Source organism: Candidatus Nitrospira salsa, from assembly GCF_965152625.1.
This window is the reverse complement of the sequence record NZ_CBCUCO010000004.1, coordinates 316,304-373,974: the sequence shown is the minus strand read 5'-3', so window position 1 is coordinate 373,974 and position 57,671 is coordinate 316,304. Positions and strand designations below refer to the sequence as shown.

Below are 57,671 nucleotides of genomic sequence, written 5' to 3'. Positions count from 1 at the left end.
TTTTTTATTTATTAATTCAACGGCTTACATACGAAATACCCTATCAGCTCAACTCGGCCAATCGTTGCTGGAGAAACCGTTGCTCCGGCTCCTGGTGGGTCAAGATAAGCGCTCGTTCATAGGAAGTACGGGCCTCCGCAGTTTGACCCAGTCGCCGGCAGAGATCCGCTCGAGCCGCATGTGCCAGGTAATAATTCAGTAGATCACCCCGGGCAAGTATGGCATCAATAAGGGTCAGTCCTGCTGAATAACCGTCCCGCATGGCCACTGCAACAGCGCGGTTCAGTTCGATCACGGGCGACTGTTCGGCCTGAAACAGCAGGTCGTAGAGTTTGATGATTTGCGTCCAATCCGTCTCAACAGAGGTGATCGCTTGAGCATGCACGGCCGCAATAGCTGCTTGGAGAGTATACGAACCGACCAATCCCTTTGACATCGCTCGCTGCACTAAAGAGAGTCCTTCTGTGATTTGTTCACGATCCCACAATGAACGATCCTGCTGTTCCAGTAGAACAAGTTCGCCTGTTGGTGAGGTCCGCGCCCTGCGCCGGGAATCGTGTAAGAGCATCAGCGCTAACAGCCCCATCGCTTCAGGTTCAGGGAGCAATTCAATCAACAACCGTCCCAAGCGGATCGCTTCACTTGAACAATCATGCCGCGTGAGCGATTCACCCGATGATGCAGAATACCCTTCATTGAACACCAAATAGATGACTCGAAGCACCGCATCAAGTCGGTCGGGCAGCTCTTTCGCTGATGGAACTTCATAGGGAATGCGCGCATTGCGAATCTTCGCCTTGGCACGAACGATTCGCTGGGCGACAGTGGAGGGTTTTGTGAGGAACGCGGACGCGATTTCTTCAGTCGTGAGGCCGCAAACTTCGCGTAGCGTCATCGCTATTTGTGCGTCTGGCGATAGGGCAGGGTGACAGCAGGTGAAGACCAATCGTAACCTATCGTCCTCCACACTCTCATCTTCACACACTTCGACATTACTCGCGTTATCTTCCAATTGCCTGGTAAGTTCAGTCAGCGAGGCATCGAACCGAGCACGCCGTCGCATGGCATCAATGGCCTTAAAACGGCCTGTCGATACGAGCCATGCTCTCGGATTGGCCGGCACACCGTCGCGAGCCCATTGATTGACAGCCACGGCAAAGGCTTCGTGAAGGGCTTCTTCGGCAGTGTCAAAATCTCCAAGTAGGCGGATCAATGTCGCAAGCACCTGGCGCGAGTCGGAGCGGTAGATCGTTTCCACCGCGTCGCTTACCTGTTTGCTTGCGCCCTCGCCCATTCTCGAAAGAGCCTCACATTGAGAGGTCTGGAGACTTCACGATGACCACGACCGTGGATCGACAACGAATATCGTCTCTGCTAGGGACTAAAAGAGGAACCAGATCCATTACTCTGCTTCAACCGTAACCTCTGTCGTCACCGAATTGGCAATAAAACATTCGCGATGTGCTCCTTCATGCAGTGCAGCAATTTGCTCCGGAGTTGGAAGGTTGGGCCCACCGAACTTGACCCGAGGACGTAAGGTGACACGTGTGATGGCGAGCTTTTTGTTTTGGTTCTTTTCCAAAAATCCAACGGCATGATCACTGTAACGATCCACGACGAATCGTTTCTTGGCGGCAAATGCCAAAAACGTCAGCATCTGACAACTCGACAAGGCTGCGACAAAAGCTTCCTCAGGATTCACGAGCGCGGGATTTCCATGATAGGCAGGAGCCGCTGAGGCATGAACTTGAACACCACCTTCGAATACCAACACATGATCGCGATTATAAGACTCGTACGAAAAGTTTTCTGATTCTCTCTTCCACTCTAGCGTGATCGTATGATCAGACATGGGTTAACCCTTTCGAGAAAGTTACAAATTACTCAAGGAAATGAACTGACTTGTGTACAGAGGAATCGAGAACGCATTCAGATACCAATTCGTGAATACTTCCATTTCAGCATCTCATTTTCAACAGAATTTTGACGTCACCCCGCTTGCACTGTCAATCGCTTTAGGATCGTGTCGAGCTCTCGTGTGTCTGGCAAAATGACACGAAACGCGTTTTCGAGCGTTTCCTGCACTTGGGCAACGCTCGTGAAAACGCGCGCCGTTCCGTGCTGGCGTTCAGGTGATGGACGGTCAATTGGTTATTGAGGAGCAAATGGACGCTGCTTGGCGGGTTATCCAATCCACGCAGCGATCATGTTCGTCGCGCTGGTGACGACAAATGACATAAATACTTCGTAATCAATCTCGGCGAACTTCAGCATTAAAATAGTATTGTCAGAAGTATACTTGTCACACCTGCCAGACTTTCACCTGCAACAAGCCCTGCAGCCAATGCCATGAGAAATCGTTCTGTCCAGGTTTTGGCAAATTTCATGAGCAATACGCCAAGCAATGCTCCCAGAAACAGTGACAGCGAATTCCAGGCAGGAATCACAAACGCCAAGCCCATGGTTGAAGCACTCGGAATCCATCGGCTCACGCGTGAGGAGACGCCTTGAGCGAGAAGTACCATCCCGATCCCCACAAACCCGGCAATCGTCATCGCCGCAACACTTCCCGGTGGAATCGCGTCAAGTCCGTCTTGAAACACTTCTGCTACAGCTTTCCAGGTTGCCACAGCTGGGGCTGGCCATTCACTCGTTAACAGCATGGTTTGAGGATCAGGAATTAATATCAGATAGACTGCGCTCCCGACTAACGACCCAGTTAGCACACCGAAGATTTGCGCAAAAGCTTGAAAACGGGGAGAGGCTCCAATCAGTAATCCTGTTTTGAGATCATGAAGTAAATCTGCACATTGTCCAGCGGCCCCTCCTGTCACATTTGCCGCCATCAAATTGCTTGTGACGTTTCCAGGATTGAGTAGCCCAAATGTGAGTTGTGTGACTTTTCCCATGGCTCCGATTGGCGTAATTCCGGTTTCTCCTGAGACTCGTCCTGCGACAATGGCCAACACAAAGGTAAGTAGGACAGCCAGAACTGCGACAAACCAGGGAATATGAAAAAACGACACCTGAGTCAAAACGGCAAACATCAATGAGACACTAAGACCGATTGTAAACCATCGACGTGGAATATCTTGCGAATCTCTTGATATTTCAAAACTTGTCGTCGTGGTTTCAGAACCTATGGCCCTGCTCCTAATCGCTCGCCAAGAACAGATAAACGAGGTCAGCGATGCTGTGACCATCATGGTCACCCCCGGCCAGAGCAACCACTCGACCATCGGACCGAACCAATGATCTGCTGAGTTAAGGTGTTCCGTTGGTATCCAGCCTTGGATCAATACCCATGGTCCAATAATTCCCCATGCGAGAATAGCACCAATCAGTAAAGAGGTACCGGCGCGGATACCGATGATGGCCCCAAAGCCAATCATCAACAATGAGGGATCAAGCACAAAGCCAAGATTGGAAAGCGACACCGTGGGGAACCCTGCATTTTTGAGCATTCCCTTGAGTGGTATGGTCAATCCAAGGGTCGACTTGGGAATGGTCACAATTACTTCGTTGATGAATTTCAACAGCCCGGCGATCCCCGCAGCCGTCAGAAGGACCTTGACGCGAGCTAACGCTTCACCGCCTTTTCCATAAATTTCTTTGACGGTTTCCGCTGTCGCGATTCCCGCAGGAAAGGGTAATCGATCACGAAGCAACATTTGCTGCCTGAACCCAACCGCAACCACGATGCCGATAAGACTGACGGAAAATACCCACACACTCAAAATGGACCAGGGCAACTGCTCTCCAGTCAATATGGCTAAGGCGGGAATGGGTGCGACCAATCCTGACGAAATAATAGAAGCGGCTGAAGATGCTGTTGTTTGATTGATATTATTTTCGAGAAGCCCCCAAGGTTTGGTCCCCGTGGTCGTTTCGAATGTTTTCCAAAAAGCGAAACTCAGGAGAGCTGCGGTAATGGACATATTAAACGTCCAGCCGATTTTCAACCCGCTATAAATATTACACGGAGTCAGAAGTGCTCCTAACAGTACTCCCGTCGCAATAGCACGAAGCGTCAACTGTGGATTGGTGGTATCAGGAATGGGAAAAACCGGAATGGGTGAAGAAGAGGGCATCAAGCCATACTAAAGAAAGAAGGGGAGAGTTCGTCGTGACCTTATTTATAGTGCATGGACATCGGAACTTCGTATTTTCAAACTGTGAACAGGAGATCTCGATGATCCAGCGAAGGTTCTCCTTTCCTATACTGCACTACACACAGGATCATGAGCGCCTTGAGGCTGCATCTTTTTCAGGAATGGAAAAAGAAGAGTCTTCGATCGGTAGCTGTTTGGGGAAATCACTGGCTGTCCCTAACGTGTCGCGATCTCTCCAAAATACCGGTTCACTCCGCATATAGATAGCGAGTAATTTGGCAATGGCATTCAGAGAACTCAGATGTGTCCGTTCATATCCATGGGAAGAATCCACCCCGAACGTGATCAGTGCCGTTCGAATATCGTTCCCCGCTTCTACTGCGGAAGCGCTGTCACTTCGGTAATCGCAAAAAATATCTCGTTGGAAGGGAATAGCATAATCCGTACAAAGCGCGATCAGACGACGAACCAAATGATAATCAAAAGGCCCGGCTGAATCGGCCATGGCAATAGTCACCCCAAATTCGCTTGACGCTTGAAACGGGGCAGGCGTCCCGTTATCAATCGTCACCATTTCTGCGACATCGCCATGCAGGACGGCCGATGCCCCTGATCCCACTTCTTCGGAAATCGTAAACAGCAAATGACAATCCACAGGCGGTGCCACCCCCGCATCAACCATGGCTTTGGCTGCAGCCAGGATTGTCGCGACTCCCGCTTTATCATCCAAATGTCGCGAGTTAATAAACCCATTGGGGCCCATTTCCGTTGACGGATCAATCGCAATAAAATCTCCAATATTGATCCCGAGTTTCTTGAGATCATGTTCGGTTGAGAGCGGCTCAACAAACTCATTGCCATTCGAAACCGCTTCATCGAGGCGAACTTCGACATTTTTCCACGACACAGGCTGCGTATCGATTTCATCACCATACGTATGTCCCGACGCCTTCAACGGCAAAATTGTCCCGCGATACATACCGGTTTCAGTAAAAAGCGTCACACGACACCCTTCAGCAAATCGGCTGGACCAGCTTCCAATCGGCACAATCGCTAACCGACCGTTACTCTTCAGCCATTTGACCATGGCGCCTAATGTATCCAAATGCGCCACGATCGCTCGATCTGGCGTACGAACCTTTCCCTCCATCGTCGCACGAATGGCTCCGCGCCGTGTAAGCTCAAAGGGAATCCCTAATTGTTTGAGTTCATCCGATACCGTGTGAACAATTTGATCGGTATACCCTGTCGGACTCGGAGTGGCTAACAAACTTTGAAGCATATGCGTGAGATAGTTCGTATCAATCTTGAGTTCGCTCATAGCATCCCTTGTGATCACTGATGGCTGTGTGACGTTTATCGATGTTTCGTTTGGGGGAACAACAAGTCGATAAATCGTTGAGCCGTCGGTTGTGGTTCATGATTAGCCAGTCCGGGCCGCTCGTTGGCTTCGATGATGACATAATCGGGTTTGGAAATATTGGGAACAATAAAATCAAATCCAACAACAGGAATAGAGAGAGCTTTGGCGCCAATGACGGCGGCCGCAGCTAAATCAGGATGAATTTTTTCCGTCACATCATGAATCGTCCCCCCGGTGTGAAGGTTTGCTGTTTTTCTCACAGCCATGGCCTTGCCTTTGGGCAAGACGTCAGCGAGCCGATAGCCGCTTTCCTTCACACAGCGTTTGGTTTCGCGGTCCAGAGGAATTCGACTTTCTCCACCCGTCAATCGTTCCCGTCGCTGACTTTGTCGCTCAATCAACTGTGCAACCGTATGCTTTCCCGTTCCGGTAATTCTTGGCGGACGTCGAATTGCTGCAGCCACGACCTGATAGTTAATTAACACAATACGCAAGTCCTCGCCTTTCACATATTGCTCTAAGATCACGTCATCGCCAAACGTTCCAGCATGGGAGATGGCTGTGTCCATTTCCTTTTTCTTACTCACATCGACACTCACACCGTTCCCTTGTTCGCCCATCAGCGGTTTCACCACAATGGATTGGTACTGTCGAAGAAACTCATGATTTTTTTTTCGTCCATCAGCCATCATTTGTGCAGGAACGGATAACCCGGCGTCTTTTAATAATCGCAACGTGAGGGTCTTGTCCGCACACCGGCTCATGGCAATCGCTGAGGTTAATTCGGATAGCGACTCCCGACAGGTGACAGAGCGACCGCCAAATGTCAATTTAAAATACCCGGCCTCGACATCAAGCACCGCCACATCAATACCTCGGCGTCTTGCCTCATTGACAATTATCACAGCATAGGGATTCAGTCGTCGATCAGGGGAAGGCCCAGAAAACAACTTTTCATTAATTCGATTTCGTGTTTTGACGGCAAAAGCAGGAATTCGATGAAATCCAAGTTTCCGATACAGGGCAATGGCTTCATGATTATCATGCATGACTGAGAGATCCAGATACTGACAGCCACGAGCTTTCATCCGTTCAGCCACCTGCCGAATCAACGCCTCTCCCACTCCTGGATGATGCGTTTGCGGATCAACTGCCAGAGCCCACGTACTACTGCCTTTTTCCGGATCATCAAAAATTGCACAATGATTGACGCCCATAATCACGCCGATGACTTCATTCGTTTTCTGGTCTTTGGCAACGAGATACCAGATCTTTCGAGAGCGACGATGTTTCATGAGAAAGTCGTACTCGACACCAACCATGTTTCGTGCCGCATAGATTCTATTTAGCGAATCAACATCTGCTTGAGAGCGGACCGGGTTGATGACGAATCCTTGCTTCTGATTTGAAAGGGATTGATAGTCGGCTAACCAGAGACGAAACGTATGGGAAGGATCGAGGAACAGTTTGTGGGGACGAAGGGCTAAGACCACATGCGGGTCTCGTAAATAAAAGGCAATGTCTCGCCGTCCAGCACGCTCTTTTAAGAGCGTGGCCGCGACCTCTTCAGGCTCGACAAAGGTATGGGCAAAAATCAACCGACCCCAGCCGCAGTCCAAGACGACTTTCGGCTTAACTCGACGGCCTTGATAGGTCGCCGGACCGACTTCCCAGCTTTTAACAGTCGGCCCAATTGGTCGTTGACGAGGACGAGGCATAACAACTCTTTAAGAATATTGACGCATTTAGATCTGATGAGTCTGCAACCACAATTCTAATAACCCGAGCTGCCAAAGTTTTGACCCACGTAATGGCGTGATATGATCATCAGGTTGTTGGAATAACTCATCAACATAGGCTTGCTGGAATAATCCACGTTGTTGACTCACGTTCGACGAGAGTGCGTCTTGCACCATCTCTAAATACGGTCCTCGTAAGTACTTTAAAGCAGGAACCGGGAAATACCCTTTCGGACGATCAATGACCTCAGACGGAACGACCCGACGAGCAACCTCCTTGAGAACACCCTTTCCCCCTTGCGCGATCTTCATTTCTCCTGGGATCCTCGCGGCCAATTCTACAACTTCATGATCTAAAAAGGGGACTCGCGCTTCCAAGCTCCACGCCATCGTCATATTGTCCACACGTTTGACTGGATCATCCACCAACATTATCGTGGTATCAAGCCGTAACGCTTGATCAATGGCTCTCTGAGCCCCTGGTTGTGAAAAATGTTGTTCCACAAACCGCTGACTATGATCCTCTTGATGGAATCGTGTATGCACCACTCGACAGAATTCCTCGTGTTCACGGTCAAAAAAGCCTTTCCGATAGTCCGCGACTGGGTTTTGACTCTTCAACATTGGCGGATACCAGTGATAGCCACCAAAAATTTCGTCGGCGCCCTGACCGCTTTGGACCACCGTCACATGTTTCGACACTTCCTTGGAAAGTAAATAAAACCCGATGGCGTCATGACTCACCATGGGTTCGGACATGGCATGGATGCAATTCAAAAGGTTAGGTAAGACTTCGCATGAATCAACAGGAAGCTTGTGATGATGAGTTGAAAATTCTTTCGCAATAATATCAGAATAGAAAAACTCATCGCCCTTTTCTTCTGCGACAGTTTCAAATCCAATAGAAAACGTATTTAACCCCGTCGCACCTTCAGCAGCCAAAAGCCCTACAATGAGGCTTGAATCTAATCCTCCCGATAACAGAACTCCAACAGAGACATCAGCAACAAGCCGGCGGCGGACCGCCGCTTGCAGACCATCGTATAAACGATCTTCCCAGTCTTTTTCGTTCAGGGTTTTTTCATCTGCTCGAGGATCGAACGAGAGTTGCCAATAGCGCTGATGTCGCCGCTCTCCCGTTGGCTCAATCATCATCATGGTGCCAGGCTCTAATTTCCTGACGCCTTTGAGTAACGTATAGGGAGCGGGCACGACCGCATGAAACATTAAATAATGATGGAGGGCAACAGGATCAATCTCTGTGGAGACGCCGCCGCCGGCTAAGAGAGCGGGCAGGGTGGACGCGAAGCGAAACTGCGTCGACGATTCGGTGTAGTAGAGGGGTTTAATTCCGAGACGATCTCTCGCCACAAGCACTCGTTCTGAATCCCTCTCCCACATGGCAAACGCGAACATGCCGTTTAACCGATGAATAAAGTCTTCACCCCACGCATGATAAGCCTTGAGAATCGTTTCGGTATCACCGTGAGAAAAAAACCTATAGCCCTTTTGCTCTAACTCTTTTCTCAATTCCTTATAGTTGTAAATCGCCCCATTAAACACAATGCCAAGGCCCAACTGAGAATCAATCATAGGCTGCTGTGACGACTGAGTGAGATCAATAACCTTCAGACGTCGATGTCCAAACCCTAATCGCCCTTGAGTATAGATTCCGGCTCCGTCAGGTCCACGATCGATCATCGTGGCACTCATGGCCTTCAACGAATCGGGATCGACAGGATTATCGGAAAAATTTATTTGCCCGAGAATGCCGCACATCGGTTATTGACTCCTTCGTTCCTGAGTATGGATTTTAGCAACTGAGGCTATATCCTTATGTTCTCAATACGAAATCTATCTATCTTGACTCATCCATAATATGAAGGAACGCTCGTATTAAGGAAAGCCATTTTTTGAAATGGCACATATTTCAATGGAATAATGAGTAGGGAAGGGAATGTTCAGACTAATAATTCAACCGTAACTTTGTCAAACAACGAAGAGCATTTTTTTAAATCGGCCCCATGTTTTTACTACCTATGTACCATATTCAAGCGCGGATGATTCCAAAGGTGAAGCACGGCGTAACTGCGCCAAGGCCGCCATGCCTGGGAAATTTCTTCTGCCTGCTTGGGAGTGACACCACCAAGACTATTCCGGATCGCGACATCTTCCTTTGGAAAGGCATCGGGCCAACGCATGGCTCGCATGACGATATACTGTGCGGTCCACGGACCGATGCCAGGCAGCGCGACAAGCTGTTTCATCACAATCTGCGGATGAACTCCAACATCTAGTTGTACCCCTCCCTCCACATACGCCCGTGCAAGGGCAATAATACTCTTGGCACGGACACTGATGATTCCCAGCTTGGCAATCTCGCCTACGCTGACATCAGCAATACATTTCGGGTCAGGCGTCAGGCGGTTCAAGGCATCAAAGGGGGTGAGCACCGGCTGACCAAAGGCATCGACAAAACGACACGCTAAAGTTGTTGCAGCTTTTACCGTCACTTGCTGTCCTAAAATGGCACGCACGGCCAACTCAAACCCATCAAAAGCACCGGGCACACGCAAGCCGGGATTGCCGGCCACAAGGTTCTCCAATAACACGTCCTGCATCAACTGGGTGTTAATAACATCGGGACGGGCATTAAGATCAAAGATGTGACGTATGCGACCAAGAAGTGCCGGAAGTACGGGAGTTAAGCTATGGGTAAACTCTAACAGCAATGTATGTTTCTGAGACGCATGACCCACCTTCACCCAACCGCGATGCCCTCTTAACTGAATAGTCCGTGCATAACAATCCTTAGATACCCACTCCACGTTCCTGAGTGCGCGCATACTCAGAAACATTAATATTCCATGCCAATCGAAAGGCGGGCGGTAGGAAAGTTGGAGTCTCGAGGTTTCTAACGCTACCAGCTCATGACGATCCGTCACGGGTTTATTCCGCAGTTGCGTGGGCGGCATTCCATAGCGGGACCTGAAAGCATGATTAAAACGCCGAAGACTGGAGAATCCACTAGCAAAAGCAATATTCGTCACCGGCATGGTTGTTTCTGTGAGCAATTGTTTGGCTAAGAGCAGGCGTCGGGTTTGGACAAGTTCAATAGGCGAGACACCGAACTCCCTTTGAACTATGCGACGAATTTGACGGGAACTGAGATCAAATTGTTTGGCAATCGCTTCCACATTTAGGTGTTCATCGGCCAAACTTTCTTCAATACGACGAACCACCAAATGTGCGATTCGACAAGCATCATCTATTGGAGCACTGCCTGGGGCAAGTTCAGGTCGGCAGCGTAAACAGGGACGAAACGATTCTTTCTCGGCAGCTTCTGCACTATCAAAAAAACGACAATTCGAGGCCTTAGGCGTTTTCGCTGGACAAATTGGACGACAATAGATGCCGGTGGATGTGACTCCCACAAAAAACAAGCCGTCAAAGCGTGAATCACGTGCCGTGTAGGCCGTGTAATACGTTGAATGATCTTCTCTCATGATTTGATTATATCGCCAGTACTATTCCACGTATCGCCATATTCGGACATGGTACTGTTGAAAAAAGCTGCCAGCGGCGTTCTCTCCCTCTCGCCGTCTGAACGCCACGTGGTTCTCTGTGAAGGAGCCTGCGTTCTGTCAGTGAGGTGATTCGGCAACGTTTGAAGAGACTGTACGAGAGTGCCGCGCTCACGTACCTCTTGCCTTTTGCTCATCATTAGCCATTTTGATCTTTCTCTTTTGATGAAAGAAGTTAAGTCATTTGAATGCTTGCTTCCACTGTATCAGGATGAAATATGTCTGTGGAGGCTGCGAGAGTAGGCTCCGCGCGTCACTTTCGTTATTGCAGGAAGGAGTACCTCTGCAACAAAAAATGAGTGCCATGTGGTACTACCCCCAAAGATAATCGTGCCGAGGGCTGCGGCCATGCTGGCTTGGCTCGCATTTCCTGTCGTGGCCTTATATGGCCCTGTCCTTCGCAGATTGAAGTGTTTGTGGGAGCACAATGGGCAAAAGATGATCCAAGACTTTTTTGACCATTCCCTCCTGTTCAGGATGCTAGTCTCAATACGAAGAAATGGGGACTATTGGAGCGAAATATTCAACAGCGCCGGACATGGGAATTTATATCGTTATCTGTCCGAAAATGGCGAGTATATGTGTCACTACGTCATGTAGACTGGATGCTGCCGCAAAGAAGCGGAGTGGAGATCATGCTGATAGTAAACTTATCGGCAACGAAAACAAGAAAAAGGACAGTTCACCATGCAAGAATTAATCACGTATACAATCAAACATTCAATGTTGGGATCTATCCTGATTGCTCAAAGCAAAAAAGGAATTTGCGCTGTTCATATGGATGATCGTCCTTCATCGTTGCTGAAAAATTTTCACGAGCGTTTTCCTGAATCTTGCCACAATGATTCAGATAAGATGCTCAACAAGAGGGCTGACAAAATTGTCAAATATATTGATAGGTCAAAAGCGGATCTAGATGTCCCTCTCGATATACGGGGAACTGACTTCCAGAAAAAAGTTTGGAATGCGTTGCATACCATTTCATCGGGAAAAACCGTCAGCTATACAGACCTCGCGAACAGATTGAATCAACCAAACGCCGTTCGGGCTGTGGCTAGAGCTTGCGCCGCGAATGAACTAGCTGTGATTATTCCTTGCCACCGAATTGTCAAAAAGAATGGAAAACTTTCTGGCTATCGTTGGGGCAGGGAACGGAAGCAGCAATTACTACAACTCGAAGAGGCCAGATTGTAAGCCTCCTCAACAAGGGGACAGGCGAAAAGAAGAGCATTCTGATAGCTACGTTCCCCCTAAATATACAGACCTATTTCATGGAAATTTTAAAAATGTTCGATAAAAGCCTCACTACTAGGCAAACGAGAGGCTCGAGCATTTTCCTAAAATTTGTGGGAGAAAAAGCTTGCCCAGAATGTTTTGGAATACTTATGAAAGGCGGATGTTGTGAATATTGACGCCAAGTCCTGGGGCTCTTGAGAGCGGCCCATCGGCAGTGAGTAGAGGAATTTCATGAATATGGGCAATCGCGACATACATCGCATCATACGCACTGATTTGATGTCTGAATCGCCAAGCTAGGGGTAGAAGGGAAATGTGCGAGACGCGTTGGATTGGCCAGGCAAGCAGATCTTCCAACGCAGCCTGGGCTCGATCTTCCTTGATTCTTTTTGTGAGGACGGATCGACGTAGAACGGAAAGCACCTCGACATCCAGCAACTCAGGAGCCGTTAACTCGGCACCTTCAAAAGTACCTGCAATCGTTAACCCCAAGTCCGTCCGTAGAAGATATTCTGCGGCAACCGAAGCATCGACCACATAAGTCGTCATTTTATCTCTTGGTTGCGTTGCAGTCTTTCTTCTTCAAGGAGAGAGGCTGCTGGTACATCCAAGACAACAGGCGAACGTTTGTTGAGTTGATCCTGAAAGGTGCTGCGGGCGACTTCTCGCTTGACCGCTTCAAGCACCACTTCGCTGAGTGTAGACTTGCGTCGTTTTGCACAACGTCGCAATTGCTGATGAAGCGATTCAGGGATGTTTTTGACCTGAAGATTTGCCATGATTAATTATGGCATGCTCTAAGCATGCTGTCAATTTCAGCTCTTAGAGAAGCTCACAGAAAAGGATTATGAAGCATGGTCTTGGTCGGATAGCAGGATTTTCCAAACTTTCACGAGCTTATTAGAACTAAGACAATTCGATGTCACCTGCTTACCCCCATTCGCAATCAACTATAAAATTTGGCAGGCAAAAACTATCCTACATTCGACTGAATAATGGCATTTTGAAGCGGAACTTTTTGGTGAGAATACGGAATTTCTAAAACTAGCTGACGGAAAAGTAAAATGGGGTTGGATACGAGAATAGAATTTGAATCTTCGGCCATTAAATATTTCCAGTTTGCCTTGTCACTAACTTGATGGCAGATAAAACAAAAACATTTGTGCTCTCTGTTACTTTGACCTTGTATGAATTTTGGTTGATTTTTGTCTATTTTTCTTTACCAATGTCCGTCGTGGTTCCTGTTTCAACCTTCGAACACAATAGGTGTTCAGACTTTCTCCTTCCTTCATGGCTTCGATCGTCAAGGCTTTGTGGAGTTCTTTTCCCACACGCACCACAAACTTTCCAGAATAGACTTTCCCTGCAGTTGACTCAGGCAACGAAACGTCATCATCCTCGTGGATTTGAATCTAATCCTCAACTGCTTCACACAGCGCTTTATACACCTGACGCTCGTTTGATCCATGGACGCCGCCAAGCATCAACCCAGGACAGGTTCCAATATAGCACTGGTCTTCTTCAGACCATTCGACCAGCTTGAGATAGCGATCACTTAGTTTCACTTTTTACCTCACGAAGAGCTTCACTGACGGCCAGCTCTTGATACTGTTTAGCATCATCACCCGGCAGACCGCTTAAGGAGATCATCAACGCAAGTCATTAATATTACAAGAAAAAATGACTTCTACTGTTTTAGAGACTTAGAGTTGGTTTTAACTTAAGAAAGGAAAACGCAGTTTCCTAAACCAGTAATCAAAAAAAAAGACTCTTTCCTTAATTAAAAGAAAAGAGCCATATATTCATGCTCGCATTGGTTGCGGGGGAGGGATTTGAACCCTCGACCTTTGGGTTATGAGCCCAACGAGCTACCAGACTGCTCCACCCCGCGGAGTGATAGTAGACGAGCCTCCTGTTACAAGTCAATGTGCTGCTCTGGATTCTCTGCTTTAGGCATTTCCTGAGTCTGTGTTATGTTCAGTGACTATGGTTTTAGCAGGTGTCTTCGGCACGATTCTGTGCATCGCCATTATTTCTGGCGATTGGTATCAATTTACCAGTCTTCGGGATTCCGCAAGTCGCTACGGGTGCCGCCTCGCACGACGACGAGATCTTCTCACACTGTCAGGGTCCACCACCCTCCACAAACATTTCACGAAGCAGGGCCTTCTTGAACTGCCTCATGGACTCGCTCGATATTTGCGGGACCAGAATCTCATCATTATTCGACCCTACTACCACCTGTTTTCCATGAGATTCCGGACCGCCTGGCCTTTGAAAGGTACCATTGAAGTTCAAGCAGATGGGAAAGACCTTCTCCTTGAACTGGTCAAACGTACGCCCTGGTCCTCAGCCGTGATCACCACGCTGTGGATGGCGATCGTCGTGATTGGCACCATAACCTTTGTCGCGATGTTTGCCATCGATGGCGGGTTCGGGACGGGGAGTGGGTTGATGTTGGGACTCGGGATCGTGGCGTTGGGAATCTTGGTGTTGCTCTTTGGGCTCATCCTCTTGTCATTAGCCTACCGACTTGAGGATCAACGGCTCATGCAAGTCTATCAAGAATTGCAGGAAACGTTGGGACAATCGAAACAACCGTCTCACTAAGTGAGACGGTTGCTGTTTTTTATTGTCCTTACTCCTTCGCAATCAAGTCTTGCTTCTTCTTGGAAAAGTTATCGACGCGAAATTTTGGCATCTCAAAGACCCACTCGTTCAACTTACCGTTAAGAGCCGCCACTTCTTTTTGAACAGCCTCTTCGGATTTCAGGACCGATTCTTTGGCTTTTGATGGTTTTTGCTCTTTCTCCCCATCAGCGTTCGAGTCACTTTTGGCATCTTTTTTTAATTCGGTCGCGTCTTCACTGCCGGAACTTTCTTTCCCAGCGTCCTTGCCCTCAGATGATTCCGTTACCGGCTCTTTATAGATAAGGGCTGAATCAAAGGCCGCAACAATCTTGCCGTAGCTGGCTTCATCCTTTTTCATTGTCTCAATCGTTAATCGCAGCCCATCAAACGTCTCAAGAACGGCCTTGACGCCAGGCTGTGTCTCAACCGAAACTTCGTCTGCTTGTTTCACATCATCCATCTGCAATTGCGCCAATGATGTCACAACATTATTCACATTAAATTGCGAACTGACCTTCGCTCCCTTGGGGAGATCTTGTATCTTAAAATCAAGCGCATCAGGTGTATCTTTATAGACCGTGAGCATCTCTCCATCTGCATGCGTTACACGCACTCGCTGAACGCGTTTAGTGGCAATCTTCAACAGCTCTTTGTCCAGCCACTGTCCCGGGACTCTTTCGATAGGAAGATTTCCAACAACCAGCCACGTTTGCGGATCTTCCGGCTTTCGTACATACATTTCCGTCAAACTTGGAGCCCCTTTAGCTGGACGTTGATCTCCCAAAAGCAACGTGGCTACCGCAGTGGCATCTTTGGTCTTTAGAGTGATCAAGGCAGAGGAAGATCCTTCAGCACCTTTATCCTGGAGCCCGAGTTTTTCATAGAGATCAGGATTCTTGGTTTTAGGTTCACGGACACGGAGTTCGGCCATTCCGATTAGGACGGGTTTGATCTTCTCAAAGGACGCGGTATATCCTCCGCTTTCCTTCACGCTCCAGGTGTCGGTTTCCCGGACAAGTGTCACTGTTTCATTGTTCGTTTCGATGGTCATTTCATGAATATCATTAATGCGGTTCATTAAATCAGGATAAAACAATTCGCCGCTTTGCTCAGGCTGATCTTGCCGTTCCTGACCAAAGAACACGGCTCCAATAATGACCACAAGGGTGATGCCTGCCAGCATCAACAACGTTTTCGGTTTCATACGACACCCTTCATCAAATCAGATGTTTCTTGGTCGGCTTCGTTCATTCATTTTCCAGATTTTCGCCGACGCATTCGATTGCCACTGATCCACACACCTGCGATACCAATAAGCAGTGGGACAAACCCAATATTGAGAAACTTTACCCACCCTTCTAATCCATCAATATTTTTCACCAATTCATGCTGCACACCGCGAAGCTCTTTTCGCACTTGCACCAATTCCTGACGAAATTTGGCAATTTCCTCCTGTTGTTCAGGACTGAGGATTAAGGCATTACCTTCTTGTTTCTGACTTTGCATGTCCTGAATTTTCTGTTCCGTGGTCTTCATTCGATTTTGAAGGGCTTGCTCTTTTTGTCGAAACTTTTGTTCAGCTTCCTGTTGAATCGCTTTCACCAGCGTAAACGGTCGAGAGAACCCCGAGCGGCTTCTGACGCTAATCAAATCATTGCTTCCACTCAGATTATCGATAGCATTGGTCACAAAACTGCCATTGCCCGCGTTCGGAATCCCAATCCGTTGTCCAAAAAAGTTTTGGACTTGCACCCAAAACCGATCCTGAAGGAGATCCGTGTCGGCAATGACAATCACGTTGATGGGTTCTTTGGATTCTGCGACATGTTCTTTTGAGGTGGTCGATTCAGATTGAACCCCGTCCTTCTCTGACTCGGAATCCTCCTTTTGAGACTTCGGCTTCCCATCAGGGAATGCGGTTTTCACATTCCCTCGCAGACGTGCTCCAATTATCAATTTCTCTCCGCCAGGTGTATAGCTGTTTAAGAGACCAGCAACATCGGGCATCATCGCCAGTCGTGAAGCCTCAATTTGCATGGCCGCCTCATCAGATTGCATGAGCGGGATCAACTCCGTTTCACGTCCCTCTTTCTTTTTCAGAATCCCGGCTGAGGCCAGGTTGAGATTCGGTATTTGCGCGGTCACAATATCATCGGTGCTCATATGTCTTTGCTCTAAGCCAATCCATACGGGATAATCGACCACCTGCATCCGTGACTGCTGCTGGATTTGCACTTTCTTTGCCAAAGGAAGATCACCAACAACCTTACCCTTCACGAGTTCTACACCCCAGGCCTCGAATAGCTTGTCTAAGTCTGAGTTCTTTGGTCCCGTGCCTCCAAAAGGATTGTTGGGAGTCGCAACACCTCGATCCGCTTCAGAATGCGGATCCACAAATACTAAGGCGCGGCCGCCATTCAAGACATATTGATCAATCGCATAGAGCGTGTCATCACGCAAATTCTTAGGATGAACTATCATCAGCACACTCACATCCTCCGGAATGTCCACGGCATTATTTTCAATAGTTTTCACTTCAACAAGCTGCCGAATGTGATCTAAGACCAACCACGGATCTCCTCCTCCTTGCTGCGGCATCATGGGATTCGGAGGTGCCCCCTCCATCGGAAGGCCACTCATCAGACCGACAACTTGTTTCTTGGGATTGTCTAACGTATACACCAATTTGGCGAGGTCGTACTCCAAAAACTCTTCACGCTCCGGTTGAAAAAACGGAATGACTTCTTGCACATCCGTCGAACTGCTTCCGACCATTCCAAAGTAAAACTGTTTCGTCCCGCCTTCCAATGGAATGCCTTGAAGTCCTTCGGCCACCGCACGATCTTCTTCTTCCGAAAATGGTTCAGGGTCAATCACCTGTAAGTGAATGCCCCCGTCTGCAACTTGCTCAAACTCTTCGAGCATTTCCTCAACTCGATTGGCATAGCTTTTTATACCAGGAAGTCCCGTGGCCAGTTTCTTTGACAGATATAAACGTAGCGTAATGGGCTCATCTAACCCCCGCATGATGTTCTTGGTCCCTTCAGAAAGGGTATAGAGCTGATGTTCGGTCAGATCAAACCGTGCTGAACTTAACGCCGCATTACTCATCATATTGGCCGCGCCAAACAATACCGCCGCAATCACTAGGCCCGTCCCGGTCAGCAGTGTTTTATTCATATGGTTCTACCTTTGTTTTTTGTTATTAGGGCTTTTGAACACGTCAAGAGTCATTACATCTTCTTTGGACGTTTCACGCTTCACGAAGGACGCTTCACAATTCCCTCATTCAGCTTTTTTCATATCGATAATCGTCGCAGTCGCAAACAGCCAAAACGCAATTAACGAGATAAAAAAGAAAATGTCTCGGAAATCGAGGACGCCTTTACTGATTGAATGAAAATGTGTCAAAAAACTAAATGAGCTGACGGTGTTCAATACGAAATGCGGCGTCCATCCGCTAAACAGATTCAGAATCATCGGGAATCCGCTGAGTACAAACGCTAATCCCACGACTACGCTGAGGATAAACGCGATCACTTGATTCTTCGTTAATGCAGACATGCACGATCCAATCGCTAAAAATCCTCCAGCCATGAGAAGACTCCCTAAATAGCTGGCGGCAATTACGCCATTGTCCGGATTGCCCAACATGTTCACGGTAATCCACATGGGAAACGTGAGGGCTAGAGCAATACCGGTAAAGACCCAAGCCGCGAGAAATTTCCCCATCACCACTTCCCACATGGTTACTGGCAGAGTGAGCAACATTTCAATAGTGCCTTCTTTGCGTTCCTCTGCCCAAAGCCGCATGGCCAGGGCAGGAATCAACACCAAATATAACCAGGGGTGAAAGTCAAAGAAGGGAATCAAGTCCGCTTGTCCACGAACGAAAAAGTTTCCTAAATAAAACGTAAATGCTCCACTCAACAGAAGAAAAATCACAATGAACACCGCGGCAATCGGTGTTGCAAAATATCCGGCTAACTCTCGTTTGAGGATCACCTGTATTCTTCCCACAATATTGCCCTTTCCAATTTTTACGAGATACGATTCACGAGCGACAAGTAACGATTTCTATGTAAGTGCCTGCTTGGGAGCGGTCAAAGATCGAAACACTTCATCCAATTGCCCACGCTCAACATGCAGCTCCGCCACTTCCCATTGTTGTTCACGCGCGCATTGTCCGACTTCGGCAATAATCCATCGACCTCGTTCGGGGAAAATGCGAAATTGCGAAAATCCACCGTCTTGCCCTATTTCCTCTACTTTGTTTACTCCAGCAATTTTCGCAAGTTCTGCTTGCATGGCATAGACGTCCCCACTGCGAACCGTGAGCACAATGGTATTATGCGTTGGAGATTGACCTTCCAAATCGGCTGGCGTCCCATCGGTGACCACCTTTCCCTTCGCGATAATCATGGCACGAGTGCAGACCGCTTGAACTTCCTCAAGAATATGTGTGGAGAGAATAATAGCTTTTTCCGGAGCCATGGCTCGTATCAATGTGCGCACTTCGTGTTTTTGATTGGGGTCTAACCCATCAGTCGGCTCATCCAGAATCAAGACCTCAGGATCATGAAGAATAGCTTGCGCTAATCCGAGCCGACGTTTAAATCCCTTTGATAATGTTTCGATGGGTTGTTCAAGCACACTTTGAAGATTAACCTTTTCAACCGTGTCAGATATCCGATGACGGAGGTCCTCGCCTCCAAATCCCCTCATTTCTCCGATAAAGGCTAGAAAAGCCGCTGGAGTCATATCCTGATATGCCGGCGCGCCTTCCGGCAAATAGCCAATTCGCTTCTTGGCTTCTAACGGCTGTTCTAAAATATCATACCCACAGATCTTGGCCGTCCCACCTGTCGGCGTTAGAAACCCCGTAATCATTTTCATGGTCGTCGATTTGCCTGCCCCATTCGGACCCAGAAATCCCAACACTTCACCTTGTCCTACGGTAAATGACACGCCATCAACGGCCACTATTGCTCCAAACTCTTTACGCAAACCCGTAATATCAACCATCGTCCCCATAATAGATAACCCTCTTGGCTAGGCTATAGCGTTATTTTGCCGACATCCTTCACGACAGTCACATCTCGTCTTCTTATACCGTTGCTTACTGATACTGTCATGCGAAACTTCATGTCGAAGAATGCAAATAGAGCGGGGCTAAGTCTTGTGTTCGCTGAGAAGCGCCCGTGCCATTCTTTTTTTCTAGAGATTGTATTGCCGGTGCGATCGTGTTCCAAAACTTTTTCCCATCCCACTCTTCGCGTTGAGCTGCATACAGATTCCGATCCAAATCCCAAATGGCTTGTTGTGCATCACGAGGATTCTGTTGTTGTGTTGACAGCTTCCGAGCAATGCTTCCAAGATTGTGTTGACCCTGGTTCTCCCACTTCACTGAAGCCCACTTGAGCAATGCCTCTCGAGTGCGATCAGGAGAGTTTTCCAAACAGGCTTTCTTCACAGCTTCCCTCGCTTCACGAAGAGATCTATGCTCTTGTTCACCAACACGGGGGGTTGACGTCTTCCAATTGGCGCGAGACTTTCTTCTGTCATACCACCAACCAACAACAGTGAGAAGCCACAGCGCAAACATAAAACTTGTCATCGCTGGCCATTGGCCTATCATGGGAGAAGAGAATGAGTTCTCGGGTTCTTTCTGCAAGGAGGAATTGGACCCTGTTGAAAGAGAAGGTGATACCGCCTGACTCAATCCACTGTTGACGTTGTGATCGATCGCCGCAGGTTTATTGGGAAAGGAGGATGTACCTTGAACCATGACATCGCGTGCAGACAGTACCGCTTCTTCGGTCCTGTTCTCTTCGAGATTCCACCATTGAATGCGAATTTCCGGAATGGTCAAGTGCCCAGGATTGGTCGGGACCAACGCCAACTTTTGCTCTCGACGTCCGACTGCCCACGAGCCATCAAACTCTGTGGTAATCGTAGGCTGATCAGGATAAACTTTAACATGATCATTGCCTGAAAGGGGCAACTCTGGTAATTGCTCTCCCGTGAGTCCTTTGGCATGCATCGTCACTGTTCTTGTTACCGGCTCTCCTACCTGAACCTCCAAAGGATCAATGGACCATGTTTCCGTTAACGTAAATTCTCGAGCCGGTAACCACGTGTCACTGTTCATGCCAGAAGGAATCTCTTGAATCTTAAGCGTCATCTCCTGGCTCCGAGCTCGAACAAGTTTGGCGGATTGGAATCTTCTTCCTAACGAACCAAGACCATTTCCAAACATATCGTCGAACATCGACTGGGACCTCCGACCATCAGGGATCTTTCCTGAGAACAATACAGACGGAATCTTCAATGAGCCGCTGGCTTGCGGAACCACAAGATAACGGCGCTCGACAACCTGATAGCGACGACCATTTCGAACCGTATCAAAAGAACGATCCTCACCAACCCGTTCGACAACCGCTTGGCTAATTTGAGGATCTTCAATCTTCCCCTCGAGAATCGAAACCGCATGGTACAAACGTAAGGTATAGACAATCTGACTTTGCACATAAGGTTCTTGAGGCTCGACCGTGGCTTCTAGAAAAATATCTTTTTCCGCCGCGCCGGATGTTCCTTGAGATGGCTGCTGAACCATCAAAACAAGAGCCTCGCTCTGCTGATTGCCCACAGTAATCGGTGGGATGGTGATACGTCCGTCACGTTTTGGCGCTAACGTCGTCACCCACTGTCTTAATTCTGAAGTTTGCCCGTTGATAATACTGGTTTGACTGCTTTGCGACGTTCCCAAGATATCAAAATCTTTTTTCAACAGAGAGTGATCTGGATCATCACCTGACGACGACCCTTGCTGCTCGACAATAAGCCGCACGGTTTCATCAACGGAAATAGGGTTTCGGTCAACATAAGCTCGAACCGTCTGCCCCCAAATACTGGGCACATGGCCGAACATGATCACAAGAAAAACCATCAAGAAACCTGTACGAAGCGTCACCATGTTTTCCCACCTGAGACATGGTTTTGTCCAGCTTCCTGACGACGGCGATGTTCGAGAAGAAACTTACGACGTAACAGGCCACCCGGATCATCAGGAATACGACGTAGCCACTGTTCCATCGCTTGCTGGGATTCCAATTCCGTTTTCTCCTCTCGAGAGAGTCCAGCTGTCGTCAGAGACTTCGGCTCTGCCTTGTCATCGCTCAGATCTTTTGCAGGCTCATCTGCAAAATTTCCGGCGCGTTGAGCCTGTTCAGCATCTTCACCCGTTTTATTCTCCAAATTTCCTTGTTGAGCGCGATCAGAGCCTGAGTCTTGATGTTCTTTCGAAGAATCAGATGAGGGTTGGGATTCTTGCTGTTCTCCATCCTGAGAAGACTTCTCTTCATCCTCTTGTGACGATGAATTCGATTGATTTTTGGCATGTGTCTCTTCTGACGACGACTCCCCATTTTGTTGGCCTTCACTCTCTTGAGACTGGTCTTCTTTTGATTGTTCAGACTTCGATGACTGTTGATCTTGAGAAGAGTCTTCCTGCGAATTAGACTCTTGTTGGCTCTCTTGTTGCTTTAATAATTTCTCAATCAATTCATAGTTATGTTGAGCATCTTCATGAGTCGGGGCTTTTTGCAACGCAGTTTGATAAGCTTGCAAAGCTTCTTGGAGTTTTCCTGTTCTGGCTAAAGCATTGCCACGGTTAAAATGTCCATCAGGCGAATCGTCCTGACTGAAACTTTCTACGGCCTCTTGAAAATTTCCCGCCCGGTAATTTGCTACACCCTTCCATGACGGATCTTCAAATAATGTTGCAGCTTTTTGAGGATCATCCTGTTTCAGTGCCCGAGCCGCTTGTTGATCGGGTCGAGACCACCAATCTTCTCCAAAGAACGCCTGACCTGGAGACGGCGTCAAAAGAAGCATAGCCAACACGATGCCTAACCATCCTGATCGAAACGCAGGGATCGTGAGCGCCATAATTCCTAAAACAAGCCATGGACCTTCCTCACGCCATAATTCGGTCGTTCGTGATGCTGTGTGATCGGGTTGTTGATCATCGATCGTCCAATCTGATGGGAGAACGGTTTCAAGGTCCTGGTCATCAATGCGTAAGGTGGCATACCGTCCCTGTCCCATCTTGGCGACTTCCATCAGTTCTTGGGTGTTCATTTTTGGTATGACAATAGCCCCCGTCTCATCTTTCAAAAACCCGTCGCTCTGCGGAATAGGAGCACCTTCAGACGTACCGACGCCTAACACAGAAATTCGATGCTGTTGGCTTTGTATTTTTTTTATCACCGCTTGAACGTCACTCACCTCAACCCCATCGGTCATGAGCAAAATATCGCCATTCGATATCCCACTGTTTTCCAACAAATCATAGGCTTGGAGTAAGGCAAGATCCGGTCGACTGCCTACTGCCGGCATCAAACTCGTTTCGAGCGAAGAGACCATGGCGGCAATCGTATTGGCATCTTCCGTTAGTGGAGAGACCACATAGGGTTCTCCAGAAAAAACCACCAAGGCCGTTTGCCCTTCTTGTCGACGTTTCAAAATATCCAGCACCTTATGTTTCGCACGCGTCAGCCGTGAAGGCTGAATGTCCTCCGCGTCCATCGAACGGGAAAGGTCCATCACCAAGACGAGTGCGGATTGCGCACGAAACACGGGCTGAGGCAATTTCGACCACACAGGACCCGCGAGGGCCAATAAACACAACGACCACACCATTGCCAGAAGAATATATGGGCCACGAGACTGCACCCGATTGCTTCCGACCAAAAGATGCGGGAGTAAATGTGCATCACACACAGCTTCCCAGCCTTGTGCCCCTACACGCTGTCGAACGAGCAGAAATATGAGCACTCCTAACGGTAGAAATCCCAGAAACCACCACGGCCGTAGGAAGTGAAACTGTTCAATAACCTGCATCATTTCTCAGAGAAAATGTTTAATGTTATTCGAAAAATTAGGGATTGGCTTTCGAGTCTGCATTGTGACGTTGATCTCGTTTTATGGTTCACGTCTCACAAGGAATACGATGTGGTCTCAGAGTTAACCAAACTAAGAACTATTCACTGGAGATTCAGACAAATGAGCAGTTGAAGCAGTCCTGACACCCGATCTCCTAAACACAGGCATCCGAATAAAATTCAGCGCTATGAAGCTAGAAAGCAAAAGCCCGAGACCCAGCGGCCAAGGAAATAGCTCATCGGTTGGCCTAAAAAGTTCAGCCTCTTGGGCTGCCGGTTCCAAACGATCCAATTCCCGATAGACATCATCAAGTTGAACTGAATCTTTCGCCCGTAAATAGACGCCCCCGGTTAATTCGGCAATTTCCTTTAATGTGTCTTCATCCAAATCCTTCGAAGGGTTCACCATTCGATTGCCGAAAAATGAAGACACTTCCATTTGATCGGCCCCCACGCCAATGGTGTAAATACGAACACCTTGTTCTGCGGCTAACTTTGCAGCCTGAATGGGGCTAATATCACCTGCCGTATTTGCCCCATCTGTCAGTAATATCAGAACACGGTTTTCATGCGATTGGCCTTTGAGTCTCTTGATGACCAATCCAATGGCATCGCCAATGGCTGTTTCTTTTCCCGCAAGACCAATGGCTGATTCCAGCAGCATGGCTTGGACAGTATCACGATCAAAGGTCAGAGGTGTTTGCACGTAGGCTTGAGCCCCAAACAACACCAACCCTAAACGGTCTCCACGTCGCCGTTGGATAAATTCACCAGCGACTTTCTTGACGACCATTAATCGATTGACCTGTTCTCCTTCTAAGGAAAAGTCCGGAATTTCCATACTTCCAGATATATCCACGGCCATCATTAAATCGCGACCGCTCACGGGTAAAGCGACCGGGTCGCCAATCCATTGCGGACGAGCAGCCGCAAGAAGTAGAACTGTCCATATAACCACTCCCATCCAAAAACGTCTTGAAGAAGTCGATTCCGGCTTTCGGGCTTGCCCGCCAGTTTTCAGGCTCATGAGCTCTTGAAAAAACGGCACGCGCAATGAATGATCTGCGAGCTGCTCAACAGGCTTCGTAAAACGTCGAACGAACCAGGGAAGCGGGAATAACAGCAACACCCATGGCCAAGCGAGCGAGATCATGCGAACGTTTTCCTAGAAGGCACTGGTGTTTGCTTTACCCACTGTTTAACAAGATTGATCATTTCTTCAGTCTCTACTGATTCTTGAGCACCATAAGGAACAAGCGTCAAAGCTAGCTGAGCTTGCTTGGATGCAAATAGTGGTGTCTTGGCGTGTTCATTTAAAAACTTGAGCCAGGCTGCTCCAGTAAGTCCTGCCACGTTCTGACGACTGAAACAGACCAACGCATATCGCCGAAGCAATTCCGAGAGACCTGCCATTAGTTTGACAGTATCTTGCGTTTCATGAAATTGAACTTGTAAGTCAGTCAATTCTGCTAAGGCAGTTCGACGAGGAGCCGTCGACTGTCGATACCGCTTGACCCACACCCCTAACGCAACACAAATCAGTACGAGAAGCAGAACAACCCACCATCCGAGAGCCGGTGGCCAGAATGAAACGGGGTCAGGAATATGCAGATCACGTAATTGTTCAAGAGGGTCCATACGACAAACTCGTTAGCCATGCAACATGAAAATTGAAAAATATTTGTTTAGATGTTGAACGGTCTCATTGTTGAACTTTTCATTTTTCAATGTGCATTTCCTACTGGAACATGCTTTCGACGGGCACCGATTATGCGCAGGCCTTGCAGAACGGTTTCAGCAATGGGTTCGTGAGTTCCAATTGAAAAGAAACCCATGCCGTGCTGTCGACACAAATGTTCTACAAACTGTCTTCGCTCAGAGAATTGACGACGATACTCTTGAACTAGCGGCAATGATCGAGAATCGAATACTCCAAAGTCAGATCCATTGGTCACACGATAAACTCCTGCAACAGGTAGTTCTCGTTCTAGCTGATCGAAGATCAAGACATTCACGACATCATGATGGATACTCAGTTGAGTCAGATAGGGAAGAACTTGCGGACCCATGTTTCGAAAATCACTCAGCAGAAAAATCAGACTTCCGGGACGTGCCGTACGGGTCACTCGTGCCAAGGCCGACACAAAGGATGCACGGCTGTGCTCTTCTATGAAAAATTGGGATTGTCGGGCCTGTTGGTGGTGTCGGGCTAAGACATCAAGAACTCGAAGAACTCCGGATTTTCCACCACGCGGACGTCGCTCTTCGTGACCATGATTCGAAAAAACCACCGTGCCAATGCGGTCGCCTCGGTGAAGAGATGCCCAGCACAAAAGACTGGCAGCTTTCGCTGCGACAACAGACTTAAAGGCGACTTTTGTCCCGAACAGCATAGAGTGGGAATAGTCGACGACAACAAAGACGGGGCGCTCGCGCTCTTCTCGAAATATTTTGAGATGAGGTTCGCCTGAACGTGCCGTAACACGCCAATCCATATACCGTACATCATCGCCAGATTGATAACGGCGAACTTCATCAAAGTCGACGCCTCTCCCCTTGAACGGTGACCGTTCACCCCCGGCTAACAGTGAATGGACCCCTTTTTTTGCGCCCATGCCTAACGCGGTAATCGCATGACGCGCATGAATCAATTCATTCAAACGAACGGTTGTCCCGGAATCGACATCCGTCTTCGAGGCAGGTTCCGGTTTAGAAATCGTTCGGTCAGGGAACGGCCACACGAGAGAGAATCTCCGCAATCACACGATCAGTACTAATATTTTCTGCTTCGGCTTCAAACGACAATAAAATACGATGACGCAGCACATCTGGCGCAATGGCCTGGATATCCTCTGGCGAAACATAATCACGCCCAGCCAGCCATGCATGGGCCCTGGCGCAACGCTCAATACCGATCGTCGCCCGAGGACTTGCGCCATATCGCACGTATCTCCCAAGTTCGTCGCTATATGGCGTGGGGTTACGAGTCGCCACCACCAACTGTACGATATATTCTTCCAGGCTTTCGGCTAAATAAAGTGTGAATAAATCCTGACGAGCGGACAAGATGATTTTCTGCGGAATTGGCGGATGATTTCCCTGGCCATCGGTCAACAACGCCTGAGCCTGATGACGTACAAGTTTGGCAATTTTTCTCTCGGCTTCTACATCCGGATATCCCACCTTCACATACATGAGGAATCTATCAAGCTGGGCCTCTGGGAGTGGATAGGTCCCTTCCTGCTCAATTGGATTCTGAGTCGCCATGACTAAGAAGAGTTCGGGGAGGGGATAACTCTTGTGTCCGATTGTCACCTGACGCTCGGCCATCGCTTCCAGTAATGCCGCCTGAACTTTAGCTGGCGCTCGGTTAATTTCATCGGCCAATAACAAGTTATGAAAAACTGGCCCCTGCTGGAATATGAACGAGCCATCCTGAGGACGGTAAATATCCGTACCCGTAATGTCTGCAGGTAAGAGATCAGGTGTGAATTGAACGCGATGAAAATCAGCTTCAAGACCTGAAGCCAAGGTTTTGATTGCCGTTGTCTTAGCAAGACCGGGAGCGCCTTCGACAAGAAGGTGCCCGTCCGCCAACAAGGCAATCAGCAAGCGAAGGATAAGCCCTTCTTGCCCGATGATTTGCTGATTCAGGTATGCCTGAAGCTGGTGAATTTGTTCGTGTTCAAATCTCGACATCGGTCTTGACGTGAACCTCAACGTGATGGCGTTGTGTCAAAATGGAGTATAAGCCCGAGACATCCTCGACAGTTCGAGGACCATCAAGCAGTCTACAACGTAATTAATTCCCTAGTATACCAGATAATTCTACTAGAGGAGGAGTCAAGAGGCTATAAAATTGTCAAAATTTCCATGCCTAATATATACCAACTTTTTGGTAATGATTTTCTTTTACATAAGACTCAACACAGCAGACAATATTAATTAATGATATAAATAAATGGCCACTATTGGTCCAACAGGAGGTCTCATCACATGGATACAGGCTACCCCGCACTCATTTCCGAACCGCACACAAAGCCGAATGTTTCCAAAGTTCAGAAGCCCCGCGCACCTGAGCACGCACATGAACCTCCGACAGACCCCAATCTGAATTCATCGGTGAAGAACTCAAGCGCTCCGACGCCCGCAAGCTAGCTTCAGCTTTCTGGCCCCCATAGGGGGCAGCAATTTCATCAATACGAAACACATTTCCGATACAGCTCAACTTCGTTCTTTGCCTTCCCTTTTCTCTCCTCATTTCCGTTTACTCTCATGAGCCATACTCGGGCAGATCTACCAATGGTGCACTTCTGATCTCTTGATTGCTACCGGTTAAAAATAGTTTGTTCTGCTAGCAAGAAATGGGAAAAGTTATTTTTCACATGAATTCTTTCGATCCTTCAACACTTGACTTTTTTCAATCCCGACTTATCTAAGAGGCAAGCCGGCAAGAGAAAAACAGAAAAGACCGTTCACAACAATACACAAAAAAGGAGGGTGCCATGACACTCACACGATATGCTCCATTCGATATGCAGATTGACCGATTACTAAACGACGCCGTCCGGGCTTTTGATCAAGACGTTGCCAGTTGGGCTCCAGCCGGTAACGCCTGGGAAGATACCGATACCTTTGGAATCGACTTAGCCTTACCGGGATGGAAGTCCGAAGACGTGAATGTTCAAGTTGACAAAGGTGTCCTGACGGTCGAAGGCAAACGTGAAGAAACCAAAAGCGATGATAAGGATGAGAAATCCAGTCGAAGGTATCACGTGCGGGAAGTCAACACGGCTTCGTTTAAACGATCGTTTCGGTTGCCGACGAACCTACAATGGGACAAGGCCGATGCTGCCTTTACGGATGGGATTTTAACCGTGAAGTTCCCCAAGCGGGAAGATGCAAAACCCCGCCAAATTGCTGTCCGATAACACTCACGACACTCGGAGCCGCATGATGCGGCTCCGGGTTTTCTCTGCATTCTTACTCATTCTTAAACAACTCATCAAAAAAGAGTTGCATGTGTTTCCAGGAACGCTCATCTGCTTTTTTGTTGTATTTGAGAGCATCCATTCCAACCTTGTCAGCATCGGGATTGGTAAAACTATGCCGAGCTCCAGCATAGATCACCATCTGCCAATCCACACCAGCTTTTTCTAACGCAGTACGAAACTTTTGAATGTGGTCTTCCTTGAGAAACGGATCTTCGTTTCCATGAGCAATAAGAACTTTGGCATTTGCGGTGATTGTTTGACCTTCACTTGGTAATGGCAACGCTCCATGAAAACTGACCACACCTTTAACTGGGGCACCAGCATAAGCTAACTGCGTCACGGTGGCACCACCGAAACAATATCCGATAGCGGCAATATTTTCGACATCCACCATCTCTTGCTTTTGAAGAACTTTGAGACCCTCAACAGCGCGAGCCTGCCAACGCTGTACATTCGCCGTCGTTTCCTTCATCCACTCTCCGGCCTGTTTCGGATGGTCAGTGACTTTACCTTTTCCATACATGTCCGCGGCAAACGCGACATACCCCATTTCGGCCAACTGCTTCGCTCGCGCTTTCGCATAGGCATTCAGCCCCCACCATTCATGCACAACGAGAATGCCTGGCCGTTTGCCCTTCACCGAATCATCCCAAACTAAATACCCTTGAAGTTGTGTCTCGCCGTGTGTGTAAGGAATCGTCTGCTCTTGGATTTTTGCTTGAACGTGAGCCGTACCAACCCACATGACGAAACATACAAAGAATACTAACCGCATGAGCATAGCCATCGTGCCTCCTGTAAGAAGAATATAGACAAGGTCTTTTTGGGTTTTAATAATTTCTCTTCAAGATCAAAAAAGGACTGCCCAATAGGGCAACTCTCACAAAAAAACGATGATGCATAGATTTTCCATATAATCATAACCTTATCGTCTGACCTTAGTTACCATGGGCCTATCGGGCAACTCCAATGCTTTGTCACGATGGCATTTCAGGCCCTTCCTTCTTCCAACATGACTCTTTATTTATGACCTTTCTGAACCGAAAAGACACTAGGATCCTATCATGGCCTTTCAATACAACACACGTATGCCCCTTCCTGAATAGCTAGTTAATTTATGGGAGCTAAGCGTTTATCAAACACGAGTCACTCGAATAGGTCAGACTTTTTCAAAGATCGCACAGTCCTTACCTTAATATTTTTTTTACTGTTAGGCATAACAGGCATTCTCTATCAATTTAATACGGTATCAAAGAACTTAGTTGAATCCATGGCCTTGGAGGAAACGAGACGATATACCGAAGCTCTGACTCAATTTCGTACATTGTATTCATCAGAAGTGGTCGCGCGTGCTTCTCATGTTGGTGTCGAAATCCTTCATGATTACACCAAGCATGAAGGAGCCATTCCGCTTCCAGCCACACTCAGTATTTTAATAGGCAAACGCCTTGCCGAATCGAAAGGTGGGGGAGGGGTTCGACTGTATAGCGAGTATCCATTCCCATCACGAACTGACGGAGGACCGACGGATAACTTTGAGCGAGAAGCACTTCGTCAACTCCGACTGAACCCTGAAGAGCCATTTTTTCAATTTTCCTCCATGAACGGCCAACGCGTTTTGCGATATGCCACTGCCGATCTCATGCGTGACACATGCATCGCCTGTCACAATGCACACCCCCAAAGCCCTAAAACGGATTGGAAGGTTGGAGATGTGCGAGGGGTATTAGAAGTCATCCACCCTCTTGAAAATGCGGTACTACAGTCGAAACAAAATCTTCAAGAAACCTTCCTGATTTTTCTCAGTATCATTGCATTAGGCATTGGAGGAGTTCTCTTCGTCATTATACGACTTCGTCGTGGTTCCAGACTATTAGAAGAACAGGTCAAAATACGAACAGCTGAATTGACGGATGCGAATACATCCCTGGCGTCAGAAGTTGAGGAACGAAAACAAGCGGAACAGGCACTTGAACGTCTGAGTCAACACCACAAAAATATTCTCCAATCAGCTGGAGAAGGGATTTATGGATTGGATGCCAATGGCACTACCACGTTTATCAATCAAGCTGCGGGGAAAATGTTGGGCTATCAACCGGACGAGTTGATTGGTCAGCCCATGCATGGAGTCGTTCACCATTCAAATGCAGACGGAACACCTGTTTCTCTGGAACAATGTCGAATATATACCGCTCTCAAAATGGGAACACTCCAACTTGTAGAAGATGAGGTTTTGTGGCGGAAGGATGGATCCAGCTTCCCAGTATCTTACACATGCACTCCGATACTTGAAAATGATACCGCCACAGGTGCCGTTATCACATTCAAGGATATTACAGAACGTATCAATGGCGAAAAAGCCCTTAAAAACTCTTCCTTATTCACCGAGAAACTGCTTTCGTCTATTTCCTCCATTCTGATTGGTATTGATCGAAACGACTGTATCATGAAATGGAATACGGCTGCGAAAAACGCGTTTGCTCTCCCTGCAGAAAAGGTCTTAGGAAAACCATTTTTGGAGTCGGGCATTCCCATCGATATGCAACCCATCTGCCTGGCCATTTTGAACTGCCTGACCGTTGAAAAAACAATTTGGCTAAACGAAGTGACCTATACCAAACCAGATGGACAGGAAGGGATACTAGAAGTCTTCGTGACTCCAATTATGGGAGAAGACTTGCAAATATCGGGTCACCTGATTCTGGCAACGGACCTGACAGAAAAGAAACAACTCCAAACTCAGCTTAGCTTAGTTCAAAAAATGGAATCCATAGGCCATCTGGCTTCAGGCATTGCCCATGAGATCAATACACCGATTCAATTTGTCAGCGACAATCTTCAGTTTCTTGATGACAGCTTCTCAAGTATTGACGGGGTATTGACCGCTTACGGTTCTTTACGTCAGGCCTTAGAAGCCGGAGCCTTGGACCCTGAGCTGTTGGCGACTCTCCGCACCACGATCCAAGAAGCCGACCTGGAATACCTCACAGAAGAAGTGCCAAAAGCCATTCAACAATCGCTCGATGGAACCAATCGCGTCGCAAAAATTGTTCGAGCTATGAAAGAATTCTCCCATCCGGGAAACACGCAGAAGAAACCGACGGACCTGCGTCATGCCATAGAAAATACCATTACTGTCGCGAGCAACGAATGGAAATATGTGGCCGAAATCGACCAACACCTAGAAGAAGACTTACCGTTGATACCCTGTCTTCCCGGCGAACTGAATCAGGTATTTTTGAATATTATCGTCAATGCGACTCATGCGATTACCGATATCAGCAAGCAAAATAAAGACAACAAAAAAGGGACGATTCGAATTTCCGCCACGAAGGACGACACATTCGTGGAGATTCGCATTGCCGATACCGGACCTGGAATTCCTGAATCCGTACAACACAAAATCTTTGACCCATTCTTCACAACAAAAGACGTTGGCAAGGGCACAGGCCAGGGTTTAGCCATTGCCCACGACGTAGTGGTCAACAAACATCAGGGTACGCTCACAGTGGAATCAGTACAGGGCAAAGGCACCACCTTTATTATTCGTCTCCCAATCGCCCCGACGAGCTTAGAAACGTCAGACAATTCTCTTGCGCAAATCTAAAAATTCAGAACGATGAAACGACGAATATTATTCGTAGATGACGACTCCAATATCTTGCAAGGTCTTCGACGCATGCTCCGATCGATGCGAGAAGAATGGAATATAGACTTTGCCAATAATGGTCAAGATGCACTCGAACGTCTTGCTCAAGAACCGTACGATGTCATCATCTCAGATGTGAAAATGCCGGGCATGGATGGCGTGCAACTTCTCACAGAAGTTCGAACCCAATATCCACACATCACGCGCCTCCTGTTGACCGGACAAGCAGAAGAGGAAACCATACTGAAGGCGGTCGGCCCCGCCCACCAGTTTCTTTCCAAACCATGCGATGCTGAAGTGCTCAAAACGACGATCTCGCGTACCTGCGCCTTGAGTGCCCTACTTGAAGCTCCGACGTTGAAACAACTGGCATCTCAAATGATCAGTATTCCAACCTTACCCTCACTCTATACCGAGTTAGTCCAGGTCCTCGAAGATCCAGAATCAACTCTTGAGCATATCTCTACCATCGTGGCGAAAGACATGGGCATGACCGCCAAGATACTCAAATTGGTAAACTCAGCATTTTTTGGATTGCCACGGCAGGTGTCAAGTCCCAGTCAAGCTATTTCCTTTCTCGGAATCGAAACGCTCAAGACTCTTGTTCTTACCGTTCAGGTATTCGAAGAACTGAAGCCCAAACATACAACGAATTTTTCGATTGAATCGTTATGGGAACACAGTATTCAAACGGGAGATTTTGCTTGGAAGATTGCACAAGCTGAAAACTTAGAGGAACACTTGGTTTCCGATACTCTTGCGGCAGGCATGCTTCACGATGTTGGCATTCTTCTTCTTGCCACACAACTTCCCGATCATTTCGCAGAAGCGATTGAGCTGTCGAACGCGCAACAGGTATCACTGCACGAAGCCGAAAGGCAGATTCTGTCGGCATCCCACGCAGAATTAGGGGGTTATCTTCTTGGACTTTGGGGCTTACGACATCCGGTGGTCGAAGCGGTGGCATTCCACCATCAGCCCAAGGTTATCGAGACCCAACAGTTTACACCATTGACAGCCGTCCATATCGCAAATGCGTTGCACACCGAGAAAGAGAAATCCGGCGAACAACGTGAGGGGCAAGGTATTCAGGACGAGTATATTGACAGCATCGGCCTTACCGCTCACCTACAATCATGGCGAGATATCTGCCAGGTATCGATGTCGTAAAAGGAGAATGTGTTATGGAAAAAGTTCTATTTGTTGATGATGAATTGTTGGTGCTCCAGGGATACCAACGAAGTCTTCGTAAAGTCTTTCATGTTGAAATTGCTGAGGGAGCGGAGGCTGGACTTTCGATATTAGCCACCCATGGTCCCTTTCCAGTGATCGTTTCAGATTTCCGAATGGCGGGAATGAATGGAACGCAATTTCTCTCGATGGTCAAGGATCTCGCCCCTGACAGTGTTCGAATCATGCTGTCAGGACAAGCCGATATGACTGCGGTGGTGGCCGCCGTGAATGAAGGAGCTATCTTCCGATTTTTGAACAAACCTTGTCCACCTGAAACGTTAATCAAAGCCGTCTCAGATGGGATTCAACAATATCGTCTTATCCATGCTGAACGGGAACTCTTAGAAGAAACGCTGACCGGAAGCCTCAAAGCCTTGGCCGATGTGTTAGCCATTATCGACCCCGAAGCCTTTGGAAAAGCGGCACGAATTAAACGTTATGTGCAAGGCCTTGCAGAATACATGAAGTTGCCAAATATTTGGCAGTATGAGATTGCCTCCTCACTGTCACAAATCGGTTATGTGATTGCGCCTGGTTCCTTGTTTGAAAAGATGAAAAAAGGGGAAACCCTTTCACCTGAAGAAATACAAGTGTACGAACAATGTCCTCCAACCGGAGCGGATCTCCTCACAAGAATTCCTCGAATGAAAGAAGTTTCGATGATGATCGAATATCAATTAAAAAACTTTGATGGCTCTGGAACTCCCAGAAACTCAACCAAAGGCTACGACATTCCGTTAGGGGCTCGTCTCCTCAAAGTGGCGTTAGACTTTGACACGCTTCGCACCAGTAACATGCCAAGGGCGGAAGCCTTCCAGGAGCTTGAAAGTCGAATAGGACTCTATGACCCTGAAGTGCTCAAAGCGCTCTATGTCGTATTTGTCCCTGAACAAAAACATACCCTGACGCCTCTGGCATTAGATCAACTCGAACCCAATATGATCGTCGGCGAACCAATTACGGATACGACGGGGAAAGTGTTGATTCCGAAAGGGCAACTGTTGACCGATTGGATGATCAGACGTTTACATCAGATGACCAATGGACATCAGGTGAAATCACCGATATATGTGATCATGCCTACGAACAGTCATGCGGGTATTTCCACTAGCACTGATGCCGATAAAAAACCAACGGAACTCGCGGTCCCCAGCATGACGGCTTCGGACTGAGTATCCATTTCTGACTCGGCGATTCAAAGACAACTTTCTCTTTTACTAAAACGCTGCCTAGGCGACCTGTAATCAGCAATTCAGGAGGACATCCACATATCATCGTTGGTGGCCCATTCAACCCGACCAAGAGACACGCAACCACCGTCGCCTAGGCGACCTGTAATCAGCAATTCAGGAGGACATCCACATATCATCGTTGGTGGCCCATTCAACCCGACCAAGAGCCATGCAACCATCGTCGCCTAGGCGACCTGTAATCAGCAATTCAGGAGGACATCCACAGATCATCGTTGGTGGCCCATTCAATCCGACCAAGAGGCATGCAACCACCGTCGCCTAGGTGACCTGTAATCAACACTCCAGAGGCAACCCGGTCTCGCCGTTGGCAACCGCTTCAACCCGACCAAGAGGCATGCAACCACCGTCGCCTAGGTGACCGGTAATCAACACTCCAGAGGCAACCCGGTCTCGCCGTTGGCAACCGCTTCAACCCGACCAAGAGGCACGCAACCACCGTCGCCTAGGCGACCTTCTCAGTTAGGAAAACAGGGTTCAACGTGGAGGCCTGTGAAGGGTGCAAGGCCTTCCAGGCCATCGTGTTCCAAGCCTATCAGCTTGCAGGCAATTGGATTCGCGATAACTCTTCATGATCCACTAGCCTAGGAGTAGCACATAGGCACATTTTCCGCTTCTTCTCAGATCCTGCCCATCTCGTTTGACTTCACCAGGCATATTCGTAAAGGTTTTCCTCATGCTCATTATCGACTCCATGAATTCAGTGGAAGTCATAGCCCAACGATTCTTATAATGTAAGAATTGAGACGCATCTAGAATCAGGAGATTCTTATGAAAAATGACGATCACCCTCTAGCCAAAGCGACTGAGTCTCATTCTGCTGAGGCCTCAGAGAAACGTGAATCTAAATCTTTGCTTGACCGCCGGACATTTCTGGCAACTGGGTCATCGGTACTGGGGATTGCCGCTGTTCACGCTTTTTTCCCATCAGCGACAGTTGCGGCCTCCTCTTCTCCCAAAGATCCAACTCGAACCCCTGGATCCCTAGCTTCTTCCTATGGCACCCGTAGCGTTTTTGAGCAGGCCCAACGACTAACTTCCTCCACACGATCATTGACGCCACTGCAGCAGCTATCCGGGATCATCACACCGTCGGCGCTCCACTTTGAAAGACATCATAATGGAGTCCCGCTCATTGCCCCTCAAAGACATCGTCTCTTAGTTCATGGGTTGGTCCATCAACCCATGATGTTTACTGTAGAGGAACTCAAACGATTTCCTGCTCAGTCGCGCCTGGCCTTTATTGAATGTTCGGGGAATTCAGGAAAGGAGTGGAATGGCCCGAAAGGCAGCACCGTACAAGAAACTCACGGCCTGACCAGCACCAGTGAGTGGACCGGCGTCGCCTTATCAACGGTGCTTCAAGAAGCCGGCATACAACCGGAAGCTTCCTGGGTCCTGGCCGAAGGCAGTGATGCCGCCGCCCTAACCCGCAGCATACCTCTGGCAATGGTTCCCAAAGACACCTTGCTTTGCTATGCGCAAAATGGCGAACCCTTGAGACCTGAGCAAGGTTATCCTTTACGACTGCTTATTCCCGGCTGGGAAGGCAATGCCTGTGTAAAATGGCTGCGTCGTCTCAAGCTGATGGCCAATCCGGCGATGACTCGCGAAGAAACATCAAAATATACCGACCTGATGCCTGATGGAACGGCTCGCCAGTTTACTTTTGAAATGGATGCCAAGTCGGTTATCACCTCACCATCTGGCGGACAACAATTGGAGCAACCTGGGTTCATCGAGATTCGAGGGTTGGCCTGGACTGGGCGTGGACGGATTACACATGTCGACGTCAGTACGGATGGCGGAACATCGTGGCAAGCGGCTGAATTGCAGCAACCCGTTCTCCCAATGTGCCACACCCGATTTCGATTGGCTTGGCACTGGAGCGGACAAGAAGCGATTCTTCAAAGCCGTTGTGAGGATGAAACGGGCTATGTTCAACCCACGCTCACCGATCTCATTGCTGTTCGTGGATTCAACTCTTATTATCACAACAATGCCATTCAAAGCTGGAAGGTGAACAAAGAAGGGCAAGTTCACAATGTTCAGATCTAGCAGGTGGTCACTCTTACAAATAGGGCTTCTTGGTGTCGTCTTGCTCTTGTCTGTGACCATTGAATCTGTCGCGGCAGACTCAGAACAGAGAGCACCCTATGGCCTTGGTCGACCGGCCACTCAACCGGAAATTCAGTCATGGGATATTGAGGTTTCGCCGAATGGTGATAATCTTCCCTCAGGTCAAGGCACCGTGAAAGAAGGCGCTATGATCTACGCGGACTTCTGCGCATCCTGCCATGGGGCAACAGGGATTGAAGGACCCATGCCTAAACTTATTGGCGGACACGATACGTTACAGACCGACAATCCATTAAAGACCGTGGGAAGCTATTGGCCATTTGCCACAACCTTGTTCGATTACATTTACCGTGCTATGCCATTTACCGCTCCTCAGTCGTTAACTCCCCAACAAGTCTATGCCGTCGTCGCATGGATTCTCTTTCGAAACGGCATCATCGAAGAATCAGCTATTGTGAACGCGCAAACTCTTCCCGCTATTACCATGCCTAACCACAAAGGTTTTGTTCCAGATACCCGGTCTGCTCTTTCAAAGGTCACACCATGAAACCATTACTGCCTGTCCCTCAGGCATTATCTGAAGTTTTAGAACAAAGAGAAGAAGACGTCCCGGTTACCGTTAGTCTGGGGCACATTGAATTCACGACCTCCAGAACACCAGAAGCCCAACCATGGGTTTCTTCAAGGCGTACGTCTCCTTCACAATATGCAATATAATATGCAATATGATGATGCGAAAAAGGCCTTTAGGCAGGCGCAATCACTCGACATCACATTGGCCAGGGCCTATTGGGGTGAAGCCATGTCCGAGAATCATCCTCTCTGGGGTGAACCAAACCTCAAAGAAGGTCGCACCATTTAAGGACACTTTATGTTATCGAGACCAGCACAATTTTTGTCTTCGGCCTCAGAAATTCCCGAAGAATCCTGGACGTTAACCCAGGCGCTGGATTGATAATTTCTTGATATTGCGGTTCCGTCATCAGGATAACTAATTCACCCGACCTTTCAATTTCTTGTCGCACGGCTGCCAACGCCTCTTCATCATTTAACCCCTCACCAACCATCCCTTGGTGTTTATGCACATGCAGCCAATAGTAGAGATCCTCATCACTTCGCCAGTTCCAATGTTGGAAGGTTCGAATTGGATCATCGGGGTTTTTTAAAAATGATTGAACTTCGATCATCATATGCTTTGATGAAGCAACGGCATGAATACCTGGCACGATGAATACAACAATACCAATCATCAGACCAACGGCTAACATTCCTACCATCTTCAGTGCGAGCATTTCCCGAGCTTTGATCACTGCATACAACAACAGGCCAGCCCCAACAAACATGGGGACTTGGTACATCAACGGAAAGACATCAAACGGGACATTCCATTTTTTGTTCAGTAAATATGGCGCAACAATAATTAAGACGAGACAGAGAAAACTTAAGAGTCCGAGCATACGTTGAAACACAGATGTCTCCCACACGTTGAAATCTTCCCTCTCAAGGACACGATAATAGAAATACCCGACCAGCACCGCGATTCCTGGAACCATGGGCATTAAATATCGTTCATGCTTTTCAGGAAACAAAGAAAAAGCGAGAAAATAACCCACTACCCAAATCAAGAGAAACATTTCTCGTGGAGAATCCGTCAATGATCTCTGCTTCCAAAGAAGAAGCAAGCCGGACGGAAGCAGGACTGACCACGGAAAAAAGTCAAACCAAATCACAATGCCATACCAAACAATTGGGCGCTTTCCGAAATACCCATCAAGTATGCTGCCTTGGGTATCTCCGGCTATTCTCGTCATTCGGAGTAAGTTTTCTTTCAAGATATAATGCTGGAAAAATTCTCCCCCTAAGTAGGCATAGTACAATCCAAGCAGTCCGACAGCGCTCAACACTCCCGCCCCAAAAGAGGGAGTTTTCAAGGGCGCGGAATCCCGACGTATCAACAGGATCGTGAAGAAAAGTAAAACCGGTAGAGTCAAGGCGTGAAAATTTTTTACCATCGTCCCAAACGCCAATGCGACAAATCCAATGCTGTACCACCAAATTGTCCCTTCTTGAAAATAAGCTCGGACCAATCCTAGTACTCCCAAGGTCATACAAAATGTCAGGACGGGATCTATAATGGCCATGCCCCCAAACCACAACGAGACATAACACGTGAGCGTCACGAATGCGGCCCAGAATCCGGCTGTGGCCGAAAACAATGTCCTACCTAGCCAATACGTGATAACCACGGTTCCAAAGCTAAACAGTGCTGACGGTAACCGCAAGGCCGTTTCATGCCAACCCAAAAATTTGGTGGAGACGGCTTGGAGCCAAAAAAACATCGGAGGTTTATTCAAATACGGCTGACCATGCAAACTAAGATGAACATATTCACCCGTACGCACCATCGTCTCGGTCACGGATGCATAAAGACCTTCCGTCACTCCAAATAACGAAGACGAAATATTGTAAAAGAATGCGAGGAGGCCCATCGTTCCTAAGATACACCAATGTCCCCATCCGCTCTGACTGAATTGTTTCATAAATCGTATTTGAGAATATTGAACATATGCGCTATTTTACAATCGAAAAAATCCTCGCATCATCACACGCCTCTCCAGTTCCTTCAAGAGAATACCCAAAGATAAAACGGCTCATGTTATTAGAACCTGTGCTGTCGTGGAGGTGTATTGTATACGAGTTTTCGCAAGTGCTGTGAGGAATCATGTGTCGTGCAACATTAATTACAGAAATATTTCACCGGCCATGGGCACAGGCGAAATCAAATTTGAGAGTCAGTATGCTGATGATTGTGTTCATGGGCATAACCGCTCCTGGCTGTGCTTTGATAGAAGGGATAGCCAATATCGTATCAGGAACGGTCAAGGGAACCGTTTGGGTACTCAGAGGTGTCTATGAACCGTTGGCACGACGAAAATCATTTACCATATTGGGAAGTTTACTTTCGAAGTGGTGAGGGCCCCACTCGATTGGCCATTAATGAATGACGATATTGAAACCATTGACGGACTGCCGGTGAAAGAAGCCATTCGACAAGGGCGGGTCAAAGCCACTCCATATACGGTGAAAGGCCGGCGATATGCTCCGATGACCGTCGCCACGGCTCAAATGTATAGGGAGACAGGTATTGCGTCATGGTATGGGGCAGAAACACGACGTCAGAAGGGCAGGCATATGACGGCAAACGGCGAAGCCTTTAAACCCGAAGGGTTCACGCCAGCCCATAAATATCTACCATTACCCACAAATGTCCATGTGACCAATCTTGAGAATGGACGTTCGATTATTGTCAGGGTGAACGACCGCGGACCCTTCCCGAGTGAGAACAATCCCCATTCAGGAAAACGAATAATTGATCTCTGTTGGGGTGCGGCCAAACGTTTAGGATTTTTGAAGAAAGGACTCACCCGCGTTCGCGTTGAAACGATTCAACTGGGAGAAGAACAGAACCTATTTCGTCGTTCGTTGCTCGTATCTCGCGTAAGGAGTTTTTTATGATTTTTACGAGATACGATTCACAAGCGACGAGATACGGTTTCTTTCTTAGAGCAGCCTCGTCTTGGACAGGTTCCTAGAAAACCAATGTCCAGCCTTGCCTCTCAGCTTCTTTTTTCGTATACGACACACCGTCGATCTTCATGCCCTTCTGATCAATCAGCGTAATGATACTGCCCTTATTTGAAAGTTGAGCACCTTTTCCTGACAACATGACGCGCATGGTATCGCCAGATTCTATCGTAAGCCCTGAAAGTTCTTCCCGTTTTTCGTTTTTATCTAAAATTCCCCAACCAGCAAGATTCACTTGACTTGCCGTCGGATTGAGAAGCGTGACGGTTTCCCTTCCCACATCTCCACCTTGAGGATTCACTTGCGCCGCAATAATTTTGATGAGCCCTTGAGGATCTTCTTCAGGCTCCATAGGTATGGTATGTCCCGTTTCATCGTCGGTATGCCAGGACTGAGACTGAAACGCGAGAAATATGGCTACCCATTGCTCTTCGTTGGGAAAACGAACAAAGAGCGCTCCATCTTGCCACACCCCATCGTCTTCCATAAATCGGCCCACGTTGCCTTGATTCATATGAATGTCGTGTATGCCGTTACCCGGTCGAAAGCCAAAATACTTATCACGAATATTGGCTTCAGGCCCCCATCGTTCCCCAAAGGCGTACACGAAGGCATCTTCATCACGTAGGGCACGAGACAGATGCGCATCAATTTTTTCATTTAAATCATTATCAGGTCCTGGCACATCATGAGGAAGAGGAATAAGATCTTGGCGATCAAATAGATTCCCTCGTATAAAATCCAAAGCAAGTTGGCCGGGTCGACTTGGCAGAAGCGTAAAACCTGTTGGCTGCGTTTCTAGTTCCGCGAGCAGCGGATGCTGAAACCGTTCGTCCACCACGTACAACAATTCTGACGGACTTAGCTTCGATTTCACATTGACCGCAATTCGATAATCCGTCTCGTCGTCCACGAGATGAATTTGATAGTGAGGACTTTGCCCCATTCCCAATCGCTTTTGAATTGGGCGTCCCTTGAGAACACCATATTGATGTAGAGGCATCGCTCTCCTCCTCTGTCTTCATTGATCGAGGAACATAAACTATCTGTAATCACTTCAATTTTTATCAAAGCAATTCGTATACCGATTGAAATCTTCAACAATCCGCGATGTCAATTTTTATAACGGTTTGGAGAGATATCTTTTCGGATGCCAGAATGTATCCGAATGGATATGGACATCCGATTAAAAGACAGTGTCTAACTTTTTCTCTGACATGACTGCCAATTATTTTGAACAGGCTTTTCCCATGAATTCAGCGCTGTGAACCACCGCACTACGCTTGGAGCACAATTTTCCCTATCATCAAACAGCACCTTCTCCAAGGATTGTCATCTTTTCAAAAATGACAACAGCGTTGTCGAATTTTTGACATAGGCTATAGAAACATCATGGCCAAACAGTACAACTGGTTGGAAGATTGAGACACATCTTGCATCTAAATCACAGGGACAACGGGATTTATTTGTGGCGACTTGAACGGGGCGTTTTTAGCTAGTGGACACCACTCAATGAATATATGAAGCAAAACTCAACGGCTTCCAGTTGAAGATTACTTACTATTTTTAGGCAATATGCAAAAAAATAGAAAGTGTAATGAGTCAAGCATCAATTACAGAAACGCTAGATCTTTACGTGTTAGACCCTGCTGCAGGAACAACTACGACAGAATTCCATATAGACGAAGATTTCACGAAAGAGAATGAATGAGTGAAATTTTTTATTCGATTGTATCTCGACAAACATATTTCTCTGTAACCTCATCATTACATTCATCACTGCCTTCGTTTTGCCTGAATACCATTCTTTCATCTTCATCTACAATCGATAATTTCCTGGTGCGCAGATCCCATCGCCATCTCACAATAATATCTACTCAGATACAACTTCGTACCTGAAGAGATACAAGCATGCACGTGGACCAGACATACGGGTTTCGCTTAACGAAAATATTCACTATTTAGAGCAGAATTGGAGAGTTTTCGGTATTTTCTCCGAGACCAAAAATGTGGCCCATCAATTGCTTATTCAATACCATACAACCGTTTGAGGCACGACACATTGAACATTGGAAACAAAGATGATTCCAGCAACCTCTTCCAGCATTTACTTCATGTAGGAGGCACGTCATGTTAGTTGCCGTCGAAGCCGCCATCAATTCATGTCGCTATCCACAGTGGATTCAAGACATCGTCGTGGAGACAGAACACGGCGCACAGGCTGTCGCGAAGCATGAGGCCTGGTTCCGATTTAGTGATGGGACTATCCCACAAATTCAACATCAGGCATTGCTCGTGGGATTCTGGCCGCTGATCGAACGTTTCCCGCAATTTCTTGCTCTCAATCTTTTGAAATGTTCCTACGGAGAACAGCCAGGGCTTAACACAGCTCGTGGTTGGCTGATTAACAATCTTCGCATCGAACAACGGCACGTCGAGATGTATGAAGATTGGGCTCAATGCGCGGGCATTCCACGAAAGCAATTGTTTAACGCTCAGCGTTCAAAGGCAGCCATCGCCGTGACCGATTGGTGTTGGCATGTTTGCCAAGATGACGGATTAGCCGAGGCCATGGCGGCAACAAGCTATGCGATCGAAGGCGTGACAGCGGAATGGACGAAAATGGTGTGGGAAAGCCCATCCTATAAACTCTTTTTTGCCGAAGGACAGCGTAAAAAAGCTATGAAGTGGATTCAAGCTCACGCCGCCTATGATGAAACACACCCCGTAGACGCTTTGGACCTTATTTACAATCTGCTCGGGGATACACCGGATGAATCGAGAGTACAGAGGGTGAAGCATGCCATACAAAAAAGCTACGACCTGTACTTGCTGGGACTCGATACCGGCATGGCGGCAGCCTAATGCCAAAGGACAGGTCCCGTCGCTACAAGCCATGAGTCTTCTTAAGACGAGAATTTGAGAGAATCCCAAAAAGCATTGGGAGAACCGCGATTCAATAATTCGTCAACAAAAGTATGGACGATAAGTGAAATAGAGGAAACCAGCATGCACAGAAGAGGACATTTGATAATTGGAGAATCTGCAAGACACTGGAGAAGGATAGATGTGGTTGAACGCCTTCTTTCAAGTGGAGATAGAGGCTGTTATGAAAACGCTTATACAAATACTTGTTGATTATGTGGGTCATAGTGTGATCTTTGCCGCCTCGATCCTTACTCTTGTCGTGTGGGTCGTATACGACCAATTGTTATGGGATCAAACCTCTCTCAATTCAACAGAAATCACTGGATTATTTGTTACGGGCTTAATAATGTTCGACGTCGTCCGTTTGGGATATAGAAAATTTCGTGGATAAGCTTTTTTTCTACGGGCAAACTTGTCATGATATTATTGTTTTTACTACTAACCTTTCTCCTCGCTAGTACAAGTTGCGAATCCGTTCCCGAACCAAAAGATCGCCCCTTCAGCCAAGTAAATGGGAGAATAGAGGCGAGAACCCTACGTGGTAGGCCTGCAGGGTCTGATCCAGCTATACAAGTGGAGCACAACCAACAATTGACAGACATACAAATCTTAGTCCGAGATTTTCTCAAAGGTAAAGAAAATCGAGAGTTCGGCTATTTTGTCTACCTAATATTTACCGAACAGTCAGACGCCACCTACCCCCAAAGACTTGCTGCGGCAAAAGCATTTATCTGTCAACACTCAAATGTTTCTGAAGCATATGAACTTGGGTTACAAACATCCCACTTAGCGGTGTTTTATGCTCCGATTACCTATCGTACCAATGTAGTAAATTTACGTCGTTCTACAAAACCCAATGACTTGTTACGAGCCTACAATTATACGCTTGGTAAAGTATTACTTGGAAAACTGATTAAGCGGAACCCCTCCGCAGAAGAGAAATTAAATTTCACCGTCGGGATCATCGGCTCTCCCACTCCCCTTGTGGAAATCAATGAAAACACAGATAGTCCCCAATTACAGATTCTTGCACTCGACAAAGACAATCCTTATCAAATTGCGAGACGGATACGTGCATTTAGAAAGGGCTTAACGACTCAGGCATTCAACAATCATCTTGCAGGATACGTTGACTCTTCCAACTTCGCATCAAAAATGCGAAACTTTTTTTATTCCGTTGGGTCAGTGATCTATCCAGAATCTGCCAGCACTGAAGACTCAGAACACGCCTGTGTGTAGACTTCAAACGGGCATCACTCTCCGCCCTCATCTTCACTAAGCGAAGAGCATTGACATTCCAATTCACTTCCAAATTCTAGCGCAGCTTTTCGTCTCTCGACGAAATTCTCAAACGCATTACCATATAAAAATCACGAAACATCATCAACGTATCTTTTCGGATACCGCCTCGTGCCTAAATGGATACGAACACCCACCTCAAGAAATTTGTATGGTCCTCTTTTTCGTGTCGTTCAAAATTCTTTGACGCAGGTTTGTTGGGTCTATGGTGGTATTTCTGAAAGCCTATCAGGTTTGGTCCACGACTTGCGTTATCGAGAAATGAGACTGTTCAGAATTATCAACTTGAGTATCCATGACAAAAAACCGTAAACAGAGTTCATTTCCACCACAATCTTCAGTTTTTACCCCAAGAGAGGGAATGCCATGTTACAAGCCGTCGAAGCCGCGATTAATTCCTGTCGCTATCCACAGTGGATTCAAGATATCGTCGAAGAAACTGAAAAGAACGCACAGGCCGTCGCGAAGCACGAAGCCTGGCTTCGATTTAGTGATGGCACGATTCCTCAATCCAAACACCATGCTTTACTCATGGGATTCTGGCCTCTCATTGAACGCTTTCCACAATACTTGGCTCTGAATCTTCTGAAATGTTCATACGGAGAGCACCAAGGATTAAGCAAAGCCCGAGGGTGGTTGATCAAAAATCTTCGAATCGAACAACGGCATGCCGAAATGTATCGGGACTGGGCGGAATGCGCGGGTATCCCACGAAAGAAACTGTTTAGCTCACAGCGACCAGCGGCAGCCACAGCCGTTACTGATTGGTGCTGGCATGTCTGCGAAGCTGACGGACTATCGGAGGGGATGGCCGCGACCAACTTTGCCATTGAAGGCGTGACAGGAGAATGGACGCAGATGGTATGGGAAAGCCCAGATTACAAACTCTTTTTTGCCGAAGATGAGCGCAAACGAGCCATGAAATGGATTCAAGCCCACGCCGCCTATGATGATAAACATCCTGTTGAAACCCTGGATATTATTCATAATCTTCTAGGCGATGCGCCAGAAGAAACGAAGGTCCAACGCGTCAAACACGCGATCCAGAAAAGCTACGACCTGTACTTGTTGGGACTCGATACCGGCATGGCAACAGCCTAATCCATATCGATAAACCACGTCGCCAAAAATTGTTTTTCTTTAATAAATGAAAGCCGTTAGTTGAAAGAAGAAGACTCATGGACTGGACGAAATCCGAATTTTGGCTTTCCATATTTCTTGTGGGATATTTGCTTGTAGTGGGAATGGGTTCTGCTGGAATAGTGATCTACAGTTTTCCGGAAAAACATAACGAAGAAATTATTTTCCCCAGAACCGACATTCAAAATGGATCATATGAGGTCTTACCTTACCTAAAATTTGAAAAAACAGACCAAGGGTTAATGCTCTTGGCCTTTTTGGCTGGAATAGCAGGGAGTTTTCTTCATGCTGCGCAGTCCCTCAGCTCATATCTTGGCAATGGCACCTTTAGAGCTTCTTGGACAGTTTGGTATTTCTTAAGACCCTGGATTGGTGGGGTGTTAGGATTTTCTATTTATTTTGCTCTACGAGCTGGTCTATTTACAGGAACAGCCAGCGTGAATCCCCACGGACTAGTCGCCTTTGGACTGTTAGGTGGATGGTTTTCTAAAACCACGACGGACAAGTTACAGGAGGTGTTTGAAACACTGTTTAAAACTAATGAAGACAACAAACGAAAGGATAAGTTACAGGTACTCAACCCACCTACCATTAACAGTATTGTTCCCCCGATCATCTCATCCAGCACACAGGAAGTATTTATTTCAGGTTCCGACTTTTTAAAAGGGGCCGTGGTCAACATCAATGGGAAAGAAACTCTTACCGAGTTCATTTCGGAAACCGAGCTAAAAGTTTCATTTTCACCAGCCTTTCAACGACCCGCAACAGGGACAAAAACTCAACTTTATGTAAAAAACCCAAAAGGCATTAATCGCAAATCCGATGACTTCGATATAGAATTTCAATAGGGTGTTCTGTATAGCAAGGACCGCGTTTAACAAGGCGGTAGAGTATTCTTTTTGTCGCATGTCTCAATCTAAAGAAGATCACCATGTACGCTCTTCGATTCTTGCGTACGCATCTGCACACTAAGTCCACGCATTCATCCAACCCGCTTGACGGACAAGTTTGCAGCGGAATCTAGGGAGGTACAGACTTGCGCCAAGAAGTATTTTTAATATTATAAAACACGCGTCTTGACCCCTTTTTCTATCGAGACACCCTACTCCAGGCCATTCGCCATGGGGCCGTCGTCTGTTGGCCATACATCAACCTGCTAGGGGAGTATGATTGCTCGGACGAACGGCTGCCAGATTCCGTGGGAACAACGCCCCCGACACTCGTGGCCTGAGACATCCTCAAAAACGGGAGGTCCGAAAACGACCATTCAATAACTAGCTCAAGAGGTTAGCCCAATTCTTATGTGACTTTTGATCCGGTTATGGGGTTAGACCCAACATCTATGTACACTCGCTTGATCGGCTCAAAAAGGGCGGCGAAAGCTTCTTTACGCAGTATTGAATGCATTGACAGGATGAAAAACCATTCCTAGAATGAACAGTATCATGTATACCGATACCCTGATTTCTCCAGAAGAGTTATCCGACCGGTGGGCGGAGCTCGCTCAAGATAAACAGTCACCGGACTATTATGAATTGACCGAATATGGAGAACTTGTCTTGAGTCCACGCGCAGAGACGAGTCATCAACGGATTTGTTCAAGCCTGGTTCGACAATTAAGCCAACAACTGGGAGAGGAAGCCGTCCAAGAAGTAGCTGTCTTGACTACGACGGCCGGAATTCGCGTACCCGACGTGATCTGGATGCCTCTCGAACGCTGGAATCAGCTACCCAAGAATGCCATACTCGAAGCCCCGGATATTGTCGTGGAAGTCCTCTCACCCGGCAATCGTCAACCCGAAATGAGCCATAAGATCCAAGGCTATCTTCAGTCCGGCGTGGAAGAAGTCATCGTGATTGGCCTCACCGGCACCATCGAATATATCCGCGAAGATGGCGTGCATACCGCATCCAAGTTTAATCTCAATCTTGTCTTTCCTCCTCAGCTCTTCGCAATATAGAGTTCTTACCAAAAGGTCTGTTCACGAAAATATGATGAAGTTATTCAACGTCTGCCCTACGAGCGGGCTCAACTTCCAGAATATTGCATGCTAGGGTCCTAGGCACATTCGTGTAATTTTACACGCTAAACCTATGGGATGTGAGTCTGCTGATGGTTTGGAGTCCTTATTTACGTGATAATCTCTACTTGCCGGAAGGAGCCACAAATCGCAATCGAACGCGTTTATTATAGAGAGACGTTGCCAACGACTCGAATCTGTCGCCCGTGACATCACCTATGTCTAATGTTATCGCCTTGCTCTTATGTGCATACATGTTAATTAATCCCTTCGGCCCGCCGGGAACGGCAATTGTTGGATAGTATTCATTCTTCATTCGGTCAACGGCACGCGGAGGGATCCCCAAAACTCTATTTTTATCATGTCGTAAGGCTTGTTTCCTTTTAAGGACAAGGTGATGCTGATGACACCTGAAACACGCGTCTCATATGCTAAAGGACTAGGGCAGGAACGAACGAGACCAAATGAATCCAGAGCATAGTAGCCACTACTCTTTTATTCTTCATAATCAATAGTGATTATTACATCAGAACTTTCATCAGCTTTAGATTGTACGACATAATTGTCTTCGGCCAACCATTTTTTATTCTACGGTGACGATGGATGTTCCTGCACAAAATGTCATTACCAAAGATAATGTCTCGATCAAGGTGACTGCGGTCGAGTATTTCCGCGTCGGTGACGCACAGCATGCCATCATTGAAATAGAACCTGTAGGCTATCTCAATGCTGGTACAAACTACGCATCGGAGTGTCTTGGGACAAAGTCAGCTTAACGATTTGCTTTCACGATGAGATGAAATTAATGCTAACTTGCAACGCATTCTCGACCAAGCACCAGAACCGTGGGGCATGAAAGTGTCAGCGGTTGAAGTGAAAAATGTCGATCTCCCTCAGGAAATGCAACGCGCCATTGCTCGCCAGACCGAAGCAGGACGAGAACGTCATTCAAAAGTTATTCACGCAGAAGGAGAATATCAGGCTTTTCAACGATTAACAGATGCCGCTAACGTCCTGAGTGAATATCCTGCTTCTTTACAATTACTGGCTGGCTGGCCAACAAGGAGAATGAAATCATGGTACGCACGATAGAAGAAGTTGCGGCATCTTTGCCAAAGAAACAACAAAAACGTATCGAACAACGCTTTCAGGACATGAAAGCTGAATACATGGCCTTACAAGATCTTCGAAAAGCCATGGAACTGACACAAGAAGAAGTTGCCGCGGAGTTAAACATGAAACAAGGTAACCTTTCCCGTCTCGAAAAACGTAGCGATTTAATGATATCCACGCTGCGGAAATATATTGAAGCCATGGGAGGCAGTCTTAATATTGTTGCTGAATTTCCTAATCGCCCTCCGGTCAACATCACCGGATTTTCTGAAACGCCTCACTCAAAGTAAACGTAATTCGTTTTTTGTTACCCTTGCCATTGCACCAATTAGCAAGAATTAAATTCACAAAAATCACTTAACTGTCAAATGGTTACGATGTTTCTTACGCCTAAACGAAGCTACCTCAAACAAATTATTCCAAACTTTTGAAGATTGGAACTGCATTCTGCAAGACGTTTCAATCAATCTTAGCCTACCCTTTTACCATCCATCGTCACCTGGGGAGATAGAGCGGCCTTCCATGCGAGAACAGCTATACGTATTGGAACCTGAGTTATAACGATCCCCAGAATACTAAGCCGTTCTTTCACTTTTCTGTATTTTCAAGATCTTCGTCAAGGAGAAGAAATCCTTGCAGGATATACCATTACATGGTATTTAATAATATGTGAAAGGAAGGTGAAACGATGGCCAAAAATACCAGCATTATTCTTGGTGAGCATTTTGATCAGTTCATTAGCACCCAAGTTCAGGAAGGACGTTATGGGTCTGCGAGTGAAGTGATCCGTCAGGGGCTACGGTTATTAGAAGAGCATGAACAGAAAGTGATTGCTCTGCGGCAAGCTCTCATTGATGGGGAAAACAGCGGAGATGCTGGACGGCTCGATATGGAAGAAATTAGAAAGTCAGCGAAAAAGAAAGCGGGTGTAAAGCGGTAGGATGATCGAGATAAGAAAAACCGCACTTGCTAAAAGCGACCTTGAAGATATTTGGCTCCACAGCTTTCAAGAGTGGGGAGAAGCACAAGCGGATACCTATCATGATCACCCCACTCAAGTGATAGAACAACTTGGACACAACCCGCAACTTGGAAACCCTGCGATCATGTTCAGGCAGGGTATCGCATGGTTCAAGCTGAACGACATACGATTTACTATCAACTCCATGACGACCACCTCATGATTCTTCGCGTCCTGCATGAGCGGATGGACCCCACCAAACACTTGTAGAACTTCCTCGAAAATCTGAACACGTCAATCGGAAGCCGTTTAATCAAAAAACTGCAGGAACAAGAAAGCCTCTTCCTATTATTCAGGAAGAGGCTCAACAAAGAATGACATTGATAATAAGAAAAGATTTTCAACTCTAGCTTCGGCGGTATTGCCAGGCACATAAAACTGTAAGCTTCCCAAAGTGAAAGACGGGTAAAACGCAGAGCGCTTCTGCTTCTTGACGGGGAAGCTTATAACATTACCTTCCAAATCAGACAGTTATAGCGAAACCAAATAACTTCCAGCCGAATGTACATCATGTACACAGCGCAAAACACACGCCGTACAGACGGAAGTATATTGGAACGGCTATAAGCGAACTATTTTATCCACCACCCAAGGATCAGAAGCCTTCAATAGCTGTAAATGCTATTTTCCTTCCCTATATGCCTTAATCATGATATAATTAGGCATGTATTATGATTATAATCGTATCATATTGAGGGTATCGCTATGAATATTAGATTCCCAGACGTAGATGAACACTACATCAAAGCCAAGGTCGATGCCGGATTTTATATGAATGAAACCGAGTTGGTTCGTGATGCGGTTCGCCATATGCGCGAGGAAGACGAACGCAAAAACCAGTTTCTCTCAGCAATCAAAGTCGGGCAAGACCAGGTCGCCAGCGGGCAACACCGTGAACTTACGCCGGAAGTGTTGAACGAGCTTCGGCAAGCCGCCACACGGAAAATTCAAGAAGGACACAAGCCCAAGTCTGATGTCCTCCCCGAATAAATACACCCTCTCCCTCACCCAAGAAGCAGAAAGCGATTTTATCGATATTCTGGTTTATACCGCTCAAAAATGGGGTGAGGAAAAACTGCAAGAATACGATGCCTCCCTTTGTCATGCGCTGGATGTTATCAAAGACAATCCCTTTCTGGGTTACCGGCATCCATTGTTAACCGAAGATCATCGATGTTTTACTGTGCACAAACATGTCTTGGTCTATCAGATTAAAAATTCCCATATCGATGTGCTGCGAATACTGCACCAACGCATGAACTTTCCCAGCCATTTATAAACATTTCATTGGACTTCTCAGCCAGGAAACTTACATGCATTCTCACTTCCGTGTAGAGCAGTCGTCAGATTAGTGCGTTCGCCAGGAATTACCCTGACAGCAAATCGAAGACATTCAAACTGCTCTCTTTATGTTTTTGGAAAGAGTGAAGGAGGGTAAAGCAGTAGTGGCGCGCCCGGAGAGACTCGAACTCCCAACCCTCGGTTCCGAAGAAGCATCTGAAGGCAATACGACTAATGATGATGAAGTGTGATTAAGGCTCTTAAGCCTTCGTAAAAACAGTAGATTTTCTATGTTGAAGTGCTATGATTGATGATTGAGATAGATTCAGAATCGGGACCAAAACCGGGACTGAACCGGGAGTAAAACCGGGATCAGGGTAACTACTTGGGGTTTTTCATAATTGTAGATTTATATGTTCCTTTACATTAGTCTACTACCCTGTTCAAAATCTCCTCATAATTTAAAAGCCCAATTCATTAATGCCATATGGCGTTAGCCTAGCCTTTTGGTGATTCCAAATGAATTAAATTTGAATTTCAATATGACTGACTTCACTAATCATTTCGACCCTTCCACGGATCGCCCGATTACGTCTCGACAAGAAGATATCCTCGATAGAAAAATTTTTGCTGCTTCCCTCGCTAAGAGTATTAGCGGTTGGAAACATAAAGACAGCCTTGTAGTCGCTCTCTTTGGCAGATGGGGAAGTGGGAAAACATCCATTAAAAACATGGTTCTAGAGTCTTTGAAAAATAATGCAGATTCCCCCAAGATTGTTCCGTTTAATCCATGGCAGTTGGCCGATTGTGATCGGTTGAATTCCGCCTTCTTTCAAGAAATTGGAAATACGTTAGGTCACGAAGCTAATAGTAATGAATGTAAAAAAGCGTCCTTAAAGCTTATTAAATATGAAGCCTATCTAAAGACTGGCACTCATATTTTTTACGGAATTCGGATTTTGATAAAGGGGTTAATTCGGTGGATTTCACTAGTAATCATAATTTCTGGCCTTGCAATAGACTTCGCAAGTATGAAGCCTTATGTCCTCCGAATAATATCAGGTATTGGGGTTCTTATATTCATTAGCACCTTTTTTGAAAAAACTTCAGAATGGTTGTCGGGTCTTTTTGAGAAAAGAGCAGCCATTCAGGCAGCAAAAGCACAAATTCAAGAGAAGGGTTTGGAGGAGAGAAAAAGTGAGATTTCCGCTCTCCTAAAAAAAATACCAAATCCAATCCTCATTGTAATTGACGATGTTGATCGTCTTACTCATGACGAGATTAGGCATCTTTTTCAATTGATAAAGGCTAACGCAGACTTTCCGAACCTTATATATCTCATTTTGTGCGATCAAGAAGTTGTAGAAGAGAGCTTAGATCAACTAATTCCAGGGAAAGGAAAAGAGTATCTAAAGAAAATCATTCAAGTCCCCTTTAATATCCCCCAGATTAAAAGGGAAAAAATAAAACAACTGTTTTTCGACGGTTTGAGGGAAGCATTGAAGGGATGTGAGGATATTATACAATTTGACTCAAGATGGGACACGATGTTTGATGAAGGAATAAATCATTACTTTCAAACAATCCGTGATGTTAATAGGTACATGAACTCACTCTCTTTCCATTTTTCACAATTCCAAAATGAAAACACCCTAGAAGTAAATGCTGTTGATGTAATTGCCTTAGAAGTATTAAGAGTTTTTGAAGGAGATGTCTATAAAAAACTTTATGAAGGTAAGCTATTTCTTACTGACCGCTATCTTCTTTCGACTAATAAAGAAGCAGATGAATCATTTAAACAGGAGCTTTCAAAATCGGCAAATAATAAGGAAATTGTCAACACGCTCTTAAAAGAACTTTTTCCAATTTCAAGGTGGGAAAAGGACCCATTAATGGATACGCATGCAGACGAAGGTGAGTTATTAAAACATTTGCGGGTTGGTCACCCACAAATGTTTCATCGATATTTCACCTTTACCATTCCAGAAGATGAAATTTCTCAAGCCGACGTTAGAAGGGTTCTCAATCATTCTGAGAACAAAGAATTGCTCCTGAAGGACTTTAGGTCATACATGCAACGGGGACTACTGGGGGAGTTACTGGAGCGTCTGACAGTCAACTTGGCAGGAATTGAATCGGGGGATTCTGTAATATTCATTTCTACACTTTTTGAAGTTGGAGATGAATCTAAAGATGGAAAGGACAACTTGCAGATAGATTCATTAGTTCAAAAACTTCTACAGGAAGAGGGTGACATTGATGCAAGGTATGAACTGTTAAAATCTTCTATTGAGAGCAGTCAGGCGATCGTCACTCCAACGTTCCAGGTATTTAGGCAACTTCAAGCTTATTCACAAAATAGTGAGACGTCTTCCTTGCCTGAGAACTCTAAGGAAAAGCTTGAATCACTTAAAGAGGTATGCATACCCAGAATTCGAGAGGGTTTTCATAGTGGACGGTTGAGAAGACACCCTGAACGTAAAAGTTTATTAGCAGCATGGGAAGATTGGACCTCAATTGAGGAAGTAAAAAAATGGGTGAAACAGGAGATTCAAGAAAGAGAAGGTCTCTTTTCCTTTATTAATACATATATTGGAAAAGGAACAATGGGCCAAAAACCTCAGAAATACATCAATCGTCCAGCACTAGAGAAATTCACTTCGATTCAGGAGCTAGAGCAAAAGCTTAGCGAAGTTCCATCGGAGGAACTCTCTTATGAAGAGAATGAGATAATCACTATATTTAAACAATCTACGTCGGACTTTGTAGGTATGTAGTCAAAAACAGTTGATTTCGAAGCACGGGGTCATTCTAAATAGCTTTACCTTACGAACCTGTTCTATTCAACATAGTCCCCAAATCATTTGATTTAAGGACAGGTTGAATCGTACTGCTAAGTCGTTGAAATTTTGGAGGATGGAGGATTCAATTTTTGACAGGATTTATGGACAAGAGATTTAGAAACTTTCAAAGTCTTACCAATATCTCTCAACGATACGCCTTGATTTCTCATGCTGTGGATTGTCTCTATAACCCTCCCATCAATTATAGGACGCCTGCCTAACTTCTTTCCTTGCTCTTTGGCTTTTCGCAAGCCTCCTTTAATTCGTTCCACAATAATATTGCGCTCTAACTCTGCGATGGCGCCAACAATGGTGAAGACAGCTTTTCCCAATGGAGAGCTTGTATCAATATTTTCTTGATACGAGATGAAATCAATAGCAAGGTGGCGAAATTCTTCTAAGCCCGTGATGAGCTGTTTGGTTGAGCGGGCAAAACGATCAAAACGCCAACACAGAACAGCATCGAACTTCCTTTTTCTGGCATCATTCCAAAGAGCATTTAGTGCGGCTCGATTGTCTTTTGTTCCACTTACTGCTTCATCACAATACTCTTGATAAATAGCAAGGCCTCGTTGCTGGCAATAGCTTCGAAGGTCTAATAGCTGCATAGTTACAGATTGCTCACCTGTTGAGACTCTTGCATAGATAGCTACTTTCATATGTTAACCTCTGAGCCCTATGACCAATAGCTTTATACGACATACGATTTAAACGATTTAAACGACATAAGGCCATCAAAAACTAGATCTCCTCCCCCTTTTGTCGTTTAAATCGTTTATGTCGTAGTATCGTCAGTTTTAACTATAAGTGAAGCCATCTTTCTTCAGATCGTCCGTTTGTTGTTCTCATCTCCATTCGCACTTTGCCTTGCTTCAGAAGGTTGGATAAGCTTCCCTGAATACCTTTGGTTTTTTTATTGCGGCTGAACAGATCTCGAATCTGGCTCCTTGTCATTCCGTCGGGCTGTTCCCTTAACTGCAACCATATTTTTTCTGCAATGGGGTCATGCATTCTTTGGCCAAAAATGTATTGTGCTGAATCTTCACAATATTTCCACAAACTCAACGCGGCACATAGGTGAGGACCCAGTATAGTAGTTGAACGTTCTAATAAGGCATACAGACAAGCTATGCGCATGACTTGTGCCTCGGCACGATTGGTGATACCCCCCAATAGACCAGGCTTACCTTCAGACAGCGATGGATAGACTATACTCCAGATTTCCTTGGCTTCTTCGTCCCGTTTTATTTCTCCTACACCTCGTGAAAATTCAATCACTTGCCTCAACTGTTCAATCCAAGGACTGAGGTTTACACGATCAAATGCCCCTCCTTCTGGTAGAATATTCGATCGTCTCACACAAACCCAAAGAATCCGATTCGCAAAGCCATTTAACGCTTCGGTGTCCGTCATGTTCTTAACAATTTCATCTTTGGTAATATGACCTACAAGAGAAATATGCGCCTCAGTAGCCTGGGTTGGATTATTCTTAGTGAGAGTCATTAAATCTCCAGTGTCCCAAGCTTGACGAAGTAAGGGTGAGAGTGTATTGCCTACTCTCTTCAACACTCCAATAGCACTCGCAAATTCACTCTCATACACTAGAAGACGTTTGTCCTCCACTCCGGGATCTATTATTTCTTGAGACCCACTATCGATCTGTGTTCTGTCCAAAGACATCATGCCGTGTTTATATATGGGATCACGTACTTTATGTATTACCCCTTCTCCAGAAGACAACCCTGATTTGATTTTTTCTTTAGCCCAATGAGCGTCAACTTCTGAAAAGATTTTCCTCACATACCCCCAGGACGTACCCTTTCTCCCTTTAGAAGTTTCTCCAACCAATACCGTAAATAGGTTAAGAGAATGACAATCAGCTTCCGCACAAAAGTGTGGTTTTCGGCCAATCATATTCCCGAACGCGGTAAGTACTTGTAGAAGAAGTCCGGAAATATCAGCTTCAGAGTGAGGTTGAATAATTCCAATAAGATCTCCAGCTAGTCCATGCAAGGCTGTCTTCTCCAATGTCGGCCATCCTTTGGGAATACCATCTCTTTCCGCGTTGAAGGGGTTGCTCATCAATCCATTGTGGTTGTAGTCAAAAGAAGTGGACTCACAAATGATATTTTGTGAATGATCTAAGAGATGTTGTTCATTGGTACTGTTACTTCCCATTTAAGCGAGCCTCTATTTTGGATCTTCTTTCTAATAACCACGGATGGGGGTGGTCATCCATCACGATCCGCCAATTGATTTTGACTCTCTCTTTTTTCAAATCGTCCGACGTCATGGTTGTTAAATCTAGGTGGTGATATTGCAGGCGTTCTTCCTCGGTATTCAAAGGATGTGGTACAGGGCAAAGAGTATCCAATATGAATTTCTGACTTTCTTTTCTTGGTTTCATCCGTTCAACTCTTTGAAGTAATAGGTCATACCGAATGTTGGTATGTCTTGGGGTGCTAAGTGGTTTTCGAAAATTACTCATAATCTGAGTCTCTGCCAGACGGAATCCTCGCAGAAAACCCATCGTTCAAAATCTTTCGTACGGATGACTCTGGAATTCGAACCGCACGCCGTGTCGGCCTCACCACATCAATTCTTTTTTCATAAATCATCCGTCGAATCGTCGATACACGAAGTCCAAGAACCTGGGACACTTCCTCGCAGGTCATGAGCTTGTCGAGATCTTTCATATGAGCCTCCTATACCGGTTGTGATGGAATTTGACATTGAGACACCGCTTATCATAGAGTCATTATATTCATTAATATAGTACGTTATCGTAGCTAATGAACAAGTATCTATTAATATTATTAGTATGTCAATACAGTATGAACAAACCCTTGCCCCTGTGAATTTGGAACCAGTAAATTACGAAGAAGCCTATGACAAAAGCTGAAAAGAAATTTTGGGAAGAAATTAAGAAGGCCTCATCGAGAATTGGATGGACTGACGAATCGGCTTTGATATGGTTGCTGCGATTTGCTCAAACCGATGTCAGCACACTGTCTGAAGGACAGTGGTTAGACCTGAAGTCTGAGTTGGAAGTCTTTTTTTATTGCGGTCGGCCATCATCTGACCGTGACCTGGCCGACCAAGACTTTTTTGAATATCCTGCCAGGGAGACTGAAAGAACGTGGTCTCCGCTTATTAAACAAACTTCCGGAGTCGTGCCTGAAATTCAAAAGACACTTCTGCAGGCCGTGCAAGCGTTGGTGAACGAAGGAGAGGTCCGTTTCCCCCCAATTAAGATCACGCCGATTATTAAACGAGAAAGTCCAATCGGAAAACCCTTGGTCCTTCCATCCCATGGGAAAGACCCACATGATTTTTTCCTTTTTCATGCCATCCAGCTGTTGGAGGTGTTCAAAAAAAATATTCACGCATGCAATGAATGCCATCGGTTATTTTTGGGTTATCGATTTCAACAGAATTTTTGCTCACCACCCTGTCAAAATCGTGTGAATCAGAGAAAAGTTCGTGAACGAAGGGCAAAACAGGGGAAACCGAACAAAATAGTCTTGAAGCCTGGGAAGCTTGTTCCAGCTAAGAAACCGGCTTCATTATCCACAAAGGGGTCATTACGTTGATTGTGACACCTTCCCCCCTTTTCCTTTGTGGC

Annotated in this window: 53 protein-coding genes, 1 tRNA gene and 1 pseudogene; 26 read left to right on the top strand and 29 right to left on the bottom strand. The window is 46.6% G+C overall.

Going from position 1 to position 57,671, the window contains the following annotated elements:
• Window positions 1-43: 43 nt before the first annotated feature.
• The 7 genes from ACWQXP_RS15720 to ACWQXP_RS15690 form a co-directional block, all read right to left on the bottom strand.
• Window positions 44-1,294, bottom strand: a complete 1,251-nt coding sequence (locus ACWQXP_RS15720) for an RNA polymerase sigma factor (RefSeq protein WP_454063821.1) — start codon at window positions 1,292-1,294, stop codon at window positions 44-46.
• 108 nt (window positions 1,295-1,402) lie between these two features.
• Complete coding sequence (locus ACWQXP_RS15715) at window positions 1,403-1,852, bottom strand: OsmC family protein (protein ID WP_454063820.1); 450 nt, start codon at window positions 1,850-1,852, stop codon at window positions 1,403-1,405.
• Between the two features lie 421 nt (window positions 1,853-2,273).
• Complete coding sequence (locus tag ACWQXP_RS15710; RefSeq protein ID WP_454063819.1) at window positions 2,274-4,091, bottom strand: OPT family oligopeptide transporter; 1,818 nt, start codon at window positions 4,089-4,091, stop codon at window positions 2,274-2,276.
• 148 nt (window positions 4,092-4,239) lie between these two features.
• Window positions 4,240-5,433, bottom strand: a complete 1,194-nt coding sequence (locus ACWQXP_RS15705) for an osmoprotectant NAGGN system M42 family peptidase (protein WP_454063818.1) — start codon at window positions 5,431-5,433, stop codon at window positions 4,240-4,242.
• Between the two features lie 35 nt (window positions 5,434-5,468).
• Window positions 5,469-7,193, bottom strand: a complete 1,725-nt coding sequence (gene ngg, locus ACWQXP_RS15700; RefSeq protein ID WP_454063817.1) for an N-acetylglutaminylglutamine synthetase — start codon at window positions 7,191-7,193, stop codon at window positions 5,469-5,471.
• Between the two features lie 27 nt (window positions 7,194-7,220).
• A complete protein-coding gene (locus ACWQXP_RS15695) occupies window positions 7,221-8,993 on the bottom strand; it encodes an N-acetylglutaminylglutamine amidotransferase (RefSeq protein WP_454063816.1) in 1,773 nt (590 codons plus the stop codon).
• Window positions 8,994-9,247: 254 nt separating this feature from the next.
• Complete coding sequence (locus tag ACWQXP_RS15690; protein ID WP_454063815.1) at window positions 9,248-10,720, bottom strand: AlkA N-terminal domain-containing protein; 1,473 nt, start codon at window positions 10,718-10,720, stop codon at window positions 9,248-9,250.
• 765 nt (window positions 10,721-11,485) lie between these two features.
• On the opposite strand from ACWQXP_RS15690, the gene ACWQXP_RS15685 reads away from it, so the two are divergent.
• Window positions 11,486-11,992, top strand: coding sequence for a methylated-DNA--[protein]-cysteine S-methyltransferase (locus ACWQXP_RS15685; RefSeq protein WP_454063814.1), 507 nt, complete (start codon window positions 11,486-11,488; stop codon window positions 11,990-11,992).
• A gap of 189 nt (window positions 11,993-12,181) precedes the next feature.
• Here the strand turns inward: ACWQXP_RS15685 and ACWQXP_RS15680 are convergent, their stop codons facing one another.
• The 5 genes from ACWQXP_RS15680 to ACWQXP_RS15660 all read right to left on the bottom strand — a co-directional run bounded on the left by ACWQXP_RS15680 (window position 12,182) and on the right by ACWQXP_RS15660 (window position 13,925).
• Window positions 12,182-12,583, bottom strand: coding sequence for a type II toxin-antitoxin system VapC family toxin (locus tag ACWQXP_RS15680; RefSeq protein ID WP_454063813.1), 402 nt, complete (start codon window positions 12,581-12,583; stop codon window positions 12,182-12,184).
• Window positions 12,580-12,813: a hypothetical protein gene (locus tag ACWQXP_RS15675; protein WP_454063812.1), complete on the bottom strand. Its 234-nt coding sequence runs from the start codon at window positions 12,811-12,813 to the stop codon at window positions 12,580-12,582. The genes ACWQXP_RS15680 and ACWQXP_RS15675 overlap by 4 nt, the downstream gene beginning before the upstream one ends.
• Window positions 12,814-13,206: 393 nt before the next feature.
• A complete protein-coding gene (locus ACWQXP_RS15670) occupies window positions 13,207-13,416 on the bottom strand; it encodes a toxin-antitoxin system HicB family antitoxin (RefSeq protein WP_454063811.1) in 210 nt (69 codons plus the stop codon).
• A gap of 30 nt (window positions 13,417-13,446) precedes the next feature.
• Complete coding sequence (locus ACWQXP_RS15665; RefSeq protein ID WP_454063810.1) at window positions 13,447-13,599, bottom strand: hypothetical protein; 153 nt, start codon at window positions 13,597-13,599, stop codon at window positions 13,447-13,449.
• Between the two features lie 249 nt (window positions 13,600-13,848).
• Window positions 13,849-13,925: transfer RNA gene (locus tag ACWQXP_RS15660), tRNA-Met, on the bottom strand.
• Window positions 13,926-14,020: 95 nt separating this feature from the next.
• Between ACWQXP_RS15660 and ACWQXP_RS15655 the strand changes: the two genes are divergently transcribed.
• Window positions 14,021-14,644 carry a hypothetical protein gene (locus tag ACWQXP_RS15655; RefSeq protein WP_454063809.1) on the top strand — a complete coding sequence of 208 codons (624 nt, stop codon included), beginning with the start codon at window positions 14,021-14,023 and terminating at the stop codon, window positions 14,642-14,644.
• A 28-nt stretch (window positions 14,645-14,672) separates the two neighbouring features.
• Here ACWQXP_RS15655 and ACWQXP_RS15650 read toward each other — a convergent pair whose 3' ends face one another.
• The 10 genes from ACWQXP_RS15650 to ACWQXP_RS15605 form a co-directional block, all read right to left on the bottom strand.
• Window positions 14,673-15,869, bottom strand: a complete 1,197-nt coding sequence (locus ACWQXP_RS15650) for a DUF4340 domain-containing protein (protein ID WP_454063808.1) — start codon at window positions 15,867-15,869, stop codon at window positions 14,673-14,675.
• A 47-nt stretch (window positions 15,870-15,916) separates the two neighbouring features.
• Complete coding sequence (locus ACWQXP_RS15645) at window positions 15,917-17,845, bottom strand: Gldg family protein (protein ID WP_454063807.1); 1,929 nt, start codon at window positions 17,843-17,845, stop codon at window positions 15,917-15,919.
• Between the two features lie 105 nt (window positions 17,846-17,950).
• Window positions 17,951-18,685: an ABC transporter permease subunit gene (locus tag ACWQXP_RS15640; protein WP_454063806.1), complete on the bottom strand. Its 735-nt coding sequence runs from the start codon at window positions 18,683-18,685 to the stop codon at window positions 17,951-17,953.
• A 57-nt stretch (window positions 18,686-18,742) separates the two neighbouring features.
• Window positions 18,743-19,699 (bottom strand): ABC transporter ATP-binding protein, encoded by a 957-nt coding sequence (locus tag ACWQXP_RS15635; protein ID WP_454063805.1) that lies wholly within the window; start codon window positions 19,697-19,699, stop codon window positions 18,743-18,745.
• A gap of 109 nt (window positions 19,700-19,808) precedes the next feature.
• Complete coding sequence (locus ACWQXP_RS15630) at window positions 19,809-21,641, bottom strand: BatD family protein (RefSeq protein ID WP_454063804.1); 1,833 nt, start codon at window positions 21,639-21,641, stop codon at window positions 19,809-19,811.
• A complete protein-coding gene (locus ACWQXP_RS15625; RefSeq protein ID WP_454063803.1) occupies window positions 21,635-23,572 on the bottom strand; it encodes a VWA domain-containing protein in 1,938 nt (645 codons plus the stop codon). The genes ACWQXP_RS15630 and ACWQXP_RS15625 overlap by 7 nt, the downstream gene beginning before the upstream one ends.
• A 129-nt stretch (window positions 23,573-23,701) precedes the next feature.
• A complete protein-coding gene (locus ACWQXP_RS15620) occupies window positions 23,702-24,763 on the bottom strand; it encodes a vWA domain-containing protein (RefSeq protein WP_454063802.1) in 1,062 nt (353 codons plus the stop codon).
• Entirely contained in the window at window positions 24,760-25,248 is a 489-nt protein-coding gene (locus ACWQXP_RS15615) for a DUF4381 domain-containing protein (RefSeq protein WP_454063801.1), read from the bottom strand. The genes ACWQXP_RS15620 and ACWQXP_RS15615 overlap by 4 nt, the downstream gene beginning before the upstream one ends.
• An 86-nt stretch (window positions 25,249-25,334) precedes the next feature.
• Entirely contained in the window at window positions 25,335-26,351 is a 1,017-nt protein-coding gene (locus ACWQXP_RS15610) for a DUF58 domain-containing protein (protein WP_454063800.1), read from the bottom strand.
• On the bottom strand, window positions 26,335-27,309 hold the full coding sequence (locus ACWQXP_RS15605) for an AAA family ATPase (protein WP_454063799.1): 975 nt from the start codon (window positions 27,307-27,309) through the stop codon (window positions 26,335-26,337). The genes ACWQXP_RS15610 and ACWQXP_RS15605 overlap by 17 nt, the downstream gene beginning before the upstream one ends.
• Window positions 27,310-28,115: 806 nt before the next feature.
• On the opposite strand from ACWQXP_RS15605, the gene ACWQXP_RS15600 reads away from it, so the two are divergent.
• Window positions 28,116-28,541, top strand: a complete 426-nt coding sequence (locus ACWQXP_RS15600; protein ID WP_454063798.1) for an Hsp20/alpha crystallin family protein — start codon at window positions 28,116-28,118, stop codon at window positions 28,539-28,541.
• A gap of 52 nt (window positions 28,542-28,593) precedes the next feature.
• On the opposite strand, the gene ACWQXP_RS15595 is transcribed toward ACWQXP_RS15600, so the two are convergent.
• A complete protein-coding gene (locus tag ACWQXP_RS15595; RefSeq protein WP_454063797.1) occupies window positions 28,594-29,391 on the bottom strand; it encodes a dienelactone hydrolase family protein in 798 nt (265 codons plus the stop codon).
• A gap of 330 nt (window positions 29,392-29,721) precedes the next feature.
• Between ACWQXP_RS15595 and ACWQXP_RS15590 the strand changes: the two genes are divergently transcribed.
• The 6 genes from ACWQXP_RS15590 (at window position 29,722) to ACWQXP_RS15565 (ending at window position 37,677) form a co-directional block, all read left to right on the top strand.
• Window positions 29,722-32,211, top strand: a complete 2,490-nt coding sequence (locus ACWQXP_RS15590; RefSeq protein WP_454063796.1) for a PAS domain S-box protein — start codon at window positions 29,722-29,724, stop codon at window positions 32,209-32,211.
• A 12-nt stretch (window positions 32,212-32,223) separates the two neighbouring features.
• Window positions 32,224-33,423: a response regulator gene (locus tag ACWQXP_RS15585; RefSeq protein ID WP_454063795.1), complete on the top strand. Its 1,200-nt coding sequence runs from the start codon at window positions 32,224-32,226 to the stop codon at window positions 33,421-33,423.
• A 14-nt stretch (window positions 33,424-33,437) separates the two neighbouring features.
• Window positions 33,438-34,658 (top strand): HD domain-containing phosphohydrolase, encoded by a 1,221-nt coding sequence (locus tag ACWQXP_RS15580; RefSeq protein WP_454063794.1) that lies wholly within the window; start codon window positions 33,438-33,440, stop codon window positions 34,656-34,658.
• An 849-nt stretch (window positions 34,659-35,507) separates the two neighbouring features.
• A complete protein-coding gene (gene soxC, locus ACWQXP_RS15575; protein ID WP_454063793.1) occupies window positions 35,508-36,794 on the top strand; it encodes a sulfite dehydrogenase in 1,287 nt (428 codons plus the stop codon).
• Window positions 36,781-37,362: a c-type cytochrome gene (locus ACWQXP_RS15570; RefSeq protein WP_454063792.1), complete on the top strand. Its 582-nt coding sequence runs from the start codon at window positions 36,781-36,783 to the stop codon at window positions 37,360-37,362. Before soxC ends, ACWQXP_RS15570 begins: the two co-directional genes overlap by 14 nt.
• 171 nt (window positions 37,363-37,533) lie before the next feature.
• Window positions 37,534-37,677 (top strand): hypothetical protein, encoded by a 144-nt coding sequence (locus ACWQXP_RS15565; protein ID WP_454063791.1) that lies wholly within the window; start codon window positions 37,534-37,536, stop codon window positions 37,675-37,677.
• Between the two features lie 7 nt (window positions 37,678-37,684).
• Here the strand turns inward: ACWQXP_RS15565 and ACWQXP_RS15560 are convergent, their stop codons facing one another.
• Window positions 37,685-39,355 (bottom strand): ArnT family glycosyltransferase, encoded by a 1,671-nt coding sequence (locus ACWQXP_RS15560; RefSeq protein WP_454063790.1) that lies wholly within the window; start codon window positions 39,353-39,355, stop codon window positions 37,685-37,687.
• 182 nt (window positions 39,356-39,537) lie between these two features.
• Here ACWQXP_RS15560 and ACWQXP_RS15555 point away from each other — a divergent pair, with 182 nt between their 5' ends.
• Together ACWQXP_RS15555 and ACWQXP_RS15550 are read left to right on the top strand one after the other, a co-directional pair.
• Window positions 39,538-39,789 carry a hypothetical protein gene (locus tag ACWQXP_RS15555; protein WP_454063789.1) on the top strand — a complete coding sequence of 84 codons (252 nt, stop codon included), beginning with the start codon at window positions 39,538-39,540 and terminating at the stop codon, window positions 39,787-39,789.
• Window positions 39,790-39,812: 23 nt separating this feature from the next.
• A complete protein-coding gene (locus ACWQXP_RS15550) occupies window positions 39,813-40,331 on the top strand; it encodes a septal ring lytic transglycosylase RlpA family protein (RefSeq protein ID WP_454063788.1) in 519 nt (172 codons plus the stop codon).
• Between the two features lie 73 nt (window positions 40,332-40,404).
• On the opposite strand, the gene ACWQXP_RS15545 is transcribed toward ACWQXP_RS15550, so the two are convergent.
• Window positions 40,405-41,403, bottom strand: a complete 999-nt coding sequence (locus tag ACWQXP_RS15545) for a DUF2278 family protein (RefSeq protein ID WP_454063787.1) — start codon at window positions 41,401-41,403, stop codon at window positions 40,405-40,407.
• Between the two features lie 1,127 nt (window positions 41,404-42,530).
• On the opposite strand from ACWQXP_RS15545, the gene ACWQXP_RS15540 reads away from it, so the two are divergent.
• From ACWQXP_RS15540 to ACWQXP_RS15475, 14 genes and pseudogenes are all read left to right on the top strand, one after another.
• Window positions 42,531-43,265 (top strand): TenA family transcriptional regulator, encoded by a 735-nt coding sequence (locus ACWQXP_RS15540; protein ID WP_454063786.1) that lies wholly within the window; start codon window positions 42,531-42,533, stop codon window positions 43,263-43,265.
• 244 nt (window positions 43,266-43,509) lie between these two features.
• Complete coding sequence (locus tag ACWQXP_RS15535; RefSeq protein WP_454063785.1) at window positions 43,510-43,719, top strand: hypothetical protein; 210 nt, start codon at window positions 43,510-43,512, stop codon at window positions 43,717-43,719.
• A 26-nt stretch (window positions 43,720-43,745) separates the two neighbouring features.
• Window positions 43,746-44,567: a hypothetical protein gene (locus ACWQXP_RS15530; protein WP_454063784.1), complete on the top strand. Its 822-nt coding sequence runs from the start codon at window positions 43,746-43,748 to the stop codon at window positions 44,565-44,567.
• A gap of 426 nt (window positions 44,568-44,993) precedes the next feature.
• Window positions 44,994-45,728: a TenA family transcriptional regulator gene (locus tag ACWQXP_RS15525; protein ID WP_454063783.1), complete on the top strand. Its 735-nt coding sequence runs from the start codon at window positions 44,994-44,996 to the stop codon at window positions 45,726-45,728.
• Between the two features lie 77 nt (window positions 45,729-45,805).
• A complete protein-coding gene (locus ACWQXP_RS15520; RefSeq protein WP_454063782.1) occupies window positions 45,806-46,615 on the top strand; it encodes an IPT/TIG domain-containing protein in 810 nt (269 codons plus the stop codon).
• A 597-nt stretch (window positions 46,616-47,212) separates the two neighbouring features.
• Complete coding sequence (locus ACWQXP_RS15515) at window positions 47,213-47,728, top strand: Uma2 family endonuclease (protein WP_454063781.1); 516 nt, start codon at window positions 47,213-47,215, stop codon at window positions 47,726-47,728.
• A 659-nt stretch (window positions 47,729-48,387) separates the two neighbouring features.
• A complete protein-coding gene (locus ACWQXP_RS15510) occupies window positions 48,388-48,564 on the top strand; it encodes a hypothetical protein (RefSeq protein WP_454063780.1) in 177 nt (58 codons plus the stop codon).
• A gap of 37 nt (window positions 48,565-48,601) precedes the next feature.
• Entirely contained in the window at window positions 48,602-48,880 is a 279-nt protein-coding gene (locus ACWQXP_RS15505) for an SPFH domain-containing protein (RefSeq protein ID WP_454063779.1), read from the top strand.
• Window positions 48,865-49,191: an XRE family transcriptional regulator gene (locus ACWQXP_RS15500; protein WP_454063778.1), complete on the top strand. Its 327-nt coding sequence runs from the start codon at window positions 48,865-48,867 to the stop codon at window positions 49,189-49,191. Before ACWQXP_RS15505 ends, ACWQXP_RS15500 begins: the two co-directional genes overlap by 16 nt.
• A 398-nt stretch (window positions 49,192-49,589) precedes the next feature.
• Window positions 49,590-49,841: a type II toxin-antitoxin system ParD family antitoxin gene (locus tag ACWQXP_RS15495; protein ID WP_454063777.1), complete on the top strand. Its 252-nt coding sequence runs from the start codon at window positions 49,590-49,592 to the stop codon at window positions 49,839-49,841.
• 1 nt (window position 49,842) lies between these two features.
• Window positions 49,843-50,132, top strand: a pseudogene (locus tag ACWQXP_RS15490) (type II toxin-antitoxin system RelE/ParE family toxin).
• Between the two features lie 495 nt (window positions 50,133-50,627).
• Entirely contained in the window at window positions 50,628-50,912 is a 285-nt protein-coding gene (locus ACWQXP_RS15485) for a ribbon-helix-helix domain-containing protein (RefSeq protein ID WP_454063776.1), read from the top strand.
• Window positions 50,896-51,201, top strand: a complete 306-nt coding sequence (locus tag ACWQXP_RS15480; protein ID WP_454063775.1) for a type II toxin-antitoxin system RelE/ParE family toxin — start codon at window positions 50,896-50,898, stop codon at window positions 51,199-51,201. Before ACWQXP_RS15485 ends, ACWQXP_RS15480 begins: the two co-directional genes overlap by 17 nt.
• A gap of 544 nt (window positions 51,202-51,745) precedes the next feature.
• Window positions 51,746-53,980, top strand: a complete 2,235-nt coding sequence (locus ACWQXP_RS15475) for a KAP family P-loop NTPase fold protein (protein ID WP_454063774.1) — start codon at window positions 51,746-51,748, stop codon at window positions 53,978-53,980.
• A 116-nt stretch (window positions 53,981-54,096) separates the two neighbouring features.
• Here ACWQXP_RS15475 and ACWQXP_RS15470 read toward each other — a convergent pair whose 3' ends face one another.
• The 4 genes from ACWQXP_RS15470 to ACWQXP_RS15455 form a co-directional block, all read right to left on the bottom strand.
• Window positions 54,097-54,705, bottom strand: a complete 609-nt coding sequence (locus ACWQXP_RS15470) for a recombinase family protein (RefSeq protein WP_454063773.1) — start codon at window positions 54,703-54,705, stop codon at window positions 54,097-54,099.
• A gap of 142 nt (window positions 54,706-54,847) precedes the next feature.
• Window positions 54,848-56,224: a DUF3987 domain-containing protein gene (locus ACWQXP_RS15465; RefSeq protein WP_454063772.1), complete on the bottom strand. Its 1,377-nt coding sequence runs from the start codon at window positions 56,222-56,224 to the stop codon at window positions 54,848-54,850.
• A complete protein-coding gene (locus ACWQXP_RS15460) occupies window positions 56,214-56,453 on the bottom strand; it encodes a hypothetical protein (protein WP_454063771.1) in 240 nt (79 codons plus the stop codon). The genes ACWQXP_RS15465 and ACWQXP_RS15460 overlap by 11 nt, the downstream gene beginning before the upstream one ends.
• Before the next feature lie 73 nt (window positions 56,454-56,526).
• Window positions 56,527-56,742, bottom strand: a complete 216-nt coding sequence (locus tag ACWQXP_RS15455; protein ID WP_454063770.1) for a helix-turn-helix domain-containing protein — start codon at window positions 56,740-56,742, stop codon at window positions 56,527-56,529.
• A 192-nt stretch (window positions 56,743-56,934) separates the two neighbouring features.
• On the opposite strand from ACWQXP_RS15455, the gene ACWQXP_RS15450 reads away from it, so the two are divergent.
• Entirely contained in the window at window positions 56,935-57,639 is a 705-nt protein-coding gene (locus ACWQXP_RS15450) for a hypothetical protein (RefSeq protein ID WP_454063769.1), read from the top strand.
• Window positions 57,640-57,671: the final 32 nt, after the last annotated feature.

Coding starts and splice junctions, on each gene's coding strand:
- ACWQXP_RS15580 (WP_454063794.1), top strand. CDS start 33,438: ATGGAAAAAGTTCTATTTGTTGATGATGAATTGTTGGTGCTCCAGGGA.
- ACWQXP_RS15540 (WP_454063786.1), top strand. CDS start 42,531: ATGTTAGTTGCCGTCGAAGCCGCCATCAATTCATGTCGCTATCCACAG.
- ACWQXP_RS15635 (WP_454063805.1), bottom strand. CDS start 19,699: ATGGGGACGATGGTTGATATTACGGGTTTGCGTAAAGAGTTTGGAGCA.
- ACWQXP_RS15450 (WP_454063769.1), top strand. CDS start 56,935: ATGACAAAAGCTGAAAAGAAATTTTGGGAAGAAATTAAGAAGGCCTCA.
- ACWQXP_RS15630 (WP_454063804.1), bottom strand. CDS start 21,641: ATGGTGACGCTTCGTACAGGTTTCTTGATGGTTTTTCTTGTGATCATG.
- ACWQXP_RS15510 (WP_454063780.1), top strand. CDS start 48,388: ATGGATGTTCCTGCACAAAATGTCATTACCAAAGATAATGTCTCGATC.
- ACWQXP_RS15520 (WP_454063782.1), top strand. CDS start 45,806: ATGGACTGGACGAAATCCGAATTTTGGCTTTCCATATTTCTTGTGGGA.
- ACWQXP_RS15595 (WP_454063797.1), bottom strand. CDS start 29,391: ATGGCTATGCTCATGCGGTTAGTATTCTTTGTATGTTTCGTCATGTGG.
- ACWQXP_RS15500 (WP_454063778.1), top strand. CDS start 48,865: ATGGTACGCACGATAGAAGAAGTTGCGGCATCTTTGCCAAAGAAACAA.
- ACWQXP_RS15600 (WP_454063798.1), top strand. CDS start 28,116: ATGACACTCACACGATATGCTCCATTCGATATGCAGATTGACCGATTA.
- ACWQXP_RS15605 (WP_454063799.1), bottom strand. CDS start 27,309: ATGTCGAGATTTGAACACGAACAAATTCACCAGCTTCAGGCATACCTG.
- ACWQXP_RS15675 (WP_454063812.1), bottom strand. CDS start 12,813: ATGGCAAATCTTCAGGTCAAAAACATCCCTGAATCGCTTCATCAGCAA.
- ACWQXP_RS15680 (WP_454063813.1), bottom strand. CDS start 12,583: ATGACGACTTATGTGGTCGATGCTTCGGTTGCCGCAGAATATCTTCTA.
- ACWQXP_RS15710 (WP_454063819.1), bottom strand. CDS start 4,091: ATGCCCTCTTCTTCACCCATTCCGGTTTTTCCCATTCCTGATACCACC.
- ACWQXP_RS15565 (WP_454063791.1), top strand. CDS start 37,534: ATGCAATATGATGATGCGAAAAAGGCCTTTAGGCAGGCGCAATCACTC.
- ACWQXP_RS15480 (WP_454063775.1), top strand. CDS start 50,896: ATGTCCTCCCCGAATAAATACACCCTCTCCCTCACCCAAGAAGCAGAA.
- ACWQXP_RS15705 (WP_454063818.1), bottom strand. CDS start 5,433: ATGAGCGAACTCAAGATTGATACGAACTATCTCACGCATATGCTTCAA.
- ACWQXP_RS15515 (WP_454063781.1), top strand. CDS start 47,213: ATGTATACCGATACCCTGATTTCTCCAGAAGAGTTATCCGACCGGTGG.
- ACWQXP_RS15455 (WP_454063770.1), bottom strand. CDS start 56,742: ATGAAAGATCTCGACAAGCTCATGACCTGCGAGGAAGTGTCCCAGGTT.
- ACWQXP_RS15650 (WP_454063808.1), bottom strand. CDS start 15,869: ATGAAACCGAAAACGTTGTTGATGCTGGCAGGCATCACCCTTGTGGTC.
- ACWQXP_RS15525 (WP_454063783.1), top strand. CDS start 44,994: ATGTTACAAGCCGTCGAAGCCGCGATTAATTCCTGTCGCTATCCACAG.
- ACWQXP_RS15570 (WP_454063792.1), top strand. CDS start 36,781: ATGTTCAGATCTAGCAGGTGGTCACTCTTACAAATAGGGCTTCTTGGT.
- ACWQXP_RS15645 (WP_454063807.1), bottom strand. CDS start 17,845: ATGAATAAAACACTGCTGACCGGGACGGGCCTAGTGATTGCGGCGGTA.
- ACWQXP_RS15555 (WP_454063789.1), top strand. CDS start 39,538: ATGTGTCGTGCAACATTAATTACAGAAATATTTCACCGGCCATGGGCA.
- ACWQXP_RS15470 (WP_454063773.1), bottom strand. CDS start 54,705: ATGAAAGTAGCTATCTATGCAAGAGTCTCAACAGGTGAGCAATCTGTA.
- ACWQXP_RS15625 (WP_454063803.1), bottom strand. CDS start 23,572: ATGATGCAGGTTATTGAACAGTTTCACTTCCTACGGCCGTGGTGGTTT.
- ACWQXP_RS15695 (WP_454063816.1), bottom strand. CDS start 8,993: ATGTGCGGCATTCTCGGGCAAATAAATTTTTCCGATAATCCTGTCGAT.
- ACWQXP_RS15460 (WP_454063771.1), bottom strand. CDS start 56,453: ATGAAACCAAGAAAAGAAAGTCAGAAATTCATATTGGATACTCTTTGC.
- ACWQXP_RS15590 (WP_454063796.1), top strand. CDS start 29,722: ATGGGAGCTAAGCGTTTATCAAACACGAGTCACTCGAATAGGTCAGAC.
- ACWQXP_RS15465 (WP_454063772.1), bottom strand. CDS start 56,224: ATGGGAAGTAACAGTACCAATGAACAACATCTCTTAGATCATTCACAA.
- ACWQXP_RS15545 (WP_454063787.1), bottom strand. CDS start 41,403: ATGCCTCTACATCAATATGGTGTTCTCAAGGGACGCCCAATTCAAAAG.
- ACWQXP_RS15550 (WP_454063788.1), top strand. CDS start 39,813: ATGAATGACGATATTGAAACCATTGACGGACTGCCGGTGAAAGAAGCC.
- ACWQXP_RS15475 (WP_454063774.1), top strand. CDS start 51,746: ATGACTGACTTCACTAATCATTTCGACCCTTCCACGGATCGCCCGATT.
- ngg (WP_454063817.1), bottom strand. CDS start 7,193: ATGCCTCGTCCTCGTCAACGACCAATTGGGCCGACTGTTAAAAGCTGG.
- ACWQXP_RS15620 (WP_454063802.1), bottom strand. CDS start 24,763: ATGATCTCGCTCGCTTGGCCATGGGTGTTGCTGTTATTCCCGCTTCCC.
- ACWQXP_RS15685 (WP_454063814.1), top strand. CDS start 11,486: ATGCAAGAATTAATCACGTATACAATCAAACATTCAATGTTGGGATCT.
- soxC (WP_454063793.1), top strand. CDS start 35,508: ATGAAAAATGACGATCACCCTCTAGCCAAAGCGACTGAGTCTCATTCT.
- ACWQXP_RS15495 (WP_454063777.1), top strand. CDS start 49,590: ATGGCCAAAAATACCAGCATTATTCTTGGTGAGCATTTTGATCAGTTC.
- ACWQXP_RS15485 (WP_454063776.1), top strand. CDS start 50,628: ATGAATATTAGATTCCCAGACGTAGATGAACACTACATCAAAGCCAAG.
- ACWQXP_RS15585 (WP_454063795.1), top strand. CDS start 32,224: ATGAAACGACGAATATTATTCGTAGATGACGACTCCAATATCTTGCAA.
- ACWQXP_RS15530 (WP_454063784.1), top strand. CDS start 43,746: ATGATATTATTGTTTTTACTACTAACCTTTCTCCTCGCTAGTACAAGT.
- ACWQXP_RS15535 (WP_454063785.1), top strand. CDS start 43,510: ATGAAAACGCTTATACAAATACTTGTTGATTATGTGGGTCATAGTGTG.
- ACWQXP_RS15690 (WP_454063815.1), bottom strand. CDS start 10,720: ATGAGAGAAGATCATTCAACGTATTACACGGCCTACACGGCACGTGAT.
- ACWQXP_RS15560 (WP_454063790.1), bottom strand. CDS start 39,355: ATGAAACAATTCAGTCAGAGCGGATGGGGACATTGGTGTATCTTAGGA.
- ACWQXP_RS15615 (WP_454063801.1), bottom strand. CDS start 25,248: ATGGACCCTCTTGAACAATTACGTGATCTGCATATTCCTGACCCCGTT.
- ACWQXP_RS15720 (WP_454063821.1), bottom strand. CDS start 1,294: ATGGGCGAGGGCGCAAGCAAACAGGTAAGCGACGCGGTGGAAACGATC.
- ACWQXP_RS15715 (WP_454063820.1), bottom strand. CDS start 1,852: ATGTCTGATCATACGATCACGCTAGAGTGGAAGAGAGAATCAGAAAAC.
- ACWQXP_RS15655 (WP_454063809.1), top strand. CDS start 14,021: ATGGTTTTAGCAGGTGTCTTCGGCACGATTCTGTGCATCGCCATTATT.